This is a genomic window from Staphylococcus sp. HMSC070D05, from assembly GCF_001815595.1.
GTDB classification, from domain to species: Bacteria; Bacillota; Bacilli; order Staphylococcales; family Staphylococcaceae; genus Staphylococcus; species Staphylococcus hominis.
The window spans coordinates 1-57,671 of record NZ_KV821102.1 but is presented as its reverse complement, the minus strand read 5'-3'; the positions used below and the strand labels follow the sequence as shown (position 1 = coordinate 57,671).

Below are 57,671 nucleotides of genomic sequence, written 5' to 3'. Positions count from 1 at the left end.
ATTTGTTCCGGTTGTAATTGTGCAATTTCGTCTATTTTAAGTATGTGTTGCATCAAACTTTCAAATGGTTCATCCACATCGACTTTTTTCGTCCATTTTTCTCGTTTTGAAGATAATTTATAGGCATTTCTTGTAATCATATCCATCATCTCAATCAGTTCTTGAGGGATGGGACGAATATTTTTTTCATTTAATTCAAGTAATTCAGCATAAATTCCTTGAGCTGACGTATGAAGAAGTAATAACTTTTCAAAGCGAGAACTTAACTTTTCACTCATCGCGGTAGTCGATGTAATCAATAGTTTCTCTGAATTTTTAAACTTCGTTACTGTGTCTTGTGAAATGTCTTTAAACTTTTCAGCATCATTAAAATGATGCATCAAATTATTAATCGTCTGAAAGTCAGAGGTAATCGCTCGATCTTCAGCTTTTTGTTTTTGGAATACAATAGTTAAAATGACGACTAAGGTCGCTAACATTCCTCCAATAAAAATCGCTAAGCCACGAATCGGTGCTTGTTCCGGAGCGTCGGGTAAGTTACTTGATAAACAAAATGTAACTAAAAAGAATGTGGATGAAGGTCCCGCAATTTTTAACACATTAAATACATAGAATGGAATGACAGTAACGATTAATAATAATACGCCGTACAGAACGGGCTGATTGACAGTTAATGTTCCAAGCATCATACAAATGGTAAAGGAAAACGTACAAATAATGACCGTTCTTAACATTGATTGTGCTGAACCTTTAAATACATAAGTATGTGTTAAAGTTCCGGTTGCTACGAGTAGACCAAAACTAAAATGTCCTAGTAAATACCCTATCAATGTTGGGATAATCATTAATAATCCTTGGCGTATACCTTTCCATAGATTAATTTTAGGCTTATCAAACCTTATTAATGAAGCAATCACATGTCCCACTACTATCTTTCCTTTCATTTTTCATACATCTTATCATAACATGGAAAACACCTTGCCTAAGCACAAATATCACTTAGACAAGGCAAGTTTAGTTATTATTTTGTTTCTGCTACATCAATGATAGGTTCTTCAGCGACATATTTTCCTATATTTTCACTAAATGCTTTGAAATGATCTGAATGGTTATGTGCTTGAACCGCTTCTTGATCTTTATAATTTTCAACAACAACGAATGTGTTGTGTTCTGCTACATCTTCATAATGAGCATAAAATGTATTACCCGGTTCTTGACGTGAACTTTGAACTAATTTATTCATTAAATCTAAATAGTCATTACGCACATCTTCTTTAATTTTAAGCTTCGCATTAATAATAATCATATAATCACCTTCCAAATATAATTATAACGTTTTACCCGTCTATTATAAAAAGAAAACAGTAGTAAAAAGAGCAGCAACATTGATTTTCAATTCAGTCATTGACAGTCAATATATTAAAAATGCCTGAGACATCTGATGATGTCCCAGGCTTTCACTTTTGTGGATAATGTGTAAATTTTATTTAATATGTCTACTTTCGTCTTTAATTAATGGTTTGTCTGGTGTAACGAAGAACCATAATACAGCCGCAATCACCGCTGGAATAATTAATAATTGGAATGTCATTGTCCAGCCAAGTGATGATACTAATGCACCTGCTAAAAATGGACTGATTAACGCACCAATATTTCCCCATAAGTTCATCCAACCCGATACTGTACCAGCAAAGTTACGTCCAATGTCATTTGCTGCTGCCCAACTCATTCCCATTGAAATACCCATACCACCTAAGCCAAGTGATAACCAAAAGATGGTCACATATAAGTTTTGTGTATGAACTGCAAAGAAGATGGAGATAGCAAATACGATAAAGCCAACAATTGCAATTAACCCTCTCGCTACAAAACGACTTTGACCGCTATGCAAAATTTTATCTGAAATCGCACCCGCAGATAAAATTAAAATAAACATAATAAACCATGGTAAAGCACTAATTGTCATATCTTTAAATTGTACATGATATTGCTCAGTTAAATAAGTAGGTAACCAAATTAAGAATAGAGCAATAACAAATTGAACTACGAAATATTGCCCTGCAATGGCATAGAAACTCATGCGTTTAAAAAATTGATTCCAAGGTGCTACGGATTTAGTTGTTTCTACTAAATCACGATGTTGCATGATATACTGTTTTTCTGCATCATTGACCATGCGATGTTGCTCAGGTAAATCTTTTGCAATAATTGCCCAAAGTGCTGCAATCACAATACCAACTGCCCCAAAAATGTAGAATACGGCTTGCCAGTTAAATGCATTAACAATTGCGATAGTAATTACTGGTGCTAATACTGGACCGAAATATGATCCTGCTAACAACGCACTCGATGCTCTCCCTTTTTCATCTTTAGCAAACCAAGTTGAATTGAATACTGCATTAGATGGATACATTGGTGCTTCTCCGATACCAAATAAGAAACGTACTAAATATAATAAACCATGATGTTTAATCATTCCCGTTAAAATGGTAAATGCACTCCACCATAATAATGCGATTGAAATCATCTTACGTGGACCAAACTTCTCTGCTAACATACCTGAAGGCACTTGCATCAATGCATAACCTAGTGAGAAGAATGAAGCTAACAAACCAAATTGTTGCTTTGTCATGTGAAGATCTTCCATCATTTGAGGTGCAATAAATGAGATATTAGATCTATCCATATATGCAATGACCCCAATAATAAAGAATGCGATAGCGAAATACCAACGAACATTACTTTTCTTTTGTCTTTGTACCATAATTATTTTTCCTGCTTCCCTTTAAAGTTGTGTTGATTCTACTTACACGTTGATAATGAAAACTCCCAATCATGTTGTCCCCTTTTTTAACCGCCTTTCGAGCCCCATATCATAGGCTTTTTGCTATATTTTTATAATATTAACAGGTTTTGCAAGCGTTTACAATTACTTTTTGAATATTTTTTATTTTATTTATACATAGCTATGTAAAATGTGTTTTACTGATTAAAAAGTATATTGCTACAAATCTAATTTGTTTTTGTATTTGAACTCTATTAAAAAAGGTTGTAGAATAAAATTGAAGCAAAAACGCTGATGTTTATTTTAAACACAACTGAATAAACAATCCACTGGAAGTGCCTTTGTTTAAGGCTGAGAGTAAAGAACGAACTTTATAATTCCTGGAACCTGATCCAGTTTGTACTGGCGTAGGAAAGTGGCGACTAGGATATCGTAAAGTTAAACAAAACGCTATTTCCCTACTGCAGGGAAATAGCGTTTTTTTGTTTAATAAGGAGTGATGTTCATTTTTATAGCGATAACGAAATATAAAGATTTAACCAATGATGATGTACAACATTTTCTTGATATCTCGGATGGAATAGATGGTTTATTGTTTCGTACTCCCATGTCATCAAGTGATTTGTCTTCATTTTTAACATCACTTATAGAAAAAGGATTCCCTAAATCAAAAATCATTATTCATAGTGATGTACATTTACTTGAACAACTTCACCTCTCTCATATTCATTTTCGAGAAATGGATGAAGATGCATTTAGCTATAAATCAACGCATCCAGAGATTGAAGTGAGTATGTCGACACATTCAATTGAATCTGTTAAAGCAGCTTATGAACACGATCTTGATTATGTCTTTTTTGGTCACATTTTTAAGACACCTTCAAAACCTAATCAATTGCCTCGATCAAAAGCAGAGATTCAGCGTGTGTTAGAGATTCCTATTCCCATTTATGCCATTGGAGGTATCACTGAAAAAACGATTCCTCAATTACCTCATGGTTTTAAAGGAATTTGTGCGATTTCTTTTTTTATGAACGCATCTTTACAACAAATCGAACTGTTGCGAAAGGAGTGGTTGAAAGATGCATGATGTTTTAATCATAGGTTCGGGCGTGATTGGCATGTCTATTGCACGCCAATTAAGTCAATCTCACCTTGACATTGCACTTATCGATCGTGACGTACCAGGTAAACACGCGTCATATAAAGCAGGTGGTATGTTAGGTGCTCAAAATGAATTTACTGAAGATACTGATTTATTTAGACTTGCTCTTGAATCACGAAGTCTCTTTCCACAATTGTGTCAAGATTTAGAAGACGAGACAGGTATTGACATTCAGTTTCAAAATTCAGGTTTAATTAAAGTGGCTAATCGTCCTGAAGATGTTGAAAGTTTAGAAAAACAGTATCAATTTTTAAGTGGTTTAGATTCTAGTGTCATTGTTCTTTCAGATGAGGAACTGACTCATTTAACGAATGGTACAGTCACATCAAGTGAAATGGCTATTTATATTCCACAAGATGGACAGATTAATGCCAATCACTATACTAAAGCTTTATTTACATCTTTAAAGCAACGTCAAATTAAGCGATATGTCAATACAGAGGTACAGTCTGTTCATCGCCAAAATGGGTACTACGATGTTGAAACGTCACAAGGCACATTACAATCTAAGAAAGTCATTGTGGCAGCGGGCGCATGGACATCTAAATTATTAACTCAATATTCACTACCTAGAGATGTCGTCGGTGTAAAAGGTGAAGTCTTACTTATTGAAAATGACCATTTGGATTTAAAAGAAACTGTATTTATGACCAATGGCTGTTATATCGTGCCAAAATATCCAAATCGTTTCTTAATTGGTGCCACAAGCGAGTTTGATAACTATTCAGTTGGTAATACAGACGATGGTATCTCTTGGTTACACCACTTTGCAAATGAACGTATACCAGAACTCGCACAAGGTAAAGTCATTAATCAGTGGTCTGGTGTACGTCCATATACTGAAGGAGAAATACCGATAATGGACCGTATTGATGAAGATTTATATGTGATTTCTGGTCATTATCGTAATGGTATTTTACTTTCACCTATTATTGGTCGTGATATCGCTAATTGGATACTCACCGGTGTTAAGCCACATCGATATGAATCATTTAGTGCTTCAAGGAGGTTAAATCATGAAGTGTATCATTAATGGGGACGCATTCAATTTTGATTCAGAACAATCTATTACTTCTGTACTTGAATCTCTTGAATTAGACCCTAAACGTGTCATTGTCGAACATAATAAAACTTTAATTAAACAAGAAGACTACGATCAACACACAGTACGTGAAGATGATCAATTAGAATTATTAGAATTTGTTGGAGGCGGATAAAATGTTTAAAATTGGACCCTTAGAAATTAAATCTCGTTTATTATTAGGTACAGGAAAATTTGAAGATGAAGCGACGCAAACAAAAGCGATTGAAGCAGCAGAAGCGAATGTGCTGACTTTTGCCGTAAGACGTATGAATTTATATGATAAAAACTTGCCTAATCCATTAGCAAATATTAATCTTAAAGACTTTATTACTTTTCCAAATACAGCTGGCGCCAAAACGGCTGAAGAAGCGATTCGTATCGCTGAAATTGCAAAACATGCTGGAGTATGTGACATGATTAAAGTCGAAGTGATTGGTGATGATGAAACATTGCTTCCTGATCCATTTGAAACATATGAAGCATGTAAAGTGTTATTAGAAAAAGGTTATATCGTATGTCCTTACATTTCTAATGATGTCGTATTAGCGAAACGTTTAGAAGAATTAGGTGTTCATGCTGTCATGCCACTTGCTTCTCCAATTGGTACTGGACGTGGCATTAATAACCAACTTAATTTAAGTTACATTATTAAACATTCAAATGTTCCGGTTATTGTCGATGCTGGTATTGGTTCACCAAAAGATGCTTGTCATGCGATGGAATTAGGCGCTGATGCTATTCTTTTAAACACTGCAGTTTCAGGCGCAAAAGACCCTATTAAAATGGCTGAAGCAATGAAATTGGGTATTCATGCAGGCCGTCTCTCATATGAAGCAGGACGTATTCCAGTAAAATATACAGCCCAAGCATCAAGCCCTACTGAAGGTTTAGGATTCTTATAATGCAACGCTATAACCGTCAAATGCGTTATCATGCATTTGGAGAGGATGGCCAAATTGCCCTCTCCAATGCAACCATTTTAATACTTGGTGCAGGCGCGTTAGGAAGTCACGTTGCGGAGCTTTTAGCACGTATGGGCGCACATCATTTAGCTATTGTTGATATGGATATCGTTGAATTATCCAATTTACATCGCCAAGCACTCTATACTGAAGATGATGCTCACCATATGGTTCCTAAAGTTCACGCAGTTAAACAAAAGATCGAACACATTAATTCAAATGTAAACGTTCAAACTTATTATCAAGAAATTGACTCTACAACTATTGAAGATATTTTCAAAGCCGTCAATCCTGATATTGTCATTGATGGTATGGATCATTTCAAAATTCGTTATCTTATTAATGAAGCCTGTCACAAACACCATATTCCGTGGGTGTATGGTGCTGCTGTAGGTAGTAAAGGTACCGTTTACGGCATTGATTTCAAAGGACCTTGTTTGAAGTGTTTATTAAAACAAATTCCAACCAGTGCAGAGAGTTGTGCTATTAATGGCGTATTACCACCTGTTATTTCACAGGTAGCAAGCTATGAGGTCACAGAAGCGATTCGTTATTTATCTGGTCATGGATTTTCTCATAAGTTAATTACTCTTGATGCATTTAATATTGATTATAAAGCATTGAATATCGATGTTTTAAAAGATGATGAATGTGACGTATGTGGTAAAGCTCATTACGAATTATTAGAAACGAAACAACAACAGAATATTGAAAGCTTATGTGGAAAAACCTACCTCTTTAGATATCAATCTGCTGCTTTTGACTATGCTGAACATTTCCCAGGTGATATTGTGAAGTCAACCTCATTTGCCAAACTAATTAAAGACGGCAATTATGAAATCACCTTATTCAAAGATGGTAGAATGAATGTCTATGGCGTTGAAGATGATAATGAAGCAGAACAATTGTATCATCAATATTTAAAATCCTTAAAATAAGTTGTACAATCCATATCATGTTATCATAAGCAATTCATAGTAAATTCCTATATAATGAATTTACTATGAATTTTTTATTCGATTAATGCTTAATAACGGAGGATTTTTAATTTTATAATGGAACAAATTATTACAAATTTTATAGGTCAATGGGGTTATGCAGCCATTTTTATTCTTATTTTATTAGAAAATGTCTTACCTGTTGTTCCTTCTGAAATTATATTAACATTTGCAGGTTTAATGTCAGTTAAATCAGGTCTTTCAATTTTAGTTTTATTTATTATTTCAACAATTGCTTCATTTATCGGTTTACTTATTTTGTATTATTTATGTCGTTTAATTAAAGAGGAAAGTATTTATCGATTTGTTGATAAGTATGGTAAATGGTTCAAACTTAAAGGAAATGATGTGAAACGTGCGAACGACTGGTTTAAACGTTATGGCGCATGGGCAGTTCTATTATGTCGTTTCATTCCTGTTTTACGTGTATTAATTACTATTCCAGCAGGTATCAATAAAATGAACGTTGCAACATTTACGATGTTATCTTTATTAGGTACAACAATTTGGAATTTTGCCTTAATTTTACTTGGTCGTCTTCTTAGCGATAGTTTCGATATATTAATGTCTGGTATTCATACTTATTCTTATTTTATGTATGTGATTCTGATCATTATTATTCTTTATGTACTCTATCGTCTATTCTTCAAAAAAAATAACGCTAAATAAGTACATTAATTTTACTTTCAAATTAAATTTATAACAATCTAAGCATCACTGTTGAAAAAGTGATGCTTTTTAACGATAATTTATGTAAGCGGTTTTATTACTCTGCTTACTATCTAAAAAATTTCCCATATAGGAGTGAAATCAAGTGTCTCAATCTACGGAAAGTGAATTAAAGAAAAAGTATTTAGATTTACTATCTCAGCAATTTGATAGTCCTGAAAAACTTGCAACAGAAATTATTAATCTAGAATCCGTTTTAGAATTACCAAAAGGTACTGAACACTTCGTCAGCGATCTTCATGGTGAATATAAATCGTTCCAACACGTATTAAGAAATGGCTCTGGTAATGTCCGTGCTAAAATTAACGATATCTTTTCAGGTAACATCTCTCAAAAAGAAATAGATGATTTAGCTGCGCTAGTGTATTACCCAGAAGAAAAATTAAAGCTCATTAAGAATGACTTTAATTCAAAACGTGAGTTAAATGAATGGTATATCTTAACAATCGAACGCTTGATTGATTTAATCACGTATTGTTCTTCAAAATATACGCGTTCAAAACTACGTAAAGCCTTACCTTCAGAGTATACATATATTATTGAAGAGTTGCTTTATAAAAATAACGAATTTAACAATAAAAAATCGTATTATGAAACACTCTTAAATCAAGTTATCGAGCTTGAGCAATCAGATGATTTAATCATTGGATTATCTTATACTATCCAACGTCTTGTCGTGGATCATCTTCATGTTGTGGGTGATATCTACGATCGTGGTCCAGAACCTGACAAAATTATGGATACATTAATTGACTACCATTCTGTTGATATTCAATGGGGTAATCATGATGTACTTTGGATTGGCGCTTATGCAGGTTCTAAAGTGTGTTTAGCCAATTTACTACGTATATGTGCCCGCTACGATAACCTAGATATTATTGAAGATGCATATGGTATTAATTTAAGACCCCTCCTCACTTTAGCTGAAGAACATTACGATGGCGATAACCCAGCGTTCAAACCGAAAAAACGTCCGGATAAGAAAGTGGGCTTATCTAAACTCGAAGAAGCACAAATCACTAAGATTCACCAAGCCATTGCAATGATTCAATTTAAACTTGAAGTGCCAATTATTAAACGTCGCCCAAGTTTTGAAATGGAAGACCGTTTAGTTTTAGAAAAAATAAATTATGATACAAATGAAATTACAATTTATGGTAAAACGTATCCTTTAAAAGATACTTGCTTTAGTACGGTGGACCCTAAAGATCCTGCAAAATTATTACCAGAAGAAGAAGATGTTGTTAATAAATTATTACTGTCTTTCCAACAATCTGAAAAATTAAAACGTCATATGGCCTTTCTAATGCAAAAAGGTAAATTATACCTCCCTTATAATGGAAATCTTCTTATTCATGGTTGCATTCCTGTAAATGATAATGGCGAAATGGAATCTTTTGAAATTGAAGGTGTAAAACATAAAGGCCGTGATTTATTAGATGTCTTTGAACGTCACGTGCGCTTAGCGTTTAGCGACAAAGAGAAAACAGATGATTTATCTACGGATCTTGTATGGTATTTATGGACAGGAAAATACAGTTCTTTATTTGGTAAACGTGCTATGACTACATTTGAGCGCTACTTCATTGAAGATAAAGCGTCTCATAAAGAACCGAAAAACCCCTATTATTACTTACGTGAAGATGTTGATATGATTCGCAAAATGCTAAAAGATTTCGGACTTAATCCTGATGAAGGTCGTATTATCAATGGACATACACCAGTAAAAGAAATCGATGGCGAGGATCCTATTAAAGCTAATGGAAAGATGTTAGTCATTGATGGTGGATTCTCAAAAGCTTATCAATCTACGACAGGTATCGCAGGTTACACGTTACTTTACAATTCATTTGGTATGCAGCTTGTAGCACACCAATTCTTTGATTCTAAAGAGAATGTCTTATCTGATGGTGCTGATGAACTATCAGTACGACGTGTCGTTGATGAAGAATTACAACGTAAAAAGATTAGAGATACGAATGTCGGTAAAGACATTATGGAACAAATTCGCATGTTAAAATTATTAATGCACGACAGATATTTAAAATAAACCTATAATCATAATGCCCAGCAACAGTTCAAATGAACTGTCGCCGGGCACTTTTATTATTTATATACGTTTCTTAAAATACCATAAGTTCCATTATCGTACTCATCCATTGATTTTGTACTCCTATGGAATGTCGCTTCTTTATCGTCATTAATGTGATAAATAATCATATCTTTATCTGTAATATCATGATATGAAGAGGCTGGAACTTCGACAATATTTTGATTCGTAATCACATTGTCAAACCATCTTGGACTATGCTTTTCATCGAATAAAATATGATTACGAAGTGGTCCATTTAAATTATTACGTGCTTGATCATCTGTAAAGGATACTGGCATCATATTTACATTATTTAATCCAAATTCTGGAACTAACTCATTAAATGCAAGACTATTAAAAATAAATGATTTGGTCATTAATAAGCATTTGTTATAGCGAATTAAGTCGGCATACATACGATCACTACTTGATAATAAATTTCCTTTAAAAATTTCAAAACCGAGTTCTTCAGCTTTATCAGAAGTGTTACTAAACAAGTTAAACACCATCACTGGAATACCATGCGATTGTAACTGTCTACCTAAGTGATAAGAAAATTCGCTCTCACCTACTAAAATGACACCTGGAGGTTCAGTGCTTGCTAAACCAAGCATTTTACTTATTGGTGTAAAGCTAAAACCATATATTACTACAGTAATAAATACTAAACCAAATGTTACCGGTGTAATATAAGATGCCATTTTTATATTATCATTTAAAAATAATCCACCGAAAAATTGTGCTACAGTTAATACAACAATCCCTCTTGGTGCCATCATGGCTACAAGCGCACGCTCTTTTTTAGTGATTTCAGTACCAATTGTAGATAATAAAACAGCAATTGGACGTACTAACACAATCATAACAAGTGAGAAAATCACAAGTTTCCATGATAATACATCCATCAATACAGACGGTGTTAATGATGATGTTATTAAAATAAACACCGTTGAAACTAAAATGGAAGACATATTTTCAATAAAATGATCTGACTCTTTATAAATTAAATCATGTCGTTTATAACGTGCCATCATTAATCCAAAAATGGTTACTGCCAGTAAACCAGATTCATCGAGAATTTGGTCACAGATGCTAAACACAAGCAATATAAACACCAACTGAATGGAAGGCATTAAATTTTGTGGTATGACATCGCGTTGGATGAGCCAATTGAAGAAGAATGAAGCACCAAAGCCAATGAATGCTACAATCAACATTTTAAAAATAAATATAAAGAGTAATTGGAAACCAAAACCTTGTCCAATGATTTGATACACATAAAATGCAGCTAATGCTAGTATTGGACCAAGTGGATCAAGTATAATACTCTCCCAACGTAAGACGGTATCTACACTGTTTCTAACTTTTGCTTGTTTTAACAGTGGCTGAATCACTGTTGGTCCAGTAATAAGAAGTAATCCTCCCATAACAATGGCGATAGAAATAGGAAAACCTAAAATTTTATGTAAAGCAATAGCTCCAAGCGCCCATGCAATTGTGGCTCCTATCGTAATAATACGTATAACCGCCTTAGAAATACCTTTTAATTCTCTAAAATCTAAATTACTACTCCCTTCAAATAATATGATTGCTACCGCAAGAGATACAATTGGACTAAATATCTCTGAACCTAGTGTTTGCTCAGGATTTGCTAGTCCTAATATAGGTCCCACTAATAAACCAACAATCGACATGACTACAATTGAAGGCCATTTAATTCGATTTGCTAACCATTGACTGAAGATACCTAATGCAAGAAATAACACAATAACTAGCATCACAGGTAAATCAAATAACATATCTACACCTTCCTTATTTAAATTGAATATATTGCAATATCCTATCAAACTTTACTGACTAATGTATAGTATATTAAATACATTTTTTAAATAACATTGATATAAGAACTGTAAGCTATTATATACCCCATATAACTTAAAATTTATACAAATTCTTTCGAATGTATTTTTGAGGAATACAATGTTCATTACAAGTAAACTTTAATATTTATTTTTAACAAAATGTCCTTTAAAATAGATTAATATATTCTAATGTGTTTGATTTAGAAAGGATTTTTAAAAATGAAAGTTTTAAAAGAATCGATGATTGTAGCATTTGCCTTTGTAGGTGTTGTCGTTGGTGCTGGTTTTGCTACGGGTCAAGAAATATTCCAATTTTTCACAAGTAACGGTCAACTCAGTGTATTAGGTATTATGATTACAGGATTAATCATTACACTAGGCGGTATGTTCGTCTTAAATACTGGTTATAACATAAAATCACATAATCATTCAGAATCCATTCATTATTATTTGCACCCTATGATTGCTCGAGTATTTGATATTGTCCTAACATTATTTTTGTTTTCACTCGCTATTATTATGAGCGCGGGCGGGGCATCTACAATTCAAGAAAGTTTTCATTTACCTTATTGGCTTAGTTCACTTATTCTCGTCGGTCTGATTTTGGTTACATTATTTTTAAAATTTGATCGTTTAATTGCAGTACTCGGTATCGTTACACCTTTCTTAGTTATCGTCGTCACAATTATTGCGATATATTATCTTGCAACTGGCCATCTTGACTTTGAAAGTGCAAATCAATATGCACAGCATAAATCATCTATTTCACTTGGATGGTGGTTTGATGGTATCAATTATGCCAGTTTACAAATTGCTGCTGCTTTCAGTTTTCTAAGTGTCATGGGAGGACGTTTACATGACCAACGTGCTTCTATTTGGGGCGGATTAATTGGTGGCGTCATTATTACATTTTTGCTTTTAATGATTAATTTAGGCTTAATTACAAAATTTAATGATATTAAATCCGTAGCGCTTCCAACCTTATTATTGGCACGTCATATCTCACCTATTTTGGGAACTATCATGTCTATTATTATGATTCTAGTGATTTATAATACTATTGTAGGCTTAATGTACGCATTCGCCTCTCGTTTCACAAAGCCGTTTTCAAAACAATATTTTGTCCTTATTATTGTCATGACAAGCGTGACATTCATTTGTACATTTATCGGCTTTATTTCACTCATTGGCAAAGTATTTCCAATTATGGGGTTATTTGGCTTTATTCTACTTATTCCTATTTTATATAAAGGGATTAAACATTTTAAATATGCAGAGAAAGAAGATTCAAAAGGCAAACATTAATTTCCTTTTGAATCTTTTATTTTTATAGATTGAATTTAATACTTCACGGGAATAATAGGTATGGAGGTGTCGTTAATGACGAATCAACTATTTATTAATAATGAATTTGTAGAAAGTAAGTCAAACGAAACAATGGACGTGATTAACCCTGCTACGGGAGAAACAATCGATACGATTACATTCGCTACTGAAGAAGAGGTAAACGACGCAATTGAAAAATCTAAACACGCTCAACTTGAATGGGAAAAAGTACCAGCGCCTACACGTGCTGAGCATGTAAAATTATTAATTCCTTTACTTGAACAACATAAAGATGACATTGCTCATTTATACGTTAAAGAACAAGGTAAAACAATAGTACAAGCTAAAGGTGAAATTGATAAATCAATAGAATTCATTGATTATATGGCAAGTTTAAGTATGAGTAACAAAGGTGAAGTATTACAAAATAGTATAGTAAACGAAACCATTCAACTGACAAAAAAACCTATCGGTGTGACGGCTGGTATTGTGCCTTGGAATGCTCCAATTTTAGTGCTCATGCGTAAAGTGATTCCAGCTATTGTAACGGGTTGTTCTGTCGTTATCAAACCAAGTGAAGAAACAACATTATTAACATTAAAAATTGCTGAACTTTTCCGTGATTCAACTATTCCAGCTGGTCTTATTCAAATCGTTCCAGGTACTGGCGAAACAGTTGGAACACAACTGGCAACTCATAAAGATATTCAGCTTGTTTCATTAACAGGTAGTATGGGCGCAGGTAAAGCTGTATTTAAAAATGCGGCTGATAGCATTAAAAAACTTAACTTAGAACTAGGTGGAAATGCTCCTGTTCTTGTCACACAACACGCTGACTTAGATAAAGCTGTTGATTATATTGTTACTGCACGTATTAATAATGCTGGCCAAGTATGTACATGTCCAGAACGTATCTTTGTTCATGAAGATGTACATGATGACTTTATTAATAAAGTGAAAGATAAAATGGATGCGCTTCAAGTTGGAGATCCATACGATGAAAACACTGACTATGGTGCCATCATGAATCAAAAACAATTAGATAGTATTGATGATAAAGTTCAAGAAGCAGTAAAAAATGGCGCAGATTTAGTGTTAGGTGGTCATAAATTAGACCGTGAAGGATTCTTCTACGCTCCTACTATTTTAGATCATGTAAAAACGACTGATAGTGCTTTTAAAGAAGAAATTTTCGGTCCTGTTCTTGCTATAACTACGTATACAAACTTTGATAACGTTATTGATATGGCAAACGACACTAATGCAGGTCTATCATCTTATATTTTCTCTGAAAACTTAAAAGAAATTATGACAGCTACTGAACGTTTAAAATTTGGAGAAGTGTATGCGAACTGTGAGGCTGAAGAAGCAATCAATGGTTATCATGCAGGTTGGAGAGAATCTGGCCTTGGTGGTGCAGATGGTATTCATGGTTTTGAAGAATACTACAATACAACTGTAAGTTATATTAGATGGTAAATTAAAAATAAAAAGGGAGCGCAAGAAAGAATGGCGTGACATTCTTTTTTGCGCTCCTTTTTATTTATTTAATGCTTTATCGAGGGCTTGAATATTTTTTTTCATAATGGATTGAAAAGTGAGTGTTTGGTCTTCTGATTGAGATTGAGACAATACTGCTAAATTATTAAAATTTACAGGTTGAGTTTGTGTCTCTTTACGAATCACATCGGTTATTTTTGAAGAAATATTTTGTTCATATAAAATATACGGTTCATGTGTGTCTTTTATTTGATTAATGAGCGCTAAGATGTCTTTCTGACTTGGCTCTTTATTATTCATACCGCTAACCCCTTCTTGTTCGAAATGGTAACGGCGCGCTAAATATCCTAATGAATCATGAGAAATAATGACTTTATCTCGTTTAGAATGCGTTGTTATGTTAGATAATGTGCGATCAATTTGTTTTAAATCTTTAACTAATTGTTTATAGTTATGTTCATAATATCTACGATGTGCAGGATCTTTATGAACTAAATCATCTTTGATTTTCTTTGCGAATTGTTGATCTAGTATTGGATCAAGCCAAACATGAGGATCATATGATGTTGCTTTATGGTGATGTCCATGTTCATCGTGATCATCATCTTCATTCAAAAGGATTTGTTTATTTAAATTATTTGCGACTGCCAATTTCATATCATTATTATTCATTGATTTTGTAATTTTAGCCGCTACTGGATCAAGATGATCACTTGAATAAACAAATAAATCACTTTTTGCAATATTAATCATATCGCGTTGACTAGGTTCATATGTATGCATATCAGCACCCGGTGGATAAATCGTATCTACATCCACATATTTACCACCAATTTGTTTTGTAAAGCTTTCAAACGCAAAAACCGTAGTGTAAATTTTTAATTTATTCTCAGTTGTTACTTTTTTATGTTTGTGAGTGATATCGCGATTTGTACTACAAGCAGATAATATGAGGCACAAACACATTAAACTGATGATTGCGATAATCTTCTTCACACAAACCCCTCCAAAACGTAATAATTTCGTTCTCAACTATATCTGTTCTTTTATAAAAAAGCAATGACTTTGTATGTAAATGTTTTATAATTTTTATATTCTAAATTTTATTTATGTAATGTTTTAATTTAGCGGAAATGTGATAAATAATACTAAGACACTATATAAGGAGTGAAGTAATATGGCTGAAGAAATTAAACAAGGTAACAATAAATTTTATGTAGGTGAAGACGAAAATAATCCTAAAGCAGAAATCACTTACAAACAAGTAGATAACAATGAAATTGAAATCGATCACACTAGTGTATCTGATGAATTAGGTGGTCAAGGTTTAGGAACTAAATTAGTTGATTCAGTTGTAGAACATGCTCGTCAAAATAACTTAAAAATTATCGCTTCTTGTCCATTTGCAAAAGATGTATTAGAAAAAAATGATAGTTATCAAGATGTTTATTTAGGATAAGAGTAAAATACAATCCTCTAGAGAATCATTCTCTAGAGGATTTTTTTAATCAAGTTATTTACCTTGCCCTCTTAGCAACTATTCTAGTATATTTAATATACTTAGTATAAAAAAGAGAGGCAATGATACATGACTGCATTTCATTCAAAAGAAGCAATGCAAGTGACGAACGTCACTTTAAATGTTAAAGATTTAAACAAAATGAATCACTTTTATTCTGAAGTACTCGGTTTTTCTATTAAAAAGAAAACTGAAACACAAACCATTTTCAATGTTGGAGAACATGGTCACACGTTAACGCTTCTTCTTTTAGAACATGGACGTCATCCTGAATTTAGAGAAGCTGGCCTTTTTCATATCGCTTATTTATTACCTTCACGACAAGACTTAGCTAACTTCCTATATCATATGAGTCGTTTAAATCAGCCTGTTGGTGGCGGTGACCATTTAGTAAGTGAAGCGCTATATTTCAATGATCCAGAAGGTAATGGTATTGAAGTCTATCAAGATCGCCCTTCTAGTGGTTGGGAATGGGATAATGACTTTATTAAAATGGATACCCTTGAAGTTGATGCACAAGATTTAATTTCACATCGTACTGAAAAGGGTTGGCAAGGTTTTCCATCAGATGGAAAACTAGGACATCTCCATTTAAAAACACATAATTTGATGGAGGCTCGTCAATTCTATATTGATCAACTTGGTTTTGAACATATTTCAAACTTCCCTCAAAGTTTATTTATTTCTACACAACACTATCATCATCACATTGCTGTGAATACATGGCAATCTAATCAAGTGAATCCAGACAATAAGAACACTTATGGATTAACACATATTGATATCTATCAACCTCACGCTAAAGAAACGAATTTAACATCACCTGAAGGGTTTAATGTGACTGTTCATGGAGATGTAAGTGTGGTTCCTGATTAAAAAAGATTGGATGACAATCATCCAACCTTTTTTTAATCTACAATATCTCGATATTTTCTTACAGTATCAAAGTCACTATCTTTTGCTTTTTCATAACCTTGATGACCATAAATATCACTAATAATATGTTTACCTTTTTTTGTATGACTGATATCAATAAATGCTCGACTAATTTTCTTTTTCCATTTGCTACTCATGTCATTACGTACTGAAATGGTATCATTAGGAATTTTCTTTGTGCGATAAATCACTTTAGTTTCTTGATAAATATTGGGATTCTCTTTTTTTAAATCTGCGCGAGCATCTTGATATGTAGCAACCGCTTCTACATCATGATTTAATAATGCAATTAACCCCTGATCATGACCTTTCACTTGTTGAATTTGAATATCAGACTTTTTTATTCCTTTTTCCATTAACGATGCTAAAGGATAAATATATCCTGAAGTTGATCCCACATCTTGCAACGCTATCCTCTTATCTTTCAAATCTTTTAAATGATTAATATTACTATCTTTACGAACCACAATTTGAGATCGATAATAATCTACAAGGTGAGGTGTTTGATTCCCTTTATTATCTACTAGGTAACCTTTTGACTTTAACAATACATCTGCTGCATGAGCATCATGAGCTAATGTGTAAGAAACAGGAGAAATAAATGCAATATCGATTTTTTTCGATTTCAACCCTTCTACCATTGCATTATAATTTGTTGCTATATGTACTTTTACAGGAACTTCCAGCTCATCAGATAATAATTTTTGCAAAGGTTTTACTTTAGCATTAAGGATTTGAGCATTTTGAGATGGGACAAACTCAACAGTTAATGATTTAGGTGTATAGGCTTCTTTAGGATGCTTTACATTATCAATGTTTGAACAACCGCTTACTATAATTGTAATAACTAAATAAATAACTAAAAATTTTAAACGTTTCATCATTTTCCCTTTTCAAAATATATAATGTATTTAAACTTCATCAAACTTAAAATATAAAGACGTATTTATATTATATTAACCATCAATATTTAAATTGAAAATACAATTTATATTAATTTTTGATTTCAGTTCGAAGATCTTACTATTTAGATTTTCATCAAAACGTCTGCATATAAGTTAAATTGAGATTACCGAGAGACTTATACAACTTCAAAATGAAATCTGTCATACTTTTCTAATTTTTAATCATACTTCATAAAAAAATGCCGACAAAGTATATACCTTTGTCGACATTTCAAAATAATTATTAAAATGTTTAATCATATTTTAATTAGTATAAGCCTTTTGTTTCATTACTTGTATCAATAAAGATGTTTTTAACTTGTTGATAGTTTTTAATTGCATCTTTATAAACTTCACGACCGATACCAGATTTTTTATAACCACCAAATGGTGCGCCAGCTGGGATTTGATTATACGTATTAACCCAAATACGGCCAGTACGAATTGCTTTTGCAACATTTAATGCACGAAGTAAGTTTGTAGTGAAGACACCACCAGCTAAACCATACTCTGAGTCATTCGCAATTTTAATTGCTTCTTCTTCATCTTCGAATTTTTCAACAACAACAACAGGTCCAAAAATCTCCTCTTGTGCTAATTTATGACTATTATCTGAAAGTTCAATGATTGTTGGTTCGAAGAAGTAGCCTTTATCTAAACCATTATCAGTAATACGATGTCCACCCGTTAAGATATTTGCTTTGTCATCTTCTTCTGCTAATTTAATATAACTTTCAATTTTTTCAATTTGTTCTGGACCAGTTTGTGCACCCATTTTTGTATCTTCAGCGAATGGGTCGCCTACTTTAATATTTTCGAATGCTTCTTTTAATTTTGGTAATAATTTATCATATAAAGATGATTGTACTAATAAACGTGAACCGGCACTACATACTTCACCTTGATTGAATAGAATACCTAATTGAACGCCTTCAATGACTTGATCTAAATTTGCATCATCAAAGATAATATTAGCACTTTTACCGCCAAGTTCTAATGTCGTTGGCACAATACGTTCAGCGCCTGCTTTAGCAACACCATAACCTACACTTGTTGAACCAGTGAATGATAATTTATTTACACCTTCATGTTTGAAAATCGCATCGCCTGATTCTGAACCTTTACCAGTAATGACGTTTACTACACCTTTTGGTAACACATCTTGAAGAATTTTAGCTAATTCAATTAAGCTTAATGGTGTAGAAGAAGAAGGTTGAATTACCACTGTATTACCCGCTGCTAATGCTGGACCTAATTTCCAAGATGCAAGTAAGATTGGGAAGTTCCATGCTACTACTGCACCTACTACTCCCACAGGTTCATTTACAACTAAACTCATAGTGTTATGATCTATTTGGTTAACCGAACCTTCATCAGTCGTTAATACTCCTGCAAAATATTTAAATTGTTCAGCTACTTGAGGAAGATCAATTGTTGATGTTTCACGGTAAGGTTTACCATTTTGAAGTGATTCAACTGTTGCTAAATGTTCCTTATTTTCTTCAATACGACGACTAATTTCTAATAAATAATCTGCACGTTCTGCTTTAGAAATTTTACTCCAACTATCAAATGCCTCATGTGCTGATTGCACTGCTTTATCAACATCTTTTTCATTTGCTTTAGCAACTTTGGCTAATTCTTCACCATTTGCTGGGTTAGTAACCGTAAGTGTTTCTCCACTTTCACTTGGTTGGAACTCACCATTTATAAATAAATCATATTGTTCATCTAAAAAATCTCTAACATTTACTTTTGCCATACGTTTTCATCCCTCTTTCTTTGTTTATCAATCATAACGTAACTCTATAAAGTAATGTTAAATTCACTTCATTCATTGATACGTTTTGTATATTAATTATTTACCCTTTTTTTACAAAACTATGCTTAATTTATCCATTCAATTACATCTTCTTGTGGTTGACGTGTTTTAGGTTTTGTAGGATTCTCTTTTCTATAACCAAAAGCTACCATAACTGAAGGTGCAAACTGATTGCTATCAATGATCCCTTCATGTTCTAATAACTCAGTTACACCATCTAAATCGAAACCTTCCATTGGACAGGAATCAATATTCATTAATGCAGCTGCTGTCATCATATTACCTAATGCAATGTAGGTTTGTTTAGATGCCCAATCCAAAATTGTTCTAGCGTTATCATTAATATGAAAATGTGTTTGGAATTCCTGTACTTTATCTTCAAACATTGGAATGGTGCTCTCTTCATACTGCTTAATCCCTCTAATAAATGACTGTACATAATCAGACGTCGGTGTTACATTCTTACGAGCTAAAATTAGTACAAAATGACTGGAAGAATTAAGTTGTTTTTGTGCACCAGAACTATAAGGTATTAATTTTTCACGTAGCGTTTCGTTTTGAATCACAAGAAATCTCCAAGGCTCAAGACCTAACGAACTAGGAGATAATCGTCCTGCTTCAAGAATGGTATTGAATTCAGAATCACTTATCTTTTTTGTTGTATCGAATTCCTTAGTAGCAAATCTAAATTTAAACGCATCTATAATGGTATTTTGAATCTGATTGATAGTCATCCACTCCTCTATTAAAAACTTACTCAAATTATAAAATACAAACTATTTTAGCCAAAATAATTAGCTCAAAAGGATTCGCCTAATTCTAAGTTGTAATATTTCATTTTAAATGATATTTTATGTATATATTTTCACATTATACGAAACAAAAAACTCTTTTTAATTGATTTGTGAACTAATTCACAATATAATAGGGTTGTAAGTTATGTTAGAGATAACATTCAATGATGTTGTACCAAATCTCTTACTTTAACTTTAGTCTTACTTATTTATTAATTTTTAACTTTTTTATACAAAATGAAATGGGGTTATTTTAATGACAAAAATTATGTTTTTCGGAACTCGTGATTACGAAAAAAAAGACGCTTTAAATTGGGGTAAAGAACACAATGTAGAAGTTGTTACTTCTGAAGATATTTTAAGCGAAGACACAGTAGATCAATTAGAAGGTTTCGATGGCGTAACTACAATGCAATTCGGTAAATTAGCAGATTCTGTTTATCCTAAACTTGAAAAATATGGTATTAAACAAATCGCTCAACGTACTGCTGGTTTTGATATGTATGATTTAGATCTTGCAAAAAAACACAATATTGTAATTTCTAACGTACCAAGTTATTCACCTGAAACAATTGCTGAATACTCAGTATCAATCGCTTTACAATTAGTACGTAAATTCCCTGAAATTGAAAAACGCGTTCAAGAACATAATTTCAAATGGGCTGCACCTATCATGTCTACACCTGTTAAAAACATGACTGTTGCAATTATCGGTACAGGCCGTATTGGTGCTGCAACTGGTAAAATTTATGCTGGTTTTGGTGCAAAAGTAGTAGGCTATGATGCATATCCAAACAACTCATTAGATTTCTTAGAATATAAAGATTCAGTTGAGGAAGCAATTGCCGATGCTGATATCATTTCTTTACATGTACCTGCTAATAAAGAAAGCTTCCACTTATTCGATGCTGACATGTTTAGCAAAGTGAAAAAAGGTGCTGTGTTAGTCAACGCCGCTCGTGGTGCTGTTATTGATACACCAGCTTTAATTAATGCTGTAAATGACGGTACTTTATATGGTGCTGCCATTGACACATATGAAAATGAAGCTGATTACTTCACATATGACTGGACAGGTAAAGAAATTGAAGATAAAACTTTACTTGAATTAATTGAAAACGAAAATATCTTAGTGACACCTCATATTGCTTTCTTCTCAGATGAAGCAGTTAGAAATTTAGTTGAAGGTGGATTAAATGCTGCATTATCTGTCATCAACACAGGTAAATGTGACACTCAATTAAACTAAGATTTGATATATAAAAATGCCTGGGACAACTTATGATGTCCCAGGCATTTTTATGTGTTGGCAGTTGACCACTGAATGAGATGATGTATTATTCTGTCTCACTTTTTAATACTTTTTCTTCTATCATTTGAAGTACCCCTTGTTCATCGTTACTTGGCGCTACAAATTTTGCGATATCAAATAATGATTGATCATGACTATTTGCCATAACATAACTATGCTCTGCAAATTCTAGCATATCTTTATCATTGTTAGCATCACCGAATGCCATTAATTCTGATGGTGACATGTCCCATTTTTTTAACAAACGTTTTAATGCTTGGCCTTTTGTCATATTAGGCATAATAATATCGATACTATCATGGCCACTTGAAACCAGTTTAATTTCTTCTTTAAACTTTGTTTCTAAATCTGTATCCAAAGTGGGATGTGTCTCACGATTAATATTTAATGCAATCTTCACATATTCATCATTAGGTAAAGGTTGAAATGTATCTATTTCTTCTAATTGACGATAATAAAAATGAGCATCCTTTTTAAAGGCTTCAGATGTATTTTTTAAAATATATGCACTTTTAAGTCCACATACAATGAATTCGTCGATGTGTTGATCAAGATGGATATAATTCACTACTTTTTCATATATAGTTTGATCAAAACTACGGTAATTATACAATTGATTGCCATGATAAATCACTGCACCATTCTCAGAAATGAAATACATATCTCGCTCTCCAAAAATAGACTTTAACTTTGCATATTGATTACCACTGGCTGCAATAAATTCAATATGTTTTCGTTTTAATTCTTGATAAATTGTCTCAAATCGCACTTTGTCATATGCTTTATTTGTATCTAAAAATGTCCCATCCATATCTACTGCAATGGCTCTAATCATGAGTGGTTTCCCCCTTACAATACTTTTCATCGTCCATTATATCCACCTTATGATTGGGATTGAAGTCAGTACTTGAAGAGTGAAACTATATTCACATTTAGAAATTACATCCAAAGAATAAAATTTTATGCATAAAAACCGCTCATCAATGAAAAGATGAACGGTCAAGTAAAGTATTTATTTAATTTGTTTAGCTACGAAAATTTTTCTTTTTTCCCAAACGCCTGTTTGTTGATTATAATTATCACACGTGATTAATGTCAGTTGATTGGTTTCCCCTTCATGTTCATCTAATACTTGAACATCTTCAGGGTTTACATCTCGGATGCTTGTCATTTTATATTCTCGTGTTTCATCTCCAACTTTAAAATAAACTTTGCTGCCTTTTTTTGCTGCTTTTAAATTTGTAAATTGGTAATGTGGACGATCAGTAAACGTATGTCCTGCAATAGAAATATTTTGATCATCAAGTGATTCATCACCTTCTGCAAAACTTACACCTCTATTAAGTTGTTCAAGTGTCGCAGGACCTGGGTAAACAGGTTCTTTGATTTCCGCATCGGGTACACTGATATACCCTGCCATTTTCGATTTATCTTTTGGAATCGTAGGTCTTTCTTTTGATGTATGGCTTTTATCATTTTTATCGTATTGTTCTACTTTATCGTTATTATCTTTTTGATGTAAGTAATTATCAATATATGGTTTCGCAAATAAATATACTGCTACTAATATCAAAATCACACCAATCATGGTCATGAGTCGATTTGTCCAATTCTTCACTAAGTAGTACTCCTTTAATTTTAAAATTCTTAATTCATAGTATACCATTTATTTTTCTAAATAAAATGTTAGATTATATGACATATATTTGATTTAATTTCGTGCAAGTGCTTAAATTAATAATAAATACTATAAGTAGGTGCTTACCATAATTAGAGAAGCTGAACGTAAAGATTTACCTGATATATTAAATATTTATAATGATGCTATATTGAATACAACGGCTGTATATACTTATCATCCACAAAATCTTAATGAACGAGAAGTATGGTTCGAAACAAAAGTGCTTGCAAACGAACCTATATTTGTATTTGAAATAGATAATAAAGTAGCTGGGTTTGCCACATATGGACAATTTAGACATTGGCCCGCCTATTTATATTCTATTGAGCATTCTATATATGTAAATAAAGACTATCGTAGAAGAGGCGTGGCATCACGTTTACTCGAACATTTAATTGATGATGCTAAACACCGCCAGTATCGTACTATAGTTGCAGGTATAGATACATCAAATGAAGCAAGTATTAAACTTCATGAAACATTCAATTTTAAACATGCTGGTACGATTGAAAACGTAGGCTATAAATTTGAACGTTGGCTTGATTTAGCTTTCTATCAATACGATTTAAAAACGGATAAATAATTCAAAAAAAAATCGAGACCCTGTTATTCAAATAACTGTCTCGACTTTTTTGTTTATTTTTCATCTCTAAGTCTATCTATTTTTTTTTGCTTTCTATTTTCAAGCATAAAACGCATATAGTAAAAAAGAAATACAAACATTATACTCATAGACATTGATTGAAGTAAAAGATTCTCCCAAGTTCCTTCGATCGTCCATACACGTGTTAACGTTGTATTAATGATGAAGGCTAAAAATAAGATATATAATCTAAGCATATCATCATCCCCTTTTAAGTTATTTTATATTCAAAAGTGAAATATTGCAATTACTTTTTTAAATTTTCTGATAATTAAAGCCGTAAAAAAACCACTCTTGAATATGTTGTCATCCAAGAGTGGTTTAGAATTTTAAATATTATGAAAAACTATTGACTGGGTCTTCTGCATTACCAAAGATTTTTTGTTTAATGGCTTCTCCTGTTGGTGTACCTGCTAAACCACCTAGGCCAGTTTCTCTAAGTTGTGCTGGTAAGTTTCGCCCTACTTTGTTCATCGCTTCGATGACTTCATCGACTGGAATTCTACTTTTCACACCAGCTAATGCTAAGTCTGCTGAAATCAATGCATTTCCTGAACCAATGGCATTACGCATGACGCATGGAATTTCAACAAGTCCAGCCACTGGGTCACACACAAGGCCTAATAAGTTACTAATAGCTAATGCCATCGCATGACCCGAAGCTTCTGGTTCACCACCAAAGACAGATACTGCAGCAGCTGCTGCCATAGCTGAAGCTGAACCTACTTCTGCTTGACAACCTCCCGTTGCTCCAGCAACACTCGCATTATTTGCAACTACACGTCCAAATAATGATGAAACAAATAGGAAATCAACCATTTGATCTTCTGTTAAACCATGTGTTTTTTCTAATTTAAATAATACGCCCGGAATCGTACCGGAGGACCCAGCTGTCGGCGTCGCGCAAATAATACCCATTGCCGCATTCACTTCATTTGTTGCTACAGCACCTTTAACAGCATCCATCATTTCATAGCCTGATAAAGCATGATGATTTTCGTTGTAATCACGAATTTTAGCTGCATCATGTCCCGTATAACCTGTGACACTTTCAACCCCATCTCCTGTAGTTCCTTTAACTACAGCATCACGCATGACTTGTAAATTTTGTTTCATTAAATCTCTAACTTCATCACGAGACTGACCTGATAATTCCATTTCTTCTTGAATCATAATATCCGCAAATGACATATTGTTTTCAACAGCATAATCTATAGTTTCTCTAATTGAATCGAACATTTTAATCCTCCTCTATTTAATATAGGATATATTTAAGTGATTATATTTTTCTTTAATTTGATTTAATGTTGATTCTTTGATTGCTTTTGTTAACGGTAAAACAACTAAACTATTATTATCATCTGTATCAACCAATTCTTCGTCAATACTTACACCAAGTTCGTTTACTTCATTTAAGAAATGATTCACTTCCGCCTTATTTTTAGATCCATCCATGACTAAAATGGGTAAGCCATGATTAAAGTTAACATCTATGCCTTCAACACTAATTCTTTTTAATTTAATGGTACCGCCACCTATAGAGTTACCAATCACTTCAATATGACGTCCATTTGCTTCAGCAATTAAATAGGCACAGTTTGGATGTTCTCCAATGCTTTCGCCATCTTCTTCAATAATATCAACATGAATACCTAAATCTTTAGCAATAGTTAATGAATCTTTAATTCGACTATCGAACGTACTATAACCCATTGCACCACCTACAATTGCTAAATCTGTACCATGCCCTTGGTGTGTTTTTGCGAATGATTCATAATAATGGATTGCTAATGTTTCTGGTTTAATGCCTCCTAGTACATTAAAAGCAGCATTCCCTATTTTTACTGCTCCAGCTGTATGAGAACTTGAAGGTCCCATCATTACTGGTCCAATAATATCAAATGCACTTTGATAGTCATAACTTTTTTTAATAGCCATTCTTAAACACTCTCCTTAGGTTGTTTTTGTTTAGATGGTAATTTGATAGATAAATCCATGAGATTGAATTTTTTAATCAATGTACTGATAATGAACGCCAAAATGATACTTGAAATTGCTACAGCAATGATTGTAATTACTGCTTTCATAGGTGTATTAAAGCCAAACAATACAATCGCACCAGCAATTGGTGTAGCCATACCTTTTACATTTATTACTAGTCCACTAAATGTTACAATACATGCATTTACTATACCAATCAAGGCATTTGTTCCATATAATTGTAATGGATATTTAGCAATTAAATCAATTTGAGTGAGCGGTTCAACAAAAACTGCAAATGCTTTAGATGGACCACCAATATTTAATCTACTAAACATAACGTAGTTAACAAATGAAGCACCTGTACAAGTTAATGCACCAATTGCCATTGGTACACCTGTTAAACCTAATAAGCTTGTCAGTACCATTGAACTTAATGGTGTCATACCTGTAACTGGAATTACTAATCCGAGTATCACTGCTAAAGCGTATGGATGACTATCTCCTACAGCAGTAATTGCGCCGCCAATTTGTTGCAATACAGCCATTACGCCTGGGCTAATTATTGTTGCTAAGCCAAATGCAACAGCTGGGGCAATTAAAATAACTGTAATTAAGTCTAAACCTTCTGGTACTTTCTTCTCAATAATTTTAATACCAAATGAGATAACATACGCTGCAATAAATGCTGGTAATAATTTAAAATCATGTAATACTAAACCAACAATAACTGCAAATACTGGTGAAATACCTAAGTTAATACATGTCAAAATTCCTACTGCAACGCCAGCTAAACTTCCCGCTAAATCTCCAATCACTTGAAAGAAGTGAATATGGAAAACGCCACCTATCGCATAACTTAGGAATGCTTGCGGTAAGAAAGTCGCACACGCTGCTCCCGACAGTGCTTGTAATCCTTGTTTCCCATATGGTGCAAAGTTTAAGAAAAGTGTCATTACAATTAATACTAATACAAGTGTTCCAACACCTAAAATAATATTCATTTCCCGTTAACCTCTTTCTCTCTAATTTCCTAGCCAATGTCATAGTACACCCGTCAGAAAACGTTTTCAATACCTAATATGATAAATCTAAAATTTATTTGTGAAATAATTCACATTTTAAGTACTTTAACGAATTTAATTTTTATATAAAAAAATTAGACGCAAAATATTAATTTTGTTCATAAAAAAACAGTAGAAATGAGAAATGTACTCACTTCTACTGAAAAAGATGTTTATAAATACACTCAATTATAATTCATCTTTTAGTAATATGAATGTTCACCACTTGATTGAATTTTATCAATTATTTATTGCTTCCTTACTCACTCTGTTTCTTAACGAAGGCGGATTTCTTATACACACAAGCATACTTAACGATATCGTTTTACGATTCTAAAACGTTAGAATACGTTGTTATATTTTGTGTATCGATGAGTGTATACATGATATAAAATAAATCATGAAAAGCATTGGGAAAAAGTTGAGAGGATAGAAATGGCGTTTCTAAATATGCATACTTATTATAAATTGTACGAATGTATAAATAGTATTCTAGTAATAATCGTTTAAATAATAAATTTAGGAAAAGATTCATAGAGGGTTTTAAATCATTGGAATTTAAATAAAGCGTCTCAATCATATTTACGTGTGATAGTTGATCAATGAAATGGGTCTCGTTCATAACTATCACTCCTTTCCATACTTAACAGATAGTGTTATTTGGAATGAGGAATTTATATATATTATTTAATATCTACATTAGGTTTTTGTCAATAAATTTTTTATAAAATATAATATATTAATTATAACAAAGCATATTAATGGGAATTTACTATTAAAAAAGTAGAGACACAAAAACGATGTCTGTCCCTACTTTGTCATCTGATTCTTCGAGTTTCTTTCTAAATAATCATGTGCGAAACGCTTTAAGTCTTTAATAACGCTTCTGTAAGTTGATGTGTATGTTGATAGATTTGTTTATAAATATTGTAATAAGATTCATATTGTTGATGTCGTTGCAAATTAGGTTCATATATATGTTCAACGTCTATAAATTGTGCTACACAGTCATCAAAAGAATCAAACCATTGTAACCCATACGCTGCAATCATTGCTGCCCCCATACTTGGTCCTTCTTCATACTTCAATTTACGTATAGATGCATTAAAAATATCAGCTTGCATTTGAAGCCAAAATTCACTTTTTGCGCCTCCACCAATTGAAGTAATATGTGTAATTTCTTTTCCCGCTTCTCGCATCAATTGAATTGAATCATACAAAGAAAAAGTAATACCCTCTAATACCGCTCGTGCAAAGTCTGATTTAGAATGGTTACCGCTAATGCCAATGAAACTCCCTCGAATAAATGCATCACCATGGGGTGTACGCTCACCAGCTAGGTAAGGCGCAAATAATAAACGATTTGCACCTATTGAAGAGGTACTCGCTTGTTTCACAATTTCATCAAACGTATCGTTATCAAAAAATGTTCTCTTTAACCAATTAAGACTATATCCTGCAGCCAACGTTACTCCCATTGCATAATATGTATTTGGAACACTATGATCAAAAAAATGGATATTATTTTTATAGTTCGTTTGATTACTTTTTTCTACGTTGACGATTACACCAGAAGTACCAATACTACATAATGTATCATTATCATTGATTATACCTGCACCAATTGCACCACAGGCATTATCTCCGCCCCCAGCAAATACTTTTACTGGAGATGTAAAACCAAGTTCACTCGCTAAGGGTTCTTGAATAGTTCCAACTTCGTCTGTAGATTTCACAAGTGATGGATAAACATCTCCTATATCAAATGTATCTCCAACGTCTTTTGACCAATCATGCGTTTCTGGACTAAGAAGGAGCGTACTTGCAGCGTCAGAATATTCCATGTGAATCTTACCCGTTAAACAATAACGTATATAATCTTTAGGAAGAACGAACACATCTACTTTCTTCCATAATTCAGGTTCATGAGTACTTACCCACATCATCTTAGGAAGTGTAAAACCCTCAAGAATCGGATTTCCATTTAATCGTTCTCCATAAACCGATCTAATTTGCTTACATTGTTCTGAATTACGTGTATCATTCCAAAGGATAGCGTGTCGTACAGGATAACCTTCTTTATCTAAGGCTACTAGCCCATGCATTTGACCTGAGAATGAGATCCCCTTCACTTTATACGATTTCATTTCATCAGAATGATTTAACTGATATATGCCTGTTTTAACTGCATTAAACCATTCCTTTGTATCTTGTTCGCTATATCCAGGTTGGGATTGTATTAAATTTAAAGGCACACTTGTTGAAGTAATCACATGGCCTGTTTGATTTACCGCAATAATTTTAACTGCGCTCGTTCCAAGATCAATACCTAATACTGCTTCTTTCATACGACTCACCCTTTATATCACTACTCATATCATTATATTAATGACAATTTATTATTTTTATATTTTCTATTGTAAATAAATTAAATTTAGCTATCTATGTATTTATGATAGCGTTTTAAATAATTATTTCAATACTTATTTTGAGTAAATAAAAAAAGGACAAAAACCGAATTGATTTTTGTCCTTTTTTATTATCTGTTTCCTACATCATGCCCAATTTCCACTGTTCTATCATTCTTATTATAAACGGCCCCTTGAATACTACCAAAGTTAGGATCGTTACGTTTTTCTTCTACACCGAAACCTAGACTTTTGAAAATATTGACATCGTTATCATCCATAGCATTTTCATAGAAGATTGTTCCACCATCATTATAAAAACGTGGCTTATTAATAGATTCTTGCAACGTACCATTTCCTCTTAAATAGTCTACAATGACTTCATTAAGAATCGTTGGAATTTTATTTCCTCCTGGCGTACCAATACCCATATAGAAGTCGGGTCCAACAATAATAGTAGGTGACGTATAAGAACGTGGTGCTTTATGTTTCTCACCATAGTTTGGACTGCTTGGATCTGTTGAAAAGTTTGTTAGTGAGTTATTCATGTAAAAACCTTCTTTAACATATTTACCTGTTCCAAAGAAGCTTGATAATGTATTTGTAGTACTTGCTAATTTACCGTTCTTATCAATCACTACAAAGTGCGTTGTACTTGTATTATCAATACGTTGTGTATTGAAGTCGCTACCTTGTTCGTCAAAATTGATACTATTAATCTTATCTAGTAAATAATCTTGAGACAAGTAAGTATTGCTACTAGATTCTTTACCGTTAACAATATCTCGATTTCGATACATAATATCACGAGATTTAACAATCCCTTTAATATAATCTGTACGATCATTTGCAGAATTTACACTTTCATCAATCTTCAAACCTTGTTCCATTAAGATCCCACCTAATGGGTTAGATGCAGCATAAACAGTATTGTTTAAATATTTTGTACTAATAGGTTTCTTTTCTTCTGTTTTTACTTGTTTAAAGTCGTCTTCAGTGAGTTGATTTTTTAATTGTTTAGATAAACTTTTTCCAATATGATTATAAAAATAATCCGGTCCTTTATCTCGAATTTTCTTTAAAGTATTTGCTAAAGCAGATTGTTTTACAATTGCCCCTTCACGAACTGTGCGCTTACCTTTAAAGAAGGGAGAGTGTCGATCAATATCAGAACCAAATAATTTCAAGCTACGTTCTAACTCTGAATCTACTTCAAAACCATCTTCAGCTAATGGAATAACATAGTTTAAGATTTCTTTCTCATCCATTTTGCCTTCTTTTTCATGCATATCATGTAAACCGCGTACAAAACCTGGTGTTCCTATTTTATCTCCTTTTTTGTAATTAAATGAAGATACTGTTTTATATTCATACATGCGTGGTTCTTCACCATTTTTACCATCGTATGTCAGTGTAGCACCCCCACCACCTAATCCAGATGAATGAGGTTCTGTTACTGCAAGTGCGTAAGCGACACCTTCAGCTGCGTCAACTGCATTACCGCCATCCTCAATAATTTTATTACCTACACTTGTTGCGATAGCATTATTTGAAGCGACACCATACGTTTTTTGCTCATCAGATGTTGCTGATTTACGGTTAGCAATCTTGTTTTCATATAACTCATCTTTATCGGGTTTATCTTCTTTATTAAAAAAATAAAATGTAAATGAGATTAAAATTGTAATCACTAAAATGACTAATAGTGTCACTTTGTTATAGATATTCATACTACTTGGCCCCTTTAGATAAATATTGCTCCGTGGCTTTATTTAATTCTTTTTTTTCGTAATTATCGAGACCTTCATTTGCTCTAGAAAACGTAACCATTAATAAAATAGTAATAATAATAAGTGTCGTAACAATAGGCAACCAATGTTGTTTAATATTCAAAAGAATACCCCCCATTCTTTTCTTTCAGATGAATTGTTTTATCTTTAATATTATTGTAATAACGTTGTGATTCCATACTACTCATATGATCTTTTGTTAATTTTCCATCTGCAGAGCGAACAGGTGTAATTTGAAATTGATGATGCTGACCATTCCAATCATGTTGAACAACTATACTTTTTTTATTTTTTGATAGAAAATCATTCGACGTTAAATTTCCCAAACTATAAAAAATACTAGCCTGTTTATACTTCTCAATACGTTGTATAACTGTATTATGGCCAATGATTACATCTGCACCTGCATCAACTAATGCATGAGCATAAGCTTTTTGGCGATCTGTTACATTACGTTCGTTAGGAATACCCCAATCTACGTTCACAACTACAAGATCATTGTTTTCCTTTAAGTTTTTAATTAATGGCACAAAAATTTTGGGATCTAAGCTAATAGATGTCGTATTTTTTAAAGGATCTTCATAATACGATTCGATATCTGTGAACGAAACATTAGCGACTTTTTTATTTTTAACTTTTTGTTGCACTGTTTTACTATTAATTGGATTCGAACCATTTCCAGTTAAAAAATTATAATCTGTTTGTGCTTCAACTTTTTTGGATAAATCTTGAGCTTGTACATTATCTATAGTGCTATTAATTAAATTAATACTTTTAATATTTTGTTTTTTTAAAAACATAACGTTTTCTATGTTTTTATTTATATTTTCTTTAGGTTTTTTAGAAAATTGACTCACATATAAAGAAGCTGTGGAAAAATCACTTTGTTGTAATGGCTCTCTTAAACTTTTAAAAACATCATTTAAATTGACTTTTCTGATGTCATTATTCAAAGTGATATTTCCTAAATATGTATTTCTAATACTATTACCCGAATGTGGCATCGCCTCTACAGGTTCAACTTTAACAGCTCGAATAGCAAAAATTAGAAGTACTACTGTGATAACTAAGACAATAAACGTATACAAAAAGTTTCTACGTTTATGTCGTTTCGATTGCTTAAGTAACCATTCGCTCGCTGATAATCGTTTTTTCTTTTTCATTATTATGCGCTCCTCGCTCGCGATTAATTAATAAAGCTATATAAGAACAAGATGACATAAGTTATACATGTTAATAACATTGTCGTAGCTAATGTTATTACAACACCTTGTTTTTGAATGGTATTGGCAATAATACCAGGAATAACAACTCCGATACCTGAAATCTCCACAACTTCAAATGGAGTGAGTGGATAAATTAAATCAAAAATAAACTTTAGAACCATACCAGTCAAAATCATTGCTGCAAATTTACGTCTACCATAAAGAATGACCCATCTACTAATACCAAACGTAACAATAAAATAAGTGAGACAACTAATGACCAACACAGATAGTAACATAATGGGTTGATCAAAAATAAGGGCTAAATAACCAGGTACCACAAGACCTGCGGGATTAATCCCAAATTTTTCTGCAAAAATTAAACTTAATACAATACCAACAAATAGGGAAAAGTATAACTCCGAACCTATCATTTTATTCTATCCCTTCTATAAATTCTGCTATTTTTCCACCTGGACCATGAATATTTCCAACACAAAATATGAGTGCTTGCTGTGATTCACTAAGAATCACTTTTTCTATGTCTGAAAAATCATGATTTTCAAGATTTATGTATGTCTTTTCAGGTAGCCGTTGCATTACATCTGTAACCATTTGCGTGCTTTTTCCTGTGCAAATTAAGGTATCGAATTCGACGTCCTCAATAAAATTCTCAACGAACTGTCGTGTACGATCCACCCTGTCAGAACGACAGTTAAGAATCACTACTTTTTTTGTATAAGGATAATCGTATGATTCCACTTTATTTAATATCGCTTTCGTAGACTGGGGCTCATTAGCAGCAAACGCATTAACAAATACATTTTTTGTGTTATTTGCATTAAAATATTTAATTTCAACCGCTCCAGGATCAGGAGGTGCATTTAACATTCCGCGCAGCGCAACGTCTTTTTCAACTCCTACAGCTTGAGCTACACCTAAAGCGATGGCTACATTATCAGGAAATACTAAATAATTAAATTTCCTTAAGTATGATTCAGGTATATCATTTTTATCTACAACAATAAGTTCAGTTTTACGTTTTTTAGCTTCTTTAGCAAAAAAGTCTGTAAAATCATCCTTCATGACTACTAATTTTCCATTTCGGGGAATCGTTGCAGTAAATGCTTGAGCAATATCTTGAAGTGTCGGCCCTAATACGTCCATATGGTCTTCCATAACATTGACAATGACACCAATATTCGCTTTTACTAAATCTTCTTGAAAGACAATTTGATAATCTGGATTAACCGCCATACATTCATTAACAAGCGCATTGGCTTTTTGCTTAACTACTTTTTGCACAATGTCTCTTTGTTCTCCTATGTTGGCGCCTTGCGGTTTTCTAAGGACAGGATATTCTTTCTCTGTAAACCAATATAACATTCTGGCATCAGTGCCTGTTGTTTTACCAATAACATGATATTGATCTTCTCGTAAAATACTATAAATCATTCTTGTAATAGTTGATTTACCACGAATACCATTAATATTTATTCGTAGAGGAATCTTATTTAAACGGTGTGTATGTCGCTTTTTCTCTCTAATTCCTAGAAATAATATCAAAGCGATACAAAGAATAATGAGAATCAAACTGAAGTCCCTCACTTTAAACATATTTTGTCTTTCATTTAATATTATCTTAATTAATGCGTTAAACACTTTAATAAGGGTATGCTATCATCTTAATATTTAGTCAGTTTTAAAAATGTAAATATTAAGTTAAGGATAGTATAAAATTATAAAAAAGTTAACAGAATATAAATATTTTTCCAGCCAAATTATTGATTATTTCAAATTAATATCAACAAATTTAATTGTCTTAAATTTATTAATAGTAAATTGATAAATATTTACTTCTTATTTACATTTACTTAAAACTCTCATGTTAATTTATAAGTAAACATTGCTATGACTCTAGGAGGACATAAATGGATAAATCTATGGCTAAACCTGTTAAAGTTGCAGTTGGCATTTATCTTGCTTTAGTTTTACTGGCTTGTTCTAGTTATCTCATCTTTATTTTGATTGGCAGTCTACAAGGAAATGACATGAGTCATTCTGTCCTAGATACTGACCCTCGTTATATCAACGATCGTTCTCAATCTTCTAACGAGACAATCAATAAAAATGAATCACCACATTCGACTTCAAACTTTACTGAAATTAAAAAAGAAGATGCTCTACCTTCACATAAAAATACTATTAATACTCAATATAAAGAAACAGATACTCACTCTAAAGAATAATACAAGTTAGTATCTGTTTTTATATTTATATAAAAATTGTAATATCGTTTATCATCAATATCATTTATAGATGTTTCATTCATTATTTTAGTGCTTTTAAAAATAACACTAACGTTCAAACTAGTATTTAATCTTTTCCCATTATATTTTTCAGTTGTATAAAGAACTTTTGACGTTCTGGTAATGGGAAAATAGGATAAATATGGAATAAGTTATACCCTGGTGTAAAATCATGTTCAATCCCTTTATCATTTAGCATTTCAGAGAGCTTTAATGCATCTGGATATAGCGTTTCCTTTGTTCCTATAAAAATAGATATACGACCAAGATTTTCTAAATCTCCATTAATGGGTGAGATTTTATAGTCTTCTATTGGCGTATCACCAGACCATAATTGTATGAAATATTTACTTCCTTCAATTCCTAACATAGGATCTATTTTTTCATATTTTTTAGCTTCAGGATTGCTAAATGTTGCATCAAGAACTGGAGAAAGCATCACAATATGTCCTGGTTGTGGTAATTGTGTTTCTTTTTTAAGATATTGTGCAAATGATAAAGCAATTTGACCACCTGCTGAATCTCCCATTATCGTCATATGTTGTGGATTTTCTACTTCTAATATTTCTTTTTGATAAATATTTTTTAGTAATTCAAACGTTGTTCGATAATCTCTATGAGGTACTTTAGGATAAACAGGCATAATCACTCGTGCATCCAATTCTCCTGAAAGTTGATCAATAAAATCAAAATGATTCTCTAATGGATCTTGGAACCAAGCACCACCATGAATGTAAAGCACAACATCTTGATGAGGTTCTCTTTTATCATTAACAATATATGTGACAGACCCATTAATACTTCTAGTATGCGCACGATGTTTAAATTCATAATCTGTCCCATCATATTTACCAGCTGTTAAAGGTTTGACTTCCTCTAATGCTTTTTTAGCATCATTCACATTTTCAAATGTTTTCTTCATTCCAGACATACGAATATATTTTTCAGTAATAAAGCTTTGATAACTGCGTTTTTCTTTTACTTTAATGTAAGCTAAAGTTCCAAGAATTGCAGATGTCGCTACGGTTAACAATCGTTTTTTCATCTTTTAACCTCCTATACTCTATATTATTATATACCTCAAAGTCGTTATATTTTAGTAAATAGCTTATTCAACGTTTAAAGATTTAAAAAAATAGTGATACGTGCTATTCTAAATATAATTATCTGAATTTTCATTTTTAGAAGGTAGGTTATGCTGAATGAAAAGAAATAAAATTGTGCTTATTGGTAGTGGATTTGTAGGTTCTGCGTTTGCACATGCAGTTGTAGATAAAGGACTAGTCGATGAGCTAGCTATTATTGATATTGATGAAGATAAAGCAAAAGCAGATGTGTGGGATTTAAACCATGCTACACCTTTTGGAGATAAGTTTGTAGATGTACATCTTGGTTCTTATAGTGATTGTAGTGATGCTGATATCGTCGTCATTTGTGCAAGTGCAAAATTAGATAAAGGCGATACACGTTTAAAATTATTAGAAGATAATGTAAATATCTTTGTGCCTATGATTCAAAAAGTTATTGCTCATGGTTTCGATGGTTATTTTGTACTTCCATCTAATCCGGTCGATATAATGAGTTATGTCATAAAACGTGTGTCTCAATTTCCTAAGAATAAAATTATTGGATCAGGCACTTCATTAGATACAGCCCGCTTCGAATTTTTCTTAAGTCGCACATTTGATGTGGCACCACAAAATGTTTATGCACCTGTTATTGGCGAACATGGTGATTCTCAAGTAGCTGTTTGGTCTCATGCTCAAATTGCCGGTGAACCTGTCCTTGCTTTACTGAATAAAGGCGTAGATCAAACCACGTTCAAACAATCTATCGCTTCGCAAACCACTCAAGTGGGATATGATATTTACGTTCGAAAAGGTACTACAAACTTTGGCATATCATTAAGTTTAATACGTATTGTAGAAGCCATTTTATTTAATAAAAATGTGATTATGAATGTTTCAAGTTATCTTGAAGGTGAATATGGATTAAATGACCTTTATATTGGAACGCCAACTGTTATTAACGGTAATGGTGCTGATCGTGTCATTGAATTGAAATTAGAAGAAGATGAACTTACTCGTTTCAAACAATCAAGTCATATTATTTTAGAGCATCAACAACGTGCCGATGCTATCATTAAATCAATTTTAAATAACTAGTAAAAAAGAGCCTAAACACAACAATTCATTTATCGTGTTTAGGCTTTTTTAACTTATTTTAAACTCTCATGCATTAAACTTAATTGATGCTCAAAATCTTGCATATCGATAAAACGCGCTTGTCGATGCATTTCTTTACCGTCCAAAAATATTAAATCCACTGGAACAGTGAATATAGATAGTTCTCCCGCAATAGCTTCTACATTAGATTGATTGATAACAGCAAAATGTACTTTAGAATAATCATTGACGATATCTTCAATTTGTGGCAATACCGCATGACATACTGAACAATGATTCCGCATAACATGAATCACTACTAATCGATGCGTTTGAATAAATTGATGAAATTGTTCTATACTTTCAATATTTTTAGTCATATTTTCACCTACTTATTTAATTTAACGGTCTAGTTCTCTTATACATACTTATTTTACGATGTTACACTTATTTTTTCATCTAAATCCTCTTGTTAAATACATTCAACAATAGTTCAATGATTTTTTCTTTAAAATAGAATACATCTTAATAAATGAATGTTATAATGTTTGTGAAATAATTCACAATTTATATTGGAGGAATCATCATGAAAGCTTACATCTATGAAAAACCCGGCGTCGCTAAGCTCGTCGATAAAGAAAAACCCGTTGTTACGGAAAGTACTGACGCTATTATTAGAATGGTCAAAACAACAATTTGTGGTACTGATTTACATATTATTAAAGGGGACACACCTGAAGTTCCTAACTATACAACCTTAGGTCACGAAGGTATTGGTATTGTTGAATCTGTTGGTTCTAATGTCAATCACTTCAAAGTCGGCGATAGAGTCATTGTGTCTTGTATCTCATCTTGTGGCAAATGTTATTACTGTAAAAAAGGTATCTATGCTCATTGTGAAAATGGGGGCGGATGGATACTAGGACATCTTGTTGATGGTACTCAAGCAGAATATGTGAAAGTACCTTTTGCAGATAATTCTTTATATCATGCTCCTACTTCTTTACCTGATGAAGCACTCGTAATGCTTTCAGATATTTTACCGACTGGTTATGAAATTGGTGTATTAAAAGGAAAAGTAAAACCTGGAAGCACTGTTGCTATTGTAGGTGCTGGACCAGTTGGATTAGCTTCTTTATTAACTGCTCAATTCTACTCACCTTCAAAAATAATTATGATTGATTTAGATGATCATCGTTTAGCTACAGCCAAAAAATTTGGCGCGACTCATACAATTAATTCTAGTAATGTGAATGAAGCAATTCAACAAATCAAAGATATCAATCATCGTGGCGTCGATGTTGCTATTGAAGCAGTTGGTATTCCAGCCACATTTGATTTATGTCAAAAGTTGATTGGGGTCGATGGAACAATTGCTAATGTTGGTGTTCACGGCTTACCAGTTCAATTTAATATCGAAAAATTATGGATTAAAAATATCAACGTTACAACTGGTTTAGTTTCCGCTAATACCACTGAAGAATTGTTAGAAGCTCTCAAATCTAAAATCATTCAACCTGAACAACTCGTGACACATTATAGTAAATTAAGTGACATTGAAAATGCTTATGACTTATTTAGAAATGCTACAGATCATAAAGCTATCAAATTATTAATTGAGAATGATATCACTAAATAATATTGTGTATTAAATAAAAAGTGTGGTGACAGAATTCTTTTTGAATTCGTCGTCCTGTCATGGCAAAAAGGACTAGAATTGAAAAACTTGAGACCACACCTTTTCAATTCAGTCATCGACTGCTAATACATACAAACAAGCCTGAGACACATATAATGTCCCAGGCTTGTTTTATTATTTAATTGTCATAATGCGCTTACCAGGATCTACTGAATCAACATCATTGAATGTTAATGTTTGATCACCTTGGTTTGTAATAATCACTGGTGTGACAACACTTGGCGCATGTTCTTTTAAGTATGCTAAATTAATTTTCATTAATGGTTGACCTTGTGTGACAGGTTCATTGACATCGACTAAACTTTCGAAGCCTTCACCATTCAATTTTACTGTATCGATACCAATATGAATTAATACTTCAATTCCTGTATCAGATTCTAAACCGATGGCATGTTTCGTTGGGAAAATCGTTTTAACTGTACCATCAAATGGTGCTACAATTTCGCCTTTTTCAGGAACAAATCCGATACCGTCACCCATCATTTTTTCTGAGAATACTTTATCTGGCACTTCAGATAATGGAATTATATGACCCGTACCTGGTGCATAGATATCAGTTTCTTTTACCTCTTCTAGTTGTACTGGCTCATCTGATGTATCTTCAGTCACAGTTGTTTCACTAGGTTTTGTGATGTCTCCATTCATAATGCGTGCCATATCATGTTTAATTTGATCTGATTTAGGACCAAAAATCGCTTGCATATTATTTCCAACTTCAAGCACTCCCGAAGCACCGAGTGATTTTAATCCTTCAACATCTACTTTAGATTTATCATTAACTTCTACACGTAAACGTGTAATACAAGCATCTAAATGTTTAATATTTTCTTTACCACCCATTGCATCTAACACATCAAATGGTAATTTACTTGCAGATGTATTAGCTACAGAGGCTTGTTTATCTTCACGACCTGGCGTTTTGAAGTTGAATTTAACAATTAAGAATCTAAATACTACATAATAAATGACAGCGTAAACTAATCCTACCGGAATCACTAACCACCATGGTGTTTTATTTGGAAGAATACCTAATAAAACAAAATCTATGAATCCTCCAGAGAATGTATATCCTAGATGCAAATGTAGTAAATAAAGCGTTAAAAATGATAATCCATCAAGTACTGCATGAATAAAGAATAATAATGGTGCTACGAATAAGAATGAAAATTCTAATGGTTCAGTAATACCAGTTAAGAATGATGTTAAAGCTGCTGATAACATCAAGCCTCCAACTACCTTTTTATTCTCAGGTTTAGCTGTTTGATAAATTGCTAATGCAGCTGCTGGTAATCCAAACATCATAACAGGAAATTCACCTTGCATGAATTTACCTGAAGTTAAATGAACACCTTCACGTATTTGCTCAATAAAAATACGTTGATCTCCTCGAATAATTTCTCCAGCTGCATTTTTCCAAGAACCAAATTCAAACCAGAATGGCGCATGGAAAATATGATGTAAACCAAATGGAATAAGTAATCGTTTAATAAATCCAAATAAGAATACTGCCAATCCAGTATTAGAATCTAATAAACCTGTACTAAATGCATTTAATCCATTTTGAATGAATGGCCAAATCCAAGCCATTGGGAAAGCTAAAATAAATGATGTCGTTGCCATCATAATCGGCACGAAACGTTTACCCGCAAAGAACCCTAAATACGATGGTAAGGAAATATTATAAAACTTGTTATAACACCAAGCTGCTAGAGCACCTATAATAATCCCACCAAACACTCCAGTTTGAAGTGTAGGTATGCCTAAAACATTTGCGAATCCTTTAGATGGGTCTTCCAATTGTGCTGGTGTAACATTTAAGAATGCTCCCATTGTTTTATTCATAATAATAAATCCAACAAAAGCTGCAATGGCTGCTACACCATCTCCACCTGCTAGCCCTATTGCTACACCGAGTGCAAAAATGATAGGTAAGTTATCAAAAATAATACCACCAGCACCTGTCATCATGTTAGCAATATTTTGAATTACTCCATTTTTAATAAATGGAAGATATTGCTGTAATGCTTCACCTTGAAAAGCTGTTCCAATTGCTAATAATAATCCAGCTGCAGGCAATATTGCCACAGGTAACATTAATGCTTTACCAATTCGTTGCAATTGTCCAAATAGCTTTTTAAACATTTTGATTCAATCCTTTCAATGTATCTTTTTTACGCATAAAAAAAAGCATGACCAAATAAGCCCATCATTTATGACAAAAATAATGGTAGCTTATCTGCTCATGCCTAATCAAATAGTAACACGCAGTTCTTTTTTAACAATTTAATTATACATATAATATAAAACGTTTTCAATATCTTTTTTACTAATATTTTACATTTTTTATAATTTAAATATTCATAAAAAAACACTGACAAAAGCATTACTTTCGTCAGTGTGTCGAATCTATTTCTTATAAGAAACGTTTAGCAGCTACAGAAATTGGTGGTACTTTATCGAAGTCAAATTCTTTGTCTTCTGTGATAGATCTGTAAGCCCATTTACCATAACCATATGCTTCTTCGTTCACGATTTGACCTGGTAATGGCGCAGCGTTCGGATCAACATGTACATCAACAACAGTTGGTACATTTTCATTTAATGCTGCTTCAACAATTTCATCAATACGGTTAGGGTCTTTTAATACATAACCTTTACCACCAGCAGCTTCAGCGAATTTAGCATGATCCATATCAGAGAAGTCAATGGCATATTCTAATTCACCAGCAGCTTGTTGTTCATATTTAATGAATGATAATTGTTTGTTATTTAATACGAAGACTGTCATTGGTAAATCGTATTGAACAGCAGTTGCGAAGTCTTGCATTACCATTTGGAATGCACCGTCACCAGTAATTGCAATTGCTTGACGACCTGGGTAAGCAATATTAGAAGCAAGGGCACCTGGAAGACCGCAACCCATTGTACCTAACCATGCTGAGATAATAAATTTATTATTAACATTTAAGTCTAAGTAACGTGTACCCCAAACAGTTGAAGTACCAACATCGATTGAGTATACCGCGTCATCTTTACTGTAATCATTGATAGCTTTCATTAAACGTTCTGGACGAATTGGAGCACTTGTGTTATTCATGTCTTTTTCCATCCATTTATCCCATACAGCTTTACGTTTTAACGTCTTGTCTAAGAATGAACGACGAGGTACTGGTTTGATCGCTTCAGTTAATTGATGGAATGCTAATTTAACGTCACCAACAATACCAACATTAATATCGAAACGTTCACCAATTACGTTTGGATTTGTATCAATTTGGATTGCTTTAATATTTTTCTTAGGTAAGTAACTTGCATAAGGGAAGTTAGTACCAGCCATAATTAATAAATCAGCATCTTGAATAGTTTGGTAAGACGTTTTTGTACCAATTTTACCTAAGTTACCAACACTGTATGGATGTGAGTCAGGTAAAACAGTTTTAGCTGGTAATGTATGAATTACAGGGATTTTAGCTGCTTCAATGAAGTCTTGTAATTCAGTTGAAGCATTTTTTGCACCCACACCAACAAGCATAACTGGTTTTTTACTTTTGTTAATTAATTTAGCAGCTTTTTTAATGCTACGATAAGATGGTGTTGGTAACACTGGTCTAGACGTATCTACTGGACGATGTGTAGTGTCTTTAATTTTTTGCGTTAATAGGTCATTTGGACAAATAATAACTGCTACACCATTTTTTTCATATGCAGTACGAATCGCTTCATTTGTAATTTCAAATAAGTCATCACCTTTTTGAACTTGATGATGGAATACTGCTACGTCGTCAACCATTTTAGAAATGTTAGTTTCTTGGAAGAATTTTGTACCTAATAATGTACTATTCGTTTGACCTGTAATAATAAGTTGAGGTACACGATCCATTTTAGCGTCATACATACCATTTAATAAGTGAACAACCCCAGGTCCACCAATACTTAAAGCTACACCGATTTTACCTGTTAACTTTGTATATGCTGCAGCTGATAAGCTTGCAACTTCTTCATGACGTACATGATAAAATTTGAAAGTATCTCTAACTGTTCTTAAATTATCTACTACTGCGTCAACTGAGTCACCTGGAATACCCCATAAGTGATCAATATCCCAAGCTTGTAATGCTTTAACTAATGCTTCATTTGCTTTAATCTTCGCCATTTGATTAAATAGCCCCTTTCCTAAATATACATTTTATTTCTGTATTCCCTTTAGTAAAACAACTTAATCATAATTGGAATAAGAATTGAACTAATAACTGCTGTTAAAATCATTCCAATTGAGCTAAATGCGCCAGATTCGATGTCGTGTTCTAACGCTTTTGCAGTTCCAAAAGCATGTGATGCATTTCCGTATGTTAAACCTCTCGCGATTGATGTTTTAAATTGACCAACCTTAAGTAGCATTGAACCCATCATACTACCTATCAATCCAGTAGTAATGATAAACAGTACTGTAATCGTATCTGTACCTCCAAGTTCTTGAGAAACTTCAATTCCTACAGCAGCTGTGATTGATCTAGGTAGTATAGTTACGATTGTTTCTTCTGAGTAACCTAATAACTTTAACGAACTAAACACTAACACAAAATTCAATATCACGCCAGCCATGACGCTTGAAAAAATGACCCCAATATTTTCTACAATCTTATCTTTATTTTTATAAAGTGGATAAGCAAGACATACAACAGTGGCATTTAATAGATGATTAATCCATTGACCGCCAATCATGTAATCGTGATAGTTTTGACGTGTTAAAAGTAAAACAATAATTATTCCAAGTGAACCGATTAATGCTGGATTCAATAATGGGTTATTATATTTACGTTGTAATATTTGAGCAAGTTTATACATTACAACAGTTAATAATATCATTAAAACGCCTTTTAATATATCCATTTTTAATGATTTCCTTTCTTAGTATGAGTTTTTTTCTTAGACATTGTTTCAGCAATAAATCCAGAAACAAGTGCCACACAACTTGTACCAATAATAATCAAGAGGAAGAAAATAATGTAACTTGTAGTGATATTAGAAACAATATCCATAATTCCTACAACTGAAGGAATAAAGAAGAAGACCATTGTGGTTAATAAGAAGTCGGCTCCTTTAGAAACCCATTCAACACGAATAATTTTAAAATGTAATAAAATATAAAATAATATCATACCGATAATACTTCCTGCTAACGGTATATGTAGCCATTTTTGTAGCAGTGAACCTATAATACTAATCGCTACCACCAATACGATTTGAAGAATAATCTCTATAATATTTAATGCTTTTTTCAAAACGACTGACCTCCATAAATTTGTCGAATTTGTTACAGCGATTTTTTAGTCTATATTCAAAATTGTAATCTATATGGATAGATTATAAAAATATTGATTTTATATATAACTTATAGTTATTTTCTATGGAACCGTTTTAAAAATAAAAAAATAGTGAGAAAACCTACGTTAAGGTTTTTCACTATTTGTAAAAATGAACCGTTTACTTGTTTTCCAATCTCTCAGTCATAAATTTTATCCATTTAGAAGTTGCATAACTTAAAAGTTTATCTTTTTTCCAAATTGCTCCAAGTTCCCAACTCATACCTGAGTCTTCAATTTTTATACTTTTAATCTTATCTTTTAACATATTGGCAATATGTTCTGGTAAAATACTAACACCTAATCGTGCTATTACTAAATATTCAATGAAATTCCATTGTGATACATTGGATACTGTATTTGGGATAAAACCAGCATTTTTTGCAGTAGCTATAATTTTATCATTAAGATAAAAGTCCTCATTGAATAATATAAAATCTTCATTTTTCAAATCAGCCATTGTCACAGATGAACGCTTAGCTAACTGATGTTCTTCACTCACTATAAGTCTTAAATCTTCACTATATAAAGACACATAATCAAATGTGTTCTCATCTATAGGAATGGTCGTAATGCCAATGTCTATTTGATCGTTAATCAAACGATTTTCAATCGATTTACCGCCACTTTCATTAAGACTATAGGTAACGTTTGGATATAATTTATGAAACTCCGCCAAAATATTAATAAACTGTTGCATATCCATCACTGCTGACATTCCAATATTAATATGGCCTGTTTCTAAACCAAGCAAGCCATTAATTTCATTTGGAATATTATCATATAATGCCAAAATCTCTTCACATTTTTTATAAAACACTTTTCCTGCATCTGTAAGAACTAAATAACGTTTTTGTCGATCGAATAAAGGCATGTCTAGTTCTTTTTCAATATCTTTTATTGCTTTACTTATCGTTGGTTGAGCAATATATAAAGATTTAGAAGCATTCGTCATACCACCTTGATTCACAACTTCCATAAAATATTTCATATGCTTGATATCCAATTGCTCACCTTCTTAAAAAATTCTTTTTTTATTATACATTATTTTTGTAAAAAAAATGTAAATTCATTCGATAACTTACTCAAATATGTATACTTTATGGAAAAACAATATTTATAAATAAATTATTTTTCATATAAACAAAACTATATTTTCAAATTACAAAAAATGTTATAATCAAAATCGGCTCAAGCGAATATGAGGTGATGAATTGAGCTTTTACGAATTTATGCAAAATTTTATAGGCGATGACACACCATTAGGTGAATTGGTAAATTGGATTAATCAAGATAACACTTTTCCTAAAGACGTGAAGAGCCAAAACGAAATATTGTTATATTTTCGAACAAATCCGTGTCTTGAAAACATACCGGTGACTAGTGTTAAAAGAGCATTAGCTGTTTTTAACCAATTCACAGATGTATGATTTCAATAAAATGTAGTTATACATTACATGGAAGTATCATCTCACTAAGGCGCCCTCGTGGCGTCTTTTTTTATGCAAAGATTTAGTTACGATGTATTACTTATATTTCAGAAGTATTACAGTTATTTGTATAATTCATTTCTTATATTGTATTACAACTTTTTTAATAATAATATTATTTTAGACTTTAAATTATTTAATTTTTGAGGAGAACTTAATGAAAATTAAAACATTCATTTTACGTTTAATATTAGCTACGGCAATTATTTTTACTGGAACTTATACATATCAAAATGTTGAACATACACATACTTCTGAAGCAGCTGGCTATAACTATTATAATAAATATCAATGTACTTGGTGGGCATATCAACGTCGTGTTCAATTAGGTAAACCGGTTTCAAATCAATGGGGTAATGCAAAAAACTGGTATTATAGAGCTCAGCGTGCTGGTTATAGAACAGGACATAAGCCTAAACGCTATGCTATTATGCAATCAACTGCAGGATATTACGGCCATGTTGCCATCGTTGAACGTGTTTACAGTAGTGGAAAAATTCTTGTTTCAGAATATAATTATAATCGTCCACTAGCCTACAGTACGCGTTATATTAGTGCGTCTGCTGCGCGTAATTACAATTACATTTATTAATTGACACAAAATAATAAGCCATGAAAGTTGAGTGATGGAATGTCTTCCATTTCTAAACTTTCATGGCTTATTTTTAAGATTGGCGTATTGATTTTAAAATACGTTCAGCCACTTCAGTATTTGCTTTAGGCTCTTGTCTAAGTTGCTCAGCAACTTTTGAAATTTCTTCATCTTTGGCGCCTACAACAATCGCTAATGATTTATATTGCAAACTCATATGCCCTTTTTGAATACCTTCTGAAACAAGGGCTCTGCAAGCTGAAAAGTTCTGTGCTAAACCTACTGCAGCTACTACATGTCCTAATTCTCTAGCGGACTCAACGTTGAGTAAGTCTAAGGAAGCTTTCGCGATGGGTAATACTTTTGTTCCTCCGCCAACAATGGCTAAAGTCATCGGCACTTCAATTGTGCCTACAAGACGTCCGCGGGCTTCGTCATATCTCCACGTAGCAATGCCTCTATATTGACCATCACGTGCTGCATAAGCATGCGCACTTGCTTCAGCACCTCGTGTATCGTTACCTGTAGCTAGAACAACGGCATGAATTCCATTCATGACTCCTTTGTTATGTGTTGCTGCCCGATGAATATCAACTTGTGCGAGTACTGACGCACGTTCCATTCTCTTAGCTACTTCTTCACCAGAATAATCGCCTCGATTTAAATCAGTGATATCAATCTCACCTTCTACACGTACAACAGAAGACGTTGCGTGATTAGACAAGATACTCATTAATATCTCTTGATCTGTTAATTCATTTTTTAGATAAGCTGTCACTGCTTCTAAAATTGTATTGAGCATATTTGCGCCCATCGCATCTTTAGTATCAACAAATACTTTAAGAGATAATAACTGTTCATTAGGAAAAGCATCTATGTCAATACCACGATAGCCACCTCCACGATGGATGATAGAAGGATAGGCTTCATCTGCAATACGTTTAATTTGGTTTTCTTTCTTTTGAATACGTTGTGTTAAGTCTTCTGTATCTTTAACATTATCAAATATGATTTGTCCGATCATCAATCGTTCACTTTTTATCGTTTTAAATCCTCCAGTTTGGTTAACAAGTTTCGATCCATAACTCGCAGCAGCAACAACTGAAGGTTCTTCAACCATCATAGGTACCACATATTCTTTCTCATCTACGATAATTTTAGGTAATAATCCAACTGGTAACGTACCCTGGCCAATGACATTTTCGATGAGACTGTTTGCCACTTCCTCATCAATAACTGGATTGCTTAATAATGTTTGATAATTCGTTTGATCTAACCACCCGTAGTCTACTAATTGTTTTAATTTATCTTCTCTTGATAAATGACGAAAGTTTTTATCTAAACTTTTCATATTAATGTACTCCTTTTTCAATCATTAAAGCAATACCTAGTCCTCCACCAATGCAAGCTGTTGCGATACCTGTATGTTGATGTTCTTGTTCTAAAGCATTCACAAGTGTTGTAACAAGACGTGCGCCACTTGCACCAATAGGATGTCCTAGTGCAATCGCACCACCATAAATATTTAAAATGCTATCGGGAATTTTTAAATGATCCTTAACAGGTATACTTTGAGCTGCAAATGCTTCAGTCATTTCTATAATATCAATATCATTGATGTGTTGATGTGTTTTTTCTAATAATTTTTCTACTGCATAAAAAGGTGCATAACCCATATATTGTGGATCGCAACCTACTTCAGCGTAATCTCCTACGATGCCAAGAATTTCAAATCCATGTTCTTTTGCAAATGTTGCTTCCATTAAAATAAGGGCAGATGATCCATCATTAATACTTGAAGCATTACCACCAGTGACTGTTCCATTCTCTTTAAATATTGTTTTCAAAGTAGATAATTTTTCAACACTACTATTAGGTCTTATACCTTCATCAGAAGTCATCTCATTACCTTCAGCGTCTGTCATTTTTATAATTTCGTTATCAAATTTACCTTCTTCAACGGCTTTTGCAGCTTTAGCATGAGAATGGTTAGCAAACTCGTCTTGCATGTCACGTGTTACATGATATTTTTCGGCTATATTTTCTGCTGTGACCCCCATCGGAACATAATGGAAAGCATCCGTTAATCCATCATGCATAAAACTTTCTACAGGATCTTCTCCGTCTTTTAAAATAAGTTTAGGTGCATTAGTCATACTTTCAACACCACCAACAGCAACGACTTTAGCTTCCCCTAATTGAATAAGTTGCTTCCCTAAAATAATTGCTTTAAGTCCTGAACCACATACTTCATTAATTGTCATCGCTGGAGTTGTATCAGGAATACCTGATTTAATAGCAATTTGTCGTGCAGAGTTTTGTCCTACGCCACTTTGTAAGACATTTCCGAAGATAACTTGTTCAACAAGAGCTGGATCGATATCAATTGATTCCATAGCTCCTTTTAAAGCTGTTGTACCTAGTTCAACAGCTGAATAATTTCTCAATTTCCCTTTATATCTGCCAATTGGCGTTCTTTTAGCACTTACAATAGCGATTTGTTTCATTCTTTATCTCCTTGCCTGTAGTATATATATAATTGTATTTTAGTAATTTATTTTGGTAAAATACAGAGTATTGTATTGTTAAAATTAGACTATTCGAAAGGATGACATGCCTGTGAATATAGGTATCGATAAAATCAATTTTTATATCCCTAAATACTACGTAGACATGGCGAAGCTTGCAGAAGCTCGTCAAGTTGATCCAAACAAATTTTTAATTGGGATTGGACAAACACAAATGGCAGTAAGTCCAGTATCCCAAGATATCGTATCAATGGGAGCCAATGCTGCTAAAGATATTATAACAGAAGATGATAAAAAACATATTGGAATGGTTATCGTTGCTACTGAATCTGCTATCGACAACGCTAAAGCCGCAGCAGTTCAAATTCACCATTTATTAAATATCCAACCTTTTGCACGTTGTTTTGAAATGAAAGAAGCTTGCTATGCAGCTACACCTGCAATTCAACTTGCTAAAGATTATCTTGCAAACCGTCCTAACGAAAAAGTATTGGTCATTGCAAGTGATACAGCACGTTATGGTATCGAGTCAGGCGGTGAACCTACACAAGGTGCTGGTGCAGTGGCAATGTTAATTTCACATCAGCCTCGTATTTTACAATTAAACGATGATGCTGTTGCTTATACAGCAGATGTGTATGATTTCTGGAGACCGACTGGTCATAACTATCCACTTGTTGCAGGTGCGTTATCAAAAGATGCATATATTGAATCATTCCAAGAAAGTTGGAAAGAGTATGCACGTCGTGAAGATAAATCATTATCCGATTTCGAATCATTATGTTTCCACGTGCCTTTTACTAAAATGGGCAAAAAAGCATTAGATTCTATCATTAATGATACTGATGAAACGACTCAATCTCGATTAACGTCTGGTTATGAGGATGCTGTATACTATAATCGTTATGTAGGCAATATATATACTGGATCACTTTATTTAAGTTTAATTTCATTACTTGAAAACAGAACTTTAACTCCTGGTCAAACAATTGGATTATTTAGTTATGGTTCTGGGTCTGTGGGAGAGTTCTTTAGCGCCACAGTAGTGGAAGGTTTTGAACAACACTTAGATAAAAAAGCACATCAAGCTTTACTAAATGAGCGTCAAGAAGTATCTGTAAAAGAATACGAATCGTTCTTCAGACGTTTTGATGTTTTATCTTTCGATCATGAGACTGAAAACGTAGAAAACGATAAACATATCTTTTATTTAGAAAACATTGAAGATGATATTAGATATTATCATTCTCCTAAATAATGTATATCAATCAGATATTAAAAAAGGCGGGACGATGTACTCAAAATGAATTCGTCATCCCATCTCCCCAAAACATTATAAACGCCTAAGACAACTCATTATGTCTTAGGCGCCTTTTATTTATGGTTTAGTTGTGTATAATGGTCGATATAATTGACTCATATTCACATTTTCAATTTCTAACAATTTAATTTTATTATCAATTGTTCCACCATATCCTGTTAAACTACCATCTTTTCCTACAACGCGATGACAAGGAATGATGATAGAAATTGGATTTTTTCCTACAGCTCCACCTACAGCTTGTGCAGACATTTTTGGTTTGTTTAATACTTGACCAATATGTTTTGCAATCGTTCCGTAAGTCGTAAGCTCTCCATATGGGATTGTATTAAGATAAGCCCATACTTCTTGTTGAAAAGGTGTACCATGAGGTTGTAAAGGAAAATCAATCTCTGGATTATTTCCTAAGAAATAGTCATCAAGCCATCGCTTTACTTTTTTTAAAATATATAATTCATGATTTGTAGGAAAACGTAAATGCGTGTATTGATATAAATATTCTAATTGCGTCACTACTTCTCCGTCTGTAACGATTTCTAAATTACCTACTGGAGATTGATAAAGCATTGAATAGAACATATAACTTCCTCCCCACTCTATTGTATTGTAATAAAAAATAAGAAGCGAGACTGAATTCATTTGAATTCCTCTTCTCGCTTCCATTAATCAATTCTGACACATTGATTTATAACTGTTTAATACTAAGTTTATTTTAAGAATACAATCGTTTTTAATTGAAGTTATATAATTCATAGCCTTTATCTTTAGCATATTCTAATGCTAAAATTTCTAATATATTGATAAATGCTGGCTCATCTTTAACATTTACATATTGGAATTTTAATCCATAATCTTCAACAGTGATTGATTTAATATCGTCTTCGCTCACGCCTTTTTGTTGAGCTAAGCCTTTTTTAAATTTTGTTGTGCCTACACCAGATTTTAAGTTATATTGCCCCATTTTGTTAAATAAGTCTTTAGTAATAGGTTGATAACCTGTTGAATATCCTCCAGTTTGGCCTACAAATATTGGTGTTTTTTTATCAAAAATAACATATACACCAAATTTATCTTGAACTTTTTCACGATCTTGTTTACTAAATGATAAAGCATTATTTTTGTCATACTTAAATAATTTTTTAAGTTGCTTTTTATTATCTTCTTTAATTTGATCTAGCCTTTTACTACCTTTCATATTATACCATCCTCCAGTATAGAGTATTTTTATATTTTATCGAATTATCATTGAATAATTCTATAAAGAATACTATTTTTCTATAATTTTTTAATTTTTATTTATAATTCTAATTAATTTCTTTAAATTTTGTATACCCTATTCATCCTAGTTAAAACTTTTCTATATTGTAAATTATTTAACGCTAAACATAAAAAATCTTTTCTTTTATTAAATTGTAATTTATTAGTTATTCTCTATTTATTTATAGATATTTCTATTCTATAATCATATATTATGTATCTCTATATAAATATTTTATAGTTTACATGTTAGGGGAGAAAGACATGAATGATAAAGATTTAAGAGTGATAAAGACTAAGAAAGCGTTAACGAGTAGTTTATATGCTTTACTAGAAATAGAATCCTTCTCTTCTATTACAGTTCATAAAATTTGTGAAAATGCTGGTATTCATCGTACTACATTTTATAAACACTTTTATGATAAATATGAACTACTCGTCTATTTACTTGACATCATTGGGAAAAATTATTTTGCAATTGATATTAAGGAACGTATTAATCATCCGTTTCAAGTTTTGTCTAATTCATTAAATCGTGAAACGTTGTCTAGAATCGAACACATGCAAGAAGAGGATAATGAATACAACAAAGTTAGAAATCAGTTTCTTATAGATATTATCAAAAACGATTTTTATGAAAATATGGATCGAATCGCACTTGAAGAAACCATTCCTAAAAGCTTAGTTTTCTATGTTTTTGGTTCAATTATAGGTGGTTTTTTAGAGTGGCAAAAAAATGAGGAGACACTACTTACACCTAAAGAAATGGATGAAGTTTTTCATAAATTAGTTAATATTAAAACGATTAATTAATAATCAAACAATCGTTATATCGTTCTAATAAATAAAACCCGTCTTAATTCAACGGGTTTTATTTATTATTAATTATTGTTTTTTATATGATTTAATTTTAATTCATTTAACTGGCTAGATGCATTAATATCACAACTACATTCTGTATCACAACCACCACATTTTCCTTGAGTAGAGCGATTAAAGAATTTATATAATGTATACGCAGCGTAACCAAAAATAGCAACAAAAATGATTACGTTTATTAATAAAGTCATTGTCATCATCCTTATATAAATAGTTTTGTTATTTGATAAAATGCAAATGTTAATATATACGCTGTAAAAATTGGATAAATTAATGCTGTAAGTGTCCATTTCCACGATGTTGTTTCTTTACGAATTGTGGCAACAGTTGAAATACATGGCACATATAATAATATGAAAATCATAAAGGCATATGCAGACAAAGGTGTGAACTGTTGTTGAATGACATTCACTAAACCACCTTCACTAGAAGAATACAGGATAGCCATAGAACTTACAATGACTTCTTTAGCTAAGAATCCTGGAATTAACGTAGCGCCTGCTTGCCAACTACCAAATCCTAATGGAGCAATTAGATGTCCAAAAAATTCTCCAATACTGTGCATGAAGCTTTCATCAATCTGTACATTCACTCCATGAGGACCGATGTAACTCAATGCCCAAATGACTACAGAACCCCCAAAAATAAATGTACCTGCTTTTTTAACAAATCCTTTTGCTTTTTCCCAAGTACTTCTCCATAACGTTTTAACCGATGGAACTCTATATGTAGGTAGTTCCACAATAAATACGGAATTCTCACTTTTAAGAATAAACTTGTTAAGTAATGTACTTACAATCAATGCCACTACAATTCCTAATACATATAAACTTAGCACTACAAGAGATTGATACTTTTCAAAAAATACTCCTACAAAAATAGCATATACTGGCAATCGCGCCGAACATGACATGAAAGGTGCAATTAAAATAGTGATTAGTCTTTCTTTTTCATTTTCAATACTTCGCGTTGCCATAATACTGGGTACATTACAACCAAATCCAATAATCATTGGAATAAATGATTTACCACTTAATCCTATCGATTCCATTGTTCTATCCATTAAAACTGCAATTCGTGCCATATATCCTGAATCTTCTAAAAGTGAAATAAAGAAGAATAATACAATAATTTGTGGCACAAATACTAAGACTGAACCTACCCCAGCTACAATACCATCTGTAATCAAATTTTGTAGAAATGGCACAACATGTATATAATGCATGCCTGCCTTTAACCAGTCTGTGAGTGGTCCACTAAAGAAAGCATCTAGCTGATCTGATAATGGTGTTCCTATCCAAGTAAATGTCGTTTGAAAAATCAGCCACATAATGACTAGAAATATTGGAATACCTAAGTATCTATTCATTATTATTTTATCGATTTTTTCAGTTAAAAATTGCTGTTCTTCATTCGGATATTCAACGACACCAGCTAATAGACGATCAATGTATTGATTTCGAATTATTTCAATATGTTGTCGTATCGATACATCTAAGTGTTGACTTAACTTCTCTTTAATAGGTTCAATTTGTTCGGAAATGACTGAAGGTAGTTCTCGCTCGATTTCCGGATTGTCTAATAAATACTGAATTGCTATAAAGCGTAAACGTTTTGAAGGATATTCTGTATGTGCTTGAATGATAGAAGTCATTTGCTTAATCGCATCTTCAGTTTCTTTACCATAACTGATTTTGAAGTGTCGTTTTTCTTTTGGATGTAAAAAAGACAATTCATTTAGCAATTCCTCCGTACCTTTTCCTTTACGAGCAACAATGGGAAATACAGGTACTTTCAGTTTTCTCATTAGACCTTCATATTTAATTTTAATACCTCTTTGCGTTGCCACATCTACCATGTTTAATCCAATGATAATAGGTTCATTTAATTCCATTAATTGTATTGTCAGTTGAAGGTTTCTCTTTAATTGACTGGCATCAATAATGTTAATCATACCTGTAAATGTATTTGTCATCAGATAGTCTGTGACGACGGTTTCATCTTTAGAAATAGGGGATAAATCATAAATACCCGGTAAATCGATTAAATTGCCAACATCTTTCTTTAATTGTCCAACTTTCTTTTCAACTGTAACGCCACTCCAGTTTCCAACATATTCATACGAACCGGTTAGTGCATTAAACAATGATGTCTTTCCTACATTTGGATTACCTAATATACAGAAGCTTTCGTGCATAGGCTTACTCCTCTAACATAATCAAACGTGCATCACGTTGACGAATACTTACACGTTGGCCATTAATTTCAACAACACTTGGTCCATTTAGCAAGCACTTTTGTTTAATACTGATTTTACTACCTACATTTAAGCCAAAGGCACCTAAACGATATAGCATATTTTTATTTTGAATATCAATTTGTTTAACTACATACTTTTTATCTTTTGATGCAGTACTTACATTTATCATTCCAGTCACACTTTCTATTTGTAATTAATAATCATTATCAACACTTAAATGATAACCTTTTTCACTTACTTTTACAATCATTTATTTATTCATTTTTCATAAATTTTAGATATGATTCATACATTGTTTAGCGTATTTATTTTCTTTTTGAGACTATAAAAAAAGCTATGGAAAATCGAACGAATTCGACTTTCCACAGCACCTACCACTTGGTGATGTTAGAACATCTCTGATACGACTTTTTGTTCTAAGAAGTTTAATAAATAGTCAGGACTGCCTGTTTTAGCGTCTGTACCTGACATTTTGAAACCACCAAATGGATGGTAACCTACCACAGCTGCAGTACATCCACGATTTAGATATAAGTTACCTACATCAAATTCATTTACAGCTTGAATCCAATGTTCACGATTGTTTGTGATGACCGCGCCTGTTAAGCCATAATCTGTATCATTTGCAATATCAATGGCTTCATTAAATTTATCGAATTTGGTGAAGCCAACTACAGGGCCAAAGATTTCCTCTTGCATCACTTGATCAGAAGATGTTAATCCTGAAATGATTGTTGGATGGATAAAGTAACCTGTTGAATCATCCGCTTCTCCACCAATTTCAATGTTTCCTTCTTTACTACCAATTTCAATATATTTTTTAATTTTATCGAATTGTTTTTTATTAATAACAGGTCCCATAAATGTATTACCAACAGTATTACCTACTGTTAAATCTTTTGTTAACTCAATTGCTTTTTCTAAGACTTCATCATAAACAGCACTATGCACAATGGCACGTGAACATGCTGAACATTTTTGACCGGAGAATCCGAACGCTGACGTTACAATAGAGTGTGCAGCTAAGTCTGTATCTACACCTTCATCTACTACAATCGCATCTTTACCACCCATTTCAGCAATCAAACGTTTTAAGAAAGTTTGACCTTCTTGTACAACTGCACTACGCTCGTAAATGCGTGTTCCTGTTGCACGAGACCCCGTGAATGTCACAAAATGTGTATGCACAGAATCAACTAAGTAATCACCAATGTCTTTAGGATCACCAGGCACAAAGTTTACCACACCTTTAGGTAAGCCTGCTTCTTCTAAAATTTCAATCAGTTTATATGCAGTAAGCACTGTGTCTTCAGCAGGTTTCAATAATACCGTATTACCTGCAACCACTGGTGCTAATGTTGTACCCGCCATAATTGCAAATGGGAAGTTCCAAGGCGGAATGGTTACACCTGTACCAATCGGTTTATAGAAATATTGATTGTGTTCACCTTCACGATCTAAGATCGGTTTACCATCTGCAAGTTCCATCATTGAACGAGCATAATATTCTATAAAATCAATACCTTCAGCCGCATCTCCAACTGCTTCATCCCAAGGTTTACCCGCTTCATATACCATGACTGCTGCAATTTCTTCTTTACGACGACGAATCATTGCTGCGACACGAAGCATTAATTCAGCACGATCTTTGTGTGACCATTTACGCCATGCGTCATAAGCCTTGTTTGAAGATTCAAATGCGTTATCGACATCGTCTTTTGTCGCTTTTGACACTTTAGCTACTAATTCAGATGTATTCGCTGGATTAATTGAATCGAATGTATCGTCCTTAATGATATGTTCACCATCAATGACAATAGGAAGCGTTTGGCCTAAACTATGTTTTACTTTTTCTAACGTTTTTTGAAATCTTTCAACATTTTCTTGCACAGAAAAATCAATACCCGGTTCATTTTTGAAAGGTACTACCATACTTCATTACCCCCTATATGTTTTTTAGTATTTAAATTCATTTCTTTAACCCTTTGTTTCTTAATCATGATATTTTCTATCATTAACTTCATTTTACTATGTTTACTTCTTTATTTGCAACCGCTTACAAAATTGTGAATTTGATTTTTGATTCAAGTACTAATGTAACCCTATCAACACACTTCATTATATAAATAATTTATAATTTAAATAAAATAAAGTATAATAATTACAACATAGTTAACCGACATCTAGAAAAGGAAGTATATATATGAAAGTACTTATCACTGGTGGAGCAGGTTTTATTGGCTCCCATGTAGCAGAATATTTTATGAATCATGACACAGAAGTACATATTATTGACAATTTAAGTTCCGGTTTTTTAAAGAATATACCTTTTGTGAACAATGAACATATTTATATCAAAGATATCACCGATTTTAAATTTGTCACACAATTAATACAAAAAGAACAATTTGATTTTGTCATTCATTTAGCTGCTATGGTGAGTGTAGTAGAAACAATCGAAAAACCAGAATTATCCAATTGTATTAATATAGATGCTACTGTCAATATATTAGAAGCAATTCGAACATATAATCCAAATATTAAAAAAGTCATATTTGCTTCTTCTGCAGCTATTTATGGTCATCTACCCGATTTACCTAAATCTGTAGAACAATCTAAACCATTTCCATTATCTCCATATGCTATTCAAAAGTACGCTGGAGAACAATATGCTAAGATTTATAATCATTTATATCAAATTCCTTGTACTTGTTTAAGATTTTTTAATATTTACGGTCCTAGACAAAATCCAACATCTGATTATTCAGGAGTCATTTCTATTATGAATACTAAGTTTTTAAATCATTCAACTTTTACATTTTATGGCGATGGCGAACAAACACGTGATTTTGTTTATATCGATGATTTAATCAATGCTATATCAATCGTTCTTAATACTACTCTAACGGATGGTTTTATCTATAATGTAGGCACAGGAACACAAACAAATTTGAAAGCTGTTTTTAAATCGTTTGAAAATAATTTTAATTATCCTATACCTTATCAGTTTGAAGCCCCACGTCCTGGAGATATTAAACATTCTTGTGCCGATATTACCCCGCTCAAAGCATTAGGTTACAAGCCTAAATATAGTATCGAAGAAGGTATTACAGCTTATTTGACTTATAATAAACATAACAACATCACTATTTAATAGAAAAACGGTTAGCTTTTATTTGGACTGACCCCAATTAGTGGGAATGATAT

57 protein-coding genes and 1 riboswitch (1 of these 58 running past the window's edge) are annotated in these 57,671 nt (G+C 32.7%); of the genes, 21 read left to right on the top strand and 36 right to left on the bottom strand.

Annotated elements, in window-relative coordinates; genetic code table 11:
* From HMPREF3046_RS03715 to HMPREF3046_RS03705, 3 genes are all read right to left on the bottom strand, one after another.
* A protein-coding gene (locus HMPREF3046_RS03715) for an FUSC family protein (RefSeq protein ID WP_176746067.1) crosses the window boundary here: on the bottom strand, window positions 1-926 show its start. Its footprint begins 1,012 nt before the window's first position; only the first 926 of its 1,938 coding nucleotides appear in the window; it begins with the start codon at window positions 924-926; its stop codon lies off the left edge, out of view.
* A gap of 95 nt (window positions 927-1,021) precedes the next feature.
* Complete coding sequence (locus HMPREF3046_RS03710) at window positions 1,022-1,306, bottom strand: putative quinol monooxygenase (protein ID WP_070716542.1); 285 nt, start codon at window positions 1,304-1,306, stop codon at window positions 1,022-1,024.
* A gap of 177 nt (window positions 1,307-1,483) precedes the next feature.
* Complete coding sequence (locus tag HMPREF3046_RS03705) at window positions 1,484-2,764, bottom strand: pyruvate MFS transporter (protein WP_049418967.1); 1,281 nt, start codon at window positions 2,762-2,764, stop codon at window positions 1,484-1,486.
* 342 nt (window positions 2,765-3,106) lie between these two features.
* Window positions 3,107-3,216: riboswitch (TPP riboswitch) on the top strand.
* Window positions 3,217-3,284: 68 nt separating this feature from the next.
* Between HMPREF3046_RS03705 and HMPREF3046_RS03700 the strand changes: the two genes are divergently transcribed.
* The 7 genes from HMPREF3046_RS03700 to HMPREF3046_RS03670 all read left to right on the top strand — a co-directional run bounded on the left by HMPREF3046_RS03700 (window position 3,285) and on the right by HMPREF3046_RS03670 (window position 9,773).
* Complete coding sequence (locus HMPREF3046_RS03700) at window positions 3,285-3,875, top strand: thiamine phosphate synthase (RefSeq protein ID WP_048679547.1); 591 nt, start codon at window positions 3,285-3,287, stop codon at window positions 3,873-3,875.
* Window positions 3,868-4,983, top strand: coding sequence for a glycine oxidase ThiO (gene thiO, locus HMPREF3046_RS03695; RefSeq protein WP_070716540.1), 1,116 nt, complete (start codon window positions 3,868-3,870; stop codon window positions 4,981-4,983). The genes HMPREF3046_RS03700 and thiO overlap by 8 nt, the downstream gene beginning before the upstream one ends.
* Complete coding sequence (gene thiS / locus HMPREF3046_RS03690; RefSeq protein ID WP_002448326.1) at window positions 4,967-5,167, top strand: sulfur carrier protein ThiS; 201 nt, start codon at window positions 4,967-4,969, stop codon at window positions 5,165-5,167. Before thiO ends, thiS begins: the two co-directional genes overlap by 17 nt.
* A gap of 1 nt (window position 5,168) precedes the next feature.
* A complete protein-coding gene (locus HMPREF3046_RS03685) occupies window positions 5,169-5,936 on the top strand; it encodes a thiazole synthase (protein ID WP_070716537.1) in 768 nt (255 codons plus the stop codon).
* Window positions 5,936-6,934 (top strand): HesA/MoeB/ThiF family protein, encoded by a 999-nt coding sequence (locus HMPREF3046_RS03680; protein ID WP_070716534.1) that lies wholly within the window; start codon window positions 5,936-5,938, stop codon window positions 6,932-6,934. Before HMPREF3046_RS03685 ends, HMPREF3046_RS03680 begins: the two co-directional genes overlap by 1 nt.
* Before the next feature lie 117 nt (window positions 6,935-7,051).
* Entirely contained in the window at window positions 7,052-7,663 is a 612-nt protein-coding gene (locus tag HMPREF3046_RS03675; RefSeq protein ID WP_070716532.1) for an undecaprenyl phosphate transporter UptA, read from the top strand.
* 145 nt (window positions 7,664-7,808) lie between these two features.
* On the top strand, window positions 7,809-9,773 hold the full coding sequence (locus tag HMPREF3046_RS03670) for a fructose-bisphosphatase class III (RefSeq protein ID WP_070716530.1): 1,965 nt from the start codon (window positions 7,809-7,811) through the stop codon (window positions 9,771-9,773).
* Window positions 9,774-9,829: 56 nt separating this feature from the next.
* Here the strand turns inward: HMPREF3046_RS03670 and HMPREF3046_RS03665 are convergent, their stop codons facing one another.
* Window positions 9,830-11,614 (bottom strand): cation:proton antiporter, encoded by a 1,785-nt coding sequence (locus HMPREF3046_RS03665; protein WP_070716528.1) that lies wholly within the window; start codon window positions 11,612-11,614, stop codon window positions 9,830-9,832.
* Between the two features lie 282 nt (window positions 11,615-11,896).
* On the opposite strand from HMPREF3046_RS03665, the gene HMPREF3046_RS03660 reads away from it, so the two are divergent.
* The gene (locus HMPREF3046_RS03660) at window positions 11,897-12,982 is read left to right on the top strand and encodes a YkvI family membrane protein (RefSeq protein ID WP_070716525.1); all 1,086 of its coding nucleotides are present in this window, start codon (window positions 11,897-11,899) and stop codon (window positions 12,980-12,982) included.
* Window positions 12,983-13,057: 75 nt separating this feature from the next.
* On the top strand, window positions 13,058-14,482 hold the full coding sequence (gene aldA, locus HMPREF3046_RS03655) for an aldehyde dehydrogenase (RefSeq protein WP_070716524.1): 1,425 nt from the start codon (window positions 13,058-13,060) through the stop codon (window positions 14,480-14,482).
* A 60-nt stretch (window positions 14,483-14,542) separates the two neighbouring features.
* Here the strand turns inward: aldA and HMPREF3046_RS03650 are convergent, their stop codons facing one another.
* Window positions 14,543-15,499, bottom strand: coding sequence for a metal ABC transporter solute-binding protein, Zn/Mn family (locus HMPREF3046_RS03650; RefSeq protein WP_070716521.1), 957 nt, complete (start codon window positions 15,497-15,499; stop codon window positions 14,543-14,545).
* A 181-nt stretch (window positions 15,500-15,680) separates the two neighbouring features.
* Here HMPREF3046_RS03650 and HMPREF3046_RS03645 point away from each other — a divergent pair, with 181 nt between their 5' ends.
* Window positions 15,681-15,962, top strand: coding sequence for a GNAT family N-acetyltransferase (locus HMPREF3046_RS03645; RefSeq protein ID WP_070716520.1), 282 nt, complete (start codon window positions 15,681-15,683; stop codon window positions 15,960-15,962).
* Window positions 15,963-16,091: 129 nt separating this feature from the next.
* On the top strand, window positions 16,092-16,898 hold the full coding sequence (locus tag HMPREF3046_RS03640) for a VOC family protein (RefSeq protein ID WP_070716518.1): 807 nt from the start codon (window positions 16,092-16,094) through the stop codon (window positions 16,896-16,898).
* Between the two features lie 32 nt (window positions 16,899-16,930).
* On the opposite strand, the gene HMPREF3046_RS03635 is transcribed toward HMPREF3046_RS03640, so the two are convergent.
* From HMPREF3046_RS03635 to HMPREF3046_RS03625, 3 genes are all read right to left on the bottom strand, one after another.
* Window positions 16,931-17,839 carry a phosphate/phosphite/phosphonate ABC transporter substrate-binding protein gene (locus HMPREF3046_RS03635; protein ID WP_070716515.1) on the bottom strand — a complete coding sequence of 303 codons (909 nt, stop codon included), beginning with the start codon at window positions 17,837-17,839 and terminating at the stop codon, window positions 16,931-16,933.
* 331 nt (window positions 17,840-18,170) lie between these two features.
* Window positions 18,171-19,664, bottom strand: coding sequence for an aldehyde dehydrogenase family protein (locus tag HMPREF3046_RS03630; RefSeq protein WP_070716514.1), 1,494 nt, complete (start codon window positions 19,662-19,664; stop codon window positions 18,171-18,173).
* Window positions 19,665-19,789: 125 nt separating this feature from the next.
* On the bottom strand, window positions 19,790-20,458 hold the full coding sequence (locus tag HMPREF3046_RS03625) for an NAD(P)H-dependent oxidoreductase (protein WP_083316363.1): 669 nt from the start codon (window positions 20,456-20,458) through the stop codon (window positions 19,790-19,792).
* Window positions 20,459-20,774: 316 nt separating this feature from the next.
* Here HMPREF3046_RS03625 and HMPREF3046_RS03620 point away from each other — a divergent pair, with 316 nt between their 5' ends.
* Window positions 20,775-21,767 (top strand): D-lactate dehydrogenase, encoded by a 993-nt coding sequence (locus tag HMPREF3046_RS03620; RefSeq protein WP_070716513.1) that lies wholly within the window; start codon window positions 20,775-20,777, stop codon window positions 21,765-21,767.
* An 88-nt stretch (window positions 21,768-21,855) separates the two neighbouring features.
* On the opposite strand, the gene HMPREF3046_RS03615 is transcribed toward HMPREF3046_RS03620, so the two are convergent.
* Together HMPREF3046_RS03615 and srtA are read right to left on the bottom strand one after the other, a co-directional pair.
* Window positions 21,856-22,665: a Cof-type HAD-IIB family hydrolase gene (locus tag HMPREF3046_RS03615; protein WP_070716510.1), complete on the bottom strand. Its 810-nt coding sequence runs from the start codon at window positions 22,663-22,665 to the stop codon at window positions 21,856-21,858.
* Window positions 22,666-22,842: 177 nt separating this feature from the next.
* Window positions 22,843-23,448 (bottom strand): class A sortase SrtA, encoded by a 606-nt coding sequence (srtA, locus tag HMPREF3046_RS03610; protein ID WP_070716508.1) that lies wholly within the window; start codon window positions 23,446-23,448, stop codon window positions 22,843-22,845.
* 148 nt (window positions 23,449-23,596) lie between these two features.
* On the opposite strand from srtA, the gene HMPREF3046_RS03605 reads away from it, so the two are divergent.
* A complete protein-coding gene (locus HMPREF3046_RS03605) occupies window positions 23,597-24,094 on the top strand; it encodes a GNAT family N-acetyltransferase (RefSeq protein WP_070716624.1) in 498 nt (165 codons plus the stop codon).
* Between the two features lie 53 nt (window positions 24,095-24,147).
* Here HMPREF3046_RS03605 and HMPREF3046_RS03600 read toward each other — a convergent pair whose 3' ends face one another.
* From HMPREF3046_RS03600 to pgsB, 11 genes are all read right to left on the bottom strand, one after another.
* On the bottom strand, window positions 24,148-24,351 hold the full coding sequence (locus HMPREF3046_RS03600) for a hypothetical protein (RefSeq protein ID WP_070716505.1): 204 nt from the start codon (window positions 24,349-24,351) through the stop codon (window positions 24,148-24,150).
* A 139-nt stretch (window positions 24,352-24,490) separates the two neighbouring features.
* Complete coding sequence (gene sdaAA / locus HMPREF3046_RS03595) at window positions 24,491-25,393, bottom strand: L-serine ammonia-lyase, iron-sulfur-dependent, subunit alpha (RefSeq protein WP_070716503.1); 903 nt, start codon at window positions 25,391-25,393, stop codon at window positions 24,491-24,493.
* Window positions 25,394-25,405: 12 nt separating this feature from the next.
* Window positions 25,406-26,086 carry a serine dehydratase beta chain gene (locus HMPREF3046_RS03590; protein WP_242291122.1) on the bottom strand — a complete coding sequence of 227 codons (681 nt, stop codon included), beginning with the start codon at window positions 26,084-26,086 and terminating at the stop codon, window positions 25,406-25,408.
* A gap of 8 nt (window positions 26,087-26,094) precedes the next feature.
* Window positions 26,095-27,138 carry a PTS sugar transporter subunit IIC gene (locus HMPREF3046_RS03585; protein ID WP_070716500.1) on the bottom strand — a complete coding sequence of 348 codons (1,044 nt, stop codon included), beginning with the start codon at window positions 27,136-27,138 and terminating at the stop codon, window positions 26,095-26,097.
* 385 nt (window positions 27,139-27,523) lie between these two features.
* Window positions 27,524-27,820: a sugar ABC transporter permease gene (locus HMPREF3046_RS03580; RefSeq protein WP_070716498.1), complete on the bottom strand. Its 297-nt coding sequence runs from the start codon at window positions 27,818-27,820 to the stop codon at window positions 27,524-27,526.
* A gap of 244 nt (window positions 27,821-28,064) precedes the next feature.
* Window positions 28,065-29,546, bottom strand: coding sequence for a xylulokinase (gene xylB, locus HMPREF3046_RS03575; protein WP_070716496.1), 1,482 nt, complete (start codon window positions 29,544-29,546; stop codon window positions 28,065-28,067).
* 191 nt (window positions 29,547-29,737) lie between these two features.
* Complete coding sequence (locus HMPREF3046_RS03570) at window positions 29,738-31,336, bottom strand: gamma-glutamyltransferase (protein WP_070716494.1); 1,599 nt, start codon at window positions 31,334-31,336, stop codon at window positions 29,738-29,740.
* 1 nt (window position 31,337) lies between these two features.
* The gene (locus tag HMPREF3046_RS11310) at window positions 31,338-31,499 is read right to left on the bottom strand and encodes a hypothetical protein (protein ID WP_176746065.1); all 162 of its coding nucleotides are present in this window, start codon (window positions 31,497-31,499) and stop codon (window positions 31,338-31,340) included.
* Complete coding sequence (locus HMPREF3046_RS03565) at window positions 31,489-32,559, bottom strand: CapA family protein (RefSeq protein WP_070716492.1); 1,071 nt, start codon at window positions 32,557-32,559, stop codon at window positions 31,489-31,491. Before HMPREF3046_RS03565 ends, HMPREF3046_RS11310 begins: the two co-directional genes overlap by 11 nt.
* A gap of 23 nt (window positions 32,560-32,582) precedes the next feature.
* Window positions 32,583-33,035 carry a poly-gamma-glutamate biosynthesis protein PgsC gene (gene pgsC / locus HMPREF3046_RS03560; RefSeq protein ID WP_070716489.1) on the bottom strand — a complete coding sequence of 151 codons (453 nt, stop codon included), beginning with the start codon at window positions 33,033-33,035 and terminating at the stop codon, window positions 32,583-32,585.
* Between the two features lies 1 nt (window position 33,036).
* The gene (gene pgsB, locus HMPREF3046_RS03555) at window positions 33,037-34,194 is read right to left on the bottom strand and encodes a poly-gamma-glutamate synthase PgsB (RefSeq protein ID WP_070716487.1); all 1,158 of its coding nucleotides are present in this window, start codon (window positions 34,192-34,194) and stop codon (window positions 33,037-33,039) included.
* A gap of 338 nt (window positions 34,195-34,532) precedes the next feature.
* On the opposite strand from pgsB, the gene HMPREF3046_RS03550 reads away from it, so the two are divergent.
* On the top strand, window positions 34,533-34,850 hold the full coding sequence (locus HMPREF3046_RS03550) for a hypothetical protein (RefSeq protein WP_070716486.1): 318 nt from the start codon (window positions 34,533-34,535) through the stop codon (window positions 34,848-34,850).
* A 127-nt stretch (window positions 34,851-34,977) separates the two neighbouring features.
* Here HMPREF3046_RS03550 and HMPREF3046_RS03545 read toward each other — a convergent pair whose 3' ends face one another.
* The gene (locus HMPREF3046_RS03545) at window positions 34,978-35,955 is read right to left on the bottom strand and encodes an alpha/beta hydrolase fold domain-containing protein (RefSeq protein WP_070716484.1); all 978 of its coding nucleotides are present in this window, start codon (window positions 35,953-35,955) and stop codon (window positions 34,978-34,980) included.
* 157 nt (window positions 35,956-36,112) lie between these two features.
* Here HMPREF3046_RS03545 and HMPREF3046_RS03540 point away from each other — a divergent pair, with 157 nt between their 5' ends.
* Complete coding sequence (locus HMPREF3046_RS03540) at window positions 36,113-37,075, top strand: L-lactate dehydrogenase (protein WP_070716482.1); 963 nt, start codon at window positions 36,113-36,115, stop codon at window positions 37,073-37,075.
* Between the two features lie 53 nt (window positions 37,076-37,128).
* Here the strand turns inward: HMPREF3046_RS03540 and HMPREF3046_RS03535 are convergent, their stop codons facing one another.
* The gene (locus HMPREF3046_RS03535) at window positions 37,129-37,455 is read right to left on the bottom strand and encodes a thioredoxin family protein (protein WP_017175066.1); all 327 of its coding nucleotides are present in this window, start codon (window positions 37,453-37,455) and stop codon (window positions 37,129-37,131) included.
* Between the two features lie 206 nt (window positions 37,456-37,661).
* Between HMPREF3046_RS03535 and HMPREF3046_RS03530 the strand changes: the two genes are divergently transcribed.
* Complete coding sequence (locus HMPREF3046_RS03530; RefSeq protein ID WP_070716481.1) at window positions 37,662-38,714, top strand: zinc-dependent alcohol dehydrogenase family protein; 1,053 nt, start codon at window positions 37,662-37,664, stop codon at window positions 38,712-38,714.
* 174 nt (window positions 38,715-38,888) lie between these two features.
* Here HMPREF3046_RS03530 and ptsG read toward each other — a convergent pair whose 3' ends face one another.
* From ptsG to HMPREF3046_RS03505, 5 genes are all read right to left on the bottom strand, one after another.
* A complete protein-coding gene (gene ptsG / locus HMPREF3046_RS03525; protein ID WP_070716479.1) occupies window positions 38,889-40,916 on the bottom strand; it encodes a glucose-specific PTS transporter subunit IIBC in 2,028 nt (675 codons plus the stop codon).
* A 271-nt stretch (window positions 40,917-41,187) separates the two neighbouring features.
* Entirely contained in the window at window positions 41,188-42,927 is a 1,740-nt protein-coding gene (locus tag HMPREF3046_RS03520; RefSeq protein WP_070716477.1) for a pyruvate oxidase, read from the bottom strand.
* Between the two features lie 50 nt (window positions 42,928-42,977).
* A complete protein-coding gene (locus HMPREF3046_RS03515; RefSeq protein WP_002449420.1) occupies window positions 42,978-43,664 on the bottom strand; it encodes an LrgB family protein in 687 nt (228 codons plus the stop codon).
* A 2-nt stretch (window positions 43,665-43,666) separates the two neighbouring features.
* A complete protein-coding gene (locus HMPREF3046_RS03510; protein WP_070716475.1) occupies window positions 43,667-44,056 on the bottom strand; it encodes a CidA/LrgA family protein in 390 nt (129 codons plus the stop codon).
* Window positions 44,057-44,258: 202 nt separating this feature from the next.
* Window positions 44,259-45,143 carry a cidABC operon transcriptional activator CidR gene (locus HMPREF3046_RS03505; RefSeq protein ID WP_070716472.1) on the bottom strand — a complete coding sequence of 295 codons (885 nt, stop codon included), beginning with the start codon at window positions 45,141-45,143 and terminating at the stop codon, window positions 44,259-44,261.
* A 208-nt stretch (window positions 45,144-45,351) separates the two neighbouring features.
* Here HMPREF3046_RS03505 and HMPREF3046_RS03500 point away from each other — a divergent pair, with 208 nt between their 5' ends.
* Both HMPREF3046_RS03500 and HMPREF3046_RS03495 read left to right on the top strand, forming a co-directional pair.
* Entirely contained in the window at window positions 45,352-45,567 is a 216-nt protein-coding gene (locus tag HMPREF3046_RS03500; RefSeq protein WP_002454831.1) for a sterile alpha motif-like domain-containing protein, read from the top strand.
* Window positions 45,568-45,784: 217 nt separating this feature from the next.
* Window positions 45,785-46,219 carry a CHAP domain-containing protein gene (locus HMPREF3046_RS03495; protein ID WP_049417125.1) on the top strand — a complete coding sequence of 145 codons (435 nt, stop codon included), beginning with the start codon at window positions 45,785-45,787 and terminating at the stop codon, window positions 46,217-46,219.
* A 73-nt stretch (window positions 46,220-46,292) separates the two neighbouring features.
* Here the strand turns inward: HMPREF3046_RS03495 and HMPREF3046_RS03490 are convergent, their stop codons facing one another.
* Window positions 46,293-47,570 (bottom strand): hydroxymethylglutaryl-CoA reductase, degradative, encoded by a 1,278-nt coding sequence (locus tag HMPREF3046_RS03490; RefSeq protein ID WP_070716470.1) that lies wholly within the window; start codon window positions 47,568-47,570, stop codon window positions 46,293-46,295.
* 1 nt (window position 47,571) lies between these two features.
* Window positions 47,572-48,726 (bottom strand): thiolase family protein, encoded by a 1,155-nt coding sequence (locus HMPREF3046_RS03485; protein ID WP_070716468.1) that lies wholly within the window; start codon window positions 48,724-48,726, stop codon window positions 47,572-47,574.
* Window positions 48,727-48,838: 112 nt separating this feature from the next.
* Between HMPREF3046_RS03485 and HMPREF3046_RS03480 the strand changes: the two genes are divergently transcribed.
* The gene (locus HMPREF3046_RS03480; RefSeq protein WP_070716467.1) at window positions 48,839-50,005 is read left to right on the top strand and encodes a hydroxymethylglutaryl-CoA synthase; all 1,167 of its coding nucleotides are present in this window, start codon (window positions 48,839-48,841) and stop codon (window positions 50,003-50,005) included.
* Window positions 50,006-50,125: 120 nt separating this feature from the next.
* Here the strand turns inward: HMPREF3046_RS03480 and HMPREF3046_RS03475 are convergent, their stop codons facing one another.
* Window positions 50,126-50,647 carry a methylated-DNA--[protein]-cysteine S-methyltransferase gene (locus HMPREF3046_RS03475; RefSeq protein ID WP_070716464.1) on the bottom strand — a complete coding sequence of 174 codons (522 nt, stop codon included), beginning with the start codon at window positions 50,645-50,647 and terminating at the stop codon, window positions 50,126-50,128.
* A gap of 151 nt (window positions 50,648-50,798) precedes the next feature.
* Window positions 50,799-51,263 (bottom strand): hypothetical protein, encoded by a 465-nt coding sequence (locus HMPREF3046_RS03470; RefSeq protein WP_070716462.1) that lies wholly within the window; start codon window positions 51,261-51,263, stop codon window positions 50,799-50,801.
* Between the two features lie 326 nt (window positions 51,264-51,589).
* On the opposite strand from HMPREF3046_RS03470, the gene HMPREF3046_RS03465 reads away from it, so the two are divergent.
* The gene (locus HMPREF3046_RS03465; RefSeq protein WP_070716459.1) at window positions 51,590-52,138 is read left to right on the top strand and encodes a TetR/AcrR family transcriptional regulator; all 549 of its coding nucleotides are present in this window, start codon (window positions 51,590-51,592) and stop codon (window positions 52,136-52,138) included.
* Window positions 52,139-52,206: 68 nt separating this feature from the next.
* Here the strand turns inward: HMPREF3046_RS03465 and HMPREF3046_RS03460 are convergent, their stop codons facing one another.
* The 4 genes from HMPREF3046_RS03460 to pruA all read right to left on the bottom strand — a co-directional run bounded on the left by HMPREF3046_RS03460 (window position 52,207) and on the right by pruA (window position 56,396).
* Window positions 52,207-52,395: a FeoB-associated Cys-rich membrane protein gene (locus HMPREF3046_RS03460; RefSeq protein WP_049432717.1), complete on the bottom strand. Its 189-nt coding sequence runs from the start codon at window positions 52,393-52,395 to the stop codon at window positions 52,207-52,209.
* Window positions 52,396-52,406: 11 nt separating this feature from the next.
* On the bottom strand, window positions 52,407-54,401 hold the full coding sequence (gene feoB, locus HMPREF3046_RS03455; RefSeq protein WP_070716457.1) for a ferrous iron transport protein B: 1,995 nt from the start codon (window positions 54,399-54,401) through the stop codon (window positions 52,407-52,409).
* A gap of 4 nt (window positions 54,402-54,405) precedes the next feature.
* Entirely contained in the window at window positions 54,406-54,633 is a 228-nt protein-coding gene (locus HMPREF3046_RS03450) for a FeoA family protein (protein ID WP_070716455.1), read from the bottom strand.
* 218 nt (window positions 54,634-54,851) lie between these two features.
* Window positions 54,852-56,396 (bottom strand): L-glutamate gamma-semialdehyde dehydrogenase, encoded by a 1,545-nt coding sequence (pruA, locus tag HMPREF3046_RS03445; RefSeq protein WP_070716454.1) that lies wholly within the window; start codon window positions 56,394-56,396, stop codon window positions 54,852-54,854.
* Window positions 56,397-56,667: 271 nt separating this feature from the next.
* Here pruA and HMPREF3046_RS03440 point away from each other — a divergent pair, with 271 nt between their 5' ends.
* Entirely contained in the window at window positions 56,668-57,618 is a 951-nt protein-coding gene (locus HMPREF3046_RS03440; protein ID WP_070716452.1) for an NAD-dependent epimerase/dehydratase family protein, read from the top strand.
* Window positions 57,619-57,671 lie beyond the last annotated feature (53 nt).

What these genes read in the sequence shown, in the direction of transcription:
- HMPREF3046_RS03710 (WP_070716542.1), bottom strand. Translation starts at nt 1,306, where the DNA reads ATGATTATTATTAATGCGAAGCTTAAAATTAAAGAAGATGTGCGTAAT.
- HMPREF3046_RS03705 (WP_049418967.1), bottom strand. Translation starts at nt 2,764, where the DNA reads ATGGTACAAAGACAAAAGAAAAGTAATGTTCGTTGGTATTTCGCTATC.
- HMPREF3046_RS03700 (WP_048679547.1), top strand. Translation starts at nt 3,285, where the DNA reads ATGTTCATTTTTATAGCGATAACGAAATATAAAGATTTAACCAATGAT.
- thiO (WP_070716540.1), top strand. Translation starts at nt 3,868, where the DNA reads ATGCATGATGTTTTAATCATAGGTTCGGGCGTGATTGGCATGTCTATT.
- thiS (WP_002448326.1), top strand. Translation starts at nt 4,967, where the DNA reads ATGAAGTGTATCATTAATGGGGACGCATTCAATTTTGATTCAGAACAA.
- HMPREF3046_RS03685 (WP_070716537.1), top strand. Translation starts at nt 5,169, where the DNA reads ATGTTTAAAATTGGACCCTTAGAAATTAAATCTCGTTTATTATTAGGT.
- HMPREF3046_RS03680 (WP_070716534.1), top strand. Translation starts at nt 5,936, where the DNA reads ATGCAACGCTATAACCGTCAAATGCGTTATCATGCATTTGGAGAGGAT.
- HMPREF3046_RS03675 (WP_070716532.1), top strand. Translation starts at nt 7,052, where the DNA reads ATGGAACAAATTATTACAAATTTTATAGGTCAATGGGGTTATGCAGCC.
- HMPREF3046_RS03665 (WP_070716528.1), bottom strand. Translation starts at nt 11,614, where the DNA reads ATGTTATTTGATTTACCTGTGATGCTAGTTATTGTGTTATTTCTTGCA.
- HMPREF3046_RS03660 (WP_070716525.1), top strand. Translation starts at nt 11,897, where the DNA reads ATGAAAGTTTTAAAAGAATCGATGATTGTAGCATTTGCCTTTGTAGGT.
- aldA (WP_070716524.1), top strand. Translation starts at nt 13,058, where the DNA reads ATGACGAATCAACTATTTATTAATAATGAATTTGTAGAAAGTAAGTCA.
- HMPREF3046_RS03645 (WP_070716520.1), top strand. Translation starts at nt 15,681, where the DNA reads ATGGCTGAAGAAATTAAACAAGGTAACAATAAATTTTATGTAGGTGAA.
- HMPREF3046_RS03640 (WP_070716518.1), top strand. Translation starts at nt 16,092, where the DNA reads ATGACTGCATTTCATTCAAAAGAAGCAATGCAAGTGACGAACGTCACT.
- HMPREF3046_RS03635 (WP_070716515.1), bottom strand. Translation starts at nt 17,839, where the DNA reads ATGAAACGTTTAAAATTTTTAGTTATTTATTTAGTTATTACAATTATA.
- HMPREF3046_RS03630 (WP_070716514.1), bottom strand. Translation starts at nt 19,664, where the DNA reads ATGGCAAAAGTAAATGTTAGAGATTTTTTAGATGAACAATATGATTTA.
- HMPREF3046_RS03625 (WP_083316363.1), bottom strand. Translation starts at nt 20,458, where the DNA reads ATGACTATCAATCAGATTCAAAATACCATTATAGATGCGTTTAAATTT.
- HMPREF3046_RS03620 (WP_070716513.1), top strand. Translation starts at nt 20,775, where the DNA reads ATGACAAAAATTATGTTTTTCGGAACTCGTGATTACGAAAAAAAAGAC.
- HMPREF3046_RS03615 (WP_070716510.1), bottom strand. Translation starts at nt 22,665, where the DNA reads ATGATTAGAGCCATTGCAGTAGATATGGATGGGACATTTTTAGATACA.
- HMPREF3046_RS03600 (WP_070716505.1), bottom strand. Translation starts at nt 24,351, where the DNA reads ATGCTTAGATTATATATCTTATTTTTAGCCTTCATCATTAATACAACG.
- sdaAA (WP_070716503.1), bottom strand. Translation starts at nt 25,393, where the DNA reads ATGTTCGATTCAATTAGAGAAACTATAGATTATGCTGTTGAAAACAAT.
- HMPREF3046_RS03585 (WP_070716500.1), bottom strand. Translation starts at nt 27,138, where the DNA reads ATGAATATTATTTTAGGTGTTGGAACACTTGTATTAGTATTAATTGTA.
- HMPREF3046_RS03580 (WP_070716498.1), bottom strand. Translation starts at nt 27,820, where the DNA reads ATGAACGAGACCCATTTCATTGATCAACTATCACACGTAAATATGATT.
- xylB (WP_070716496.1), bottom strand. Translation starts at nt 29,546, where the DNA reads ATGAAAGAAGCAGTATTAGGTATTGATCTTGGAACGAGCGCAGTTAAA.
- HMPREF3046_RS03570 (WP_070716494.1), bottom strand. Translation starts at nt 31,336, where the DNA reads ATGAATATCTATAACAAAGTGACACTATTAGTCATTTTAGTGATTACA.
- HMPREF3046_RS03565 (WP_070716492.1), bottom strand. Translation starts at nt 32,559, where the DNA reads ATGAAAAAGAAAAAACGATTATCAGCGAGCGAATGGTTACTTAAGCAA.
- pgsC (WP_070716489.1), bottom strand. Translation starts at nt 33,035, where the DNA reads ATGATAGGTTCGGAGTTATACTTTTCCCTATTTGTTGGTATTGTATTA.
- HMPREF3046_RS03550 (WP_070716486.1), top strand. Translation starts at nt 34,533, where the DNA reads ATGGATAAATCTATGGCTAAACCTGTTAAAGTTGCAGTTGGCATTTAT.
- HMPREF3046_RS03545 (WP_070716484.1), bottom strand. Translation starts at nt 35,955, where the DNA reads ATGAAAAAACGATTGTTAACCGTAGCGACATCTGCAATTCTTGGAACT.
- HMPREF3046_RS03540 (WP_070716482.1), top strand. Translation starts at nt 36,113, where the DNA reads ATGAAAAGAAATAAAATTGTGCTTATTGGTAGTGGATTTGTAGGTTCT.
- HMPREF3046_RS03535 (WP_017175066.1), bottom strand. Translation starts at nt 37,455, where the DNA reads ATGACTAAAAATATTGAAAGTATAGAACAATTTCATCAATTTATTCAA.
- HMPREF3046_RS03530 (WP_070716481.1), top strand. Translation starts at nt 37,662, where the DNA reads ATGAAAGCTTACATCTATGAAAAACCCGGCGTCGCTAAGCTCGTCGAT.
- ptsG (WP_070716479.1), bottom strand. Translation starts at nt 40,916, where the DNA reads ATGTTTAAAAAGCTATTTGGACAATTGCAACGAATTGGTAAAGCATTA.
- HMPREF3046_RS03520 (WP_070716477.1), bottom strand. Translation starts at nt 42,927, where the DNA reads ATGGCGAAGATTAAAGCAAATGAAGCATTAGTTAAAGCATTACAAGCT.
- HMPREF3046_RS03515 (WP_002449420.1), bottom strand. Translation starts at nt 43,664, where the DNA reads ATGGATATATTAAAAGGCGTTTTAATGATATTATTAACTGTTGTAATG.
- HMPREF3046_RS03495 (WP_049417125.1), top strand. Translation starts at nt 45,785, where the DNA reads ATGAAAATTAAAACATTCATTTTACGTTTAATATTAGCTACGGCAATT.
- HMPREF3046_RS03490 (WP_070716470.1), bottom strand. Translation starts at nt 47,570, where the DNA reads ATGAAAAGTTTAGATAAAAACTTTCGTCATTTATCAAGAGAAGATAAA.
- HMPREF3046_RS03485 (WP_070716468.1), bottom strand. Translation starts at nt 48,726, where the DNA reads ATGAAACAAATCGCTATTGTAAGTGCTAAAAGAACGCCAATTGGCAGA.
- HMPREF3046_RS03475 (WP_070716464.1), bottom strand. Translation starts at nt 50,647, where the DNA reads ATGTTCTATTCAATGCTTTATCAATCTCCAGTAGGTAATTTAGAAATC.
- HMPREF3046_RS03470 (WP_070716462.1), bottom strand. Translation starts at nt 51,263, where the DNA reads ATGAAAGGTAGTAAAAGGCTAGATCAAATTAAAGAAGATAATAAAAAG.
- HMPREF3046_RS03465 (WP_070716459.1), top strand. Translation starts at nt 51,590, where the DNA reads ATGAATGATAAAGATTTAAGAGTGATAAAGACTAAGAAAGCGTTAACG.
- HMPREF3046_RS03460 (WP_049432717.1), bottom strand. Translation starts at nt 52,395, where the DNA reads ATGACTTTATTAATAAACGTAATCATTTTTGTTGCTATTTTTGGTTAC.
- feoB (WP_070716457.1), bottom strand. Translation starts at nt 54,401, where the DNA reads ATGCACGAAAGCTTCTGTATATTAGGTAATCCAAATGTAGGAAAGACA.
- HMPREF3046_RS03450 (WP_070716455.1), bottom strand. Translation starts at nt 54,633, where the DNA reads ATGATAAATGTAAGTACTGCATCAAAAGATAAAAAGTATGTAGTTAAA.
- pruA (WP_070716454.1), bottom strand. Translation starts at nt 56,396, where the DNA reads ATGGTAGTACCTTTCAAAAATGAACCGGGTATTGATTTTTCTGTGCAA.
- HMPREF3046_RS03440 (WP_070716452.1), top strand. Translation starts at nt 56,668, where the DNA reads ATGAAAGTACTTATCACTGGTGGAGCAGGTTTTATTGGCTCCCATGTA.